This is a genomic window from Oceanisphaera sp. W20_SRM_FM3, assembly GCF_052119705.1.
Lineage (GTDB): Bacteria > Pseudomonadota > Gammaproteobacteria > Enterobacterales > Aeromonadaceae > Oceanimonas.
In genome coordinates, this window is sequence record NZ_JBGQOP010000028.1 from 1 (window position 1) to 43,024 (window position 43,024).

The window sequence follows — 43,024 nt, forward strand, 5'->3', positions numbered from 1 at the left end:
ACTAAATTTACGCTTGGTTCGGTATTGCATACACTTCCTCACTCTGAAGAAGTGTCTACTTATTCGGGGCCATTCCATATCCCCCTAACTATGTGCCTAACTTAAAAATGCGTAAAAATAGCGAAATAACAAAGATGAAAAAAGCTCAGGCAGAGTATTCATCATGCAATTGGCCTATTTAAACGTCTGTTACCACTGAGCATTAAAACTAAGGACAAACTATGATCATCTGCGGCCATCGCGGTTTAGCCAACCAAGCACCCGAAAATACCATAGCCGGCTTAATGGCGGCTCATGCCGCGGGTTTAAGCTGGGTTGAGATCGACGTACAGCTCAGCCAAGATAAACACCTGGTGTTATTTCACGACCAGCGCCTCGGCCGATGCACCAATGGCAGTGGCACCTTGCGCGAACACACATGGCAACAGCTTAAACAACTGGACGCCGGCCTCTGGTTTAGCCGTCAGTTTACCGATGAGCGTATTCCCTTATTAAGCGACTATTTAACTCAGGCTTTCGAGCTTAACATTCAGGTTAATATCGAGCTTAAGCTCTATCCCAAAGATGAGGTTCACGAATTATGTACACAAGTGAGCCAAGTGCTAGCGGCATTATTTAGCCAAGGTAAGAGCATGCCTAAGCAGTTATTGTTCTCCAGTTTTGAGCCCCAAACCTTGGTCTTGCTGCAACAGCTGGTGCCAACTGTGCCACGGGCTTTATTAGTAGAGCAGATACCGAAAGATTGGCAGGCGCAATTACAACAACTGGGCTGCGAGGCCTTGCACTGCGCGCATGCCGCATTAACGCCAGCACGGGCGGCGGCCATTATTGAGGCGGGCTTTAAAGTGAGCTGTTACACGGTTAATAAACAAAGCCGCGCCGACCAGTTAGCCAGTCTTGGCGTACATATGATTTTTAGTGATAAGCCTTTGAAAGCCCTACCTAGCGCCGAGCACCAAGCACCTAACATGGATGCGAGGTGAAACGGGGTAGTTCCGTGCATCAGAACCTGCTACGCAGGTTTTCGCGGTTAAAACACGCGACTACCGCAAAGCTACAGATTTGCTGCAATATGCAGATAGTGACGTTATTTGTCTTTTATTTAGCTCGGCGCTTGGCGCTGGGGGCTCGGCGCTTTAATTTATAGCCCTTTGCGCTTTTCTGGTATCATAACGACAGTTTGCCTATCGGCAATGCCTCTCAGCCGTCCGCCAGGACCTTATTTGTTCGGAGTCTCATGTCTTTTGCTTCCCTCGGCCTAAACGCCCAGCTTGTTCAAGCGATTAATGAATGTGGTTATACAGAACCAACCCCTATCCAAACCCAAGCGATTCCCTTAGTGCTTGCGGGCGGCGACTTACTTGCCGGCGCTCAAACTGGTACCGGTAAAACCGCAGGTTTTGGTCTGCCCATGCTGCAGCGTTTAAGCGAAATCCAAGCCAAGCCATTAGCCAATGGCCGAGCACCGGTGCGCGCCTTAATATTGACGCCCACTCGTGAGTTGGCAGCCCAAGTAGAAGAAAACATCCGTGCCTATGCCAAGTATTCAGGTTTAAGAACCTTGGCCATGTTTGGTGGCGTGAGCATCAATCCCCAAATGAAAGCGCTGGGCGGCAAGATTGACATCGTCGTCGCCACCCCAGGCCGTTTGCTGGATCACGTATCCCAGCGTTCCATCGACTTATCCCGCGTCGAAATGCTGGTATTAGACGAAGCGGATCGCATGTTAGACATGGGCTTTATTCGCGATATTCAGCGCATTATTGCCAAGATGCCGCCTAAGCGTCAGAACTTGCTGTTTTCTGCTACTTTTTCTAACGAAATCAAAAAGCTGGCCGAGACCTTGCTCACCAACCCTGAGCACATCGAAGTGGCGACCCGCAATGCCACCGCCGACACTATCGCCCAGCGTTTTTATGGTGTAGATAAAAATCAAAAGCGTGCCCTGCTTAGCTATTTAATTGGCCACAATAACTGGCGCCAAGTACTGGTCTTTACCCGCACCAAGCACGGTGCTAACCGCTTAGCCATGCAATTGGATAAAGACGGTTTGCCGGCCATGGCAATTCATGGCGACAAGAGCCAAGGTGCTCGTACTCGCGCGCTGAGCCAGTTTAAAGAAGGCAAACTGCGGGTATTGGTGGCCACAGATATCGCCGCTCGCGGTATCGACATCAGCGAATTGCCCCATGTGGTTAACTACGAGCTGCCCCACGTGGCAGAAGACTATGTACACCGCATCGGTCGTACTGGGCGTGCCGGTATTAAAGGCGAAGCCATCTCTTTGATTTGTTTCGAAGAAAAGCCATTGCTAAAAGCCATTGAAAAGTTGATCAAGCAAACCGCCGAACTGGAAATTCTGCCCGGTTACGAGCCTCTGCCTGATAGCGAGCAGCCACCGATTGAAAAGCCGGCCCCTAATCGCGGTCGTGGTGGCGCCAGTACTGGTCGCGGCGGCCAAAGCGCGGGGCGTGGTAATGCCGGCGCAGGTCGTGGCCAAGGCGCAGGTCGTGGTAACGCAGGTAGCACCAGCAAGGCGCCACGCAGTGCCAAGCCACCCCGCCGTCACGATAACGGCTAATCAGACTAGCTGTTCGTTATCCTCAATCATCAACCCCAGCATAAGCTGGGGTTTTTTTTGGATTTTTATTGGGAGGCAAGGAAAGATATTCATGACTTAGCGGGTTTATTAAGCAGTCGTGAGCAGGTTAGTTATACTCGAAGCTCACGATAGTGCTTAGCACCTCAGCACTTGAATGAATGTACTTGAATGAATGCACTGGGATAAATGCATTAGCATAAATCGTTTGTTAAGCCTCACTCTGAATCAATGACCATTGTCTGGAGGAAGTATGAATATGCTAGCAATACGCACAAGTAAAACCCTGACCACCCTAGCTCTGGTATTAAGCGCAGGCGTTGCCTTCGCAGCCCACCATGAAGAACAGAAAGATATCGTCGATACCGCCATGGATGCGGGTAATTTTACGACCCTAGTGACTGCGGTGAAAGCTGCCGACCTAGTCGACACCCTAAAAGGAACAGGCCCATTTACAGTGTTTGCTCCCACCGATGAAGCTTTTGCTAAATTGCCTGCGGGTACGGTAGAAGATCTGCTTAAGCCTGAGAATAAAGACCAGCTGAAAAAAATCCTGACCTATCATGTGGTGTCGGGCGATGTGATGGCGGCAGATGCCATGAAGATGGACAAGGCCACTACGGTTGAAGGGAGTGATTTCACCATCAAAACCATGGGTGACAAAGTCATGATCAATGACGCCACCGTAGTACAAGCCGATATCAAGACCAGTAATGGGGTGATTCACGCCATCGACACGGTACTGATGCCTAAGTAAGGTAACTCTTATCGGCCAATATTATTCATTGGCTTTGCTCTAGCCGCCTCATTCGAGGCGGCTTTTTAGTTACTGTCTCGGCTTAAAGGTGCCGGCTATTTAACCAATGCACTATACCGCCCACCACCAAGCCCCAAAAAGCACTGCCGATACCAAATAACGCCACACCGGAAGCGGTGATCATAAAAGTGAGTAAGGCCGCATCCCGCTCGCGCTCATGACTCAAGGCCACGCTTAAACTGCTGCCAATGGTGCCGAGCAAGGCCAAACCCGCGATGGCCATCACTAATTCCGCAGGTAAAGCGGCAAACAGGCCCACCACTGTGGCGCCAAATAAGCCCATCAACAAATAAAACACCCCCGCCCACACCGCCGCCTTATAGCGCTGTTTAGGATCAGCATCCACTTCTTTGCCCATGCATACCGCAGCACTGATGGCCGCCAGATTAAAGGCAAAGCCGCCAAAGGGCGCCAGTAAGATACCCGTCACCCCGGTCCAGCTGATCAAGGGTGATGCCTTCACCTGATAATCATGGGCGCGTAACACGGCAATGCCCGGTACGTTTTGCGAGGCCATGGTCACCACAAATAACGGAATGCCGATGCCAATTAGGCTGGCGAGCGAGAAACTCGGTGTCATTAATACAGGCCATGCGAGCTGCCAAGCAAACTGCTCAAAATGCAGCAAGCCTAAGCTGGCCGCCACGCCCAAGCCGGCCAACAAACTTAAAGGAATGACATAGCGCGGCAGACGTCGGCGTAACGCCAGATAAGTGATGAGCATCACCCCCACCAGCCAAGGCTGAGTTTGAGCCGAGGTAAATAAATCCAAGCCAAAGGTCAGCAGCACGCCGCCCAACATGGCCGCCGCTAGGCTTGCCGGCACTAATTGCATGATGCGGTCAAACCAGCCGGTCACGCCACACAACAAAATGAGACTTGAGCTAAATAAAAATACCCCTATGGCCTCGCTCATGGATACGCCGGCCAAAGCGGTCACTAATAAGGCGGCACCGGGCGTGGACCAAGCGGTTAAAATGGGTTGACGATAGTACCGCGAAAAACCAATACAGGTGGCACCCATGCCGATACCTAAGGCCCACATCCAAGAATTCATCTCGTCAGCACTGGCCCCCACTGCAGCGGCGGCTTGAAAGATAATGGCCGCAGAGCTGGTATAGCCCACCAGCACCGCAATAAAACCGGCGGACACATGAGCAAAATGAAAAGGCAGTCGCATGGGGGATCCTTGAAACCAAAACGAGAGGTGTGAGGTGTGAGGTGTGATGAGTAAGGCGAAAAACATCGAGTTTGTAATTAGATTTAACGCCTTACGTCTTACGCTGTACGCCTTACGTTTTGCCCCTCACGCCTCACGCGTATTCAGTAACTCGGCGCATAAGCGCACGAAATCTGAAGAGGTCACTATGCCGGTAAGCCTATGCTCGGCATCCACTATGGTCAGGCAACCGTGTTTATTTTTTAGAAAAAACGATACCACCTCGAGCAAGGGCGCATGCTCATCCACCGACTCAAAATCAGGGTCGATAATTTCCACGACTCGACACTTACGCTCACGGCGCTCCAGCGCACTCACGCCGTAGTCAGATAACAAGCTCATAATGGTGGCTATCATGCGCTTTTGGGTAAGCACCCCCATCAGCTTGCCGGTAAGCGGATCGACCACAGGGATATGACGAATGCTTTTTTCACGCATCATATCGTGAGCCTCTTTTAAGGTGGCCGTTTGGTCGAGCGTCAGCAAATCGCGGGTCATAATATCGCCAACAGAAATTGCAGCCATATGTATTCATCCTTGTGTTAACGTTGCTCCAGCCATTAACGCTGGCCTAGTGCTTGAGTGTATAAATGTATAAGTATATGCCGCGAATAAAAGGCTCAGCCTTATTTAGCGCAGTGTCACCGAATACTTATGTTGTGTCACAGAGTGCATGAGCTTGCAAATACAAACGAAAAAAGCCCGTTGTGGCGCACAATAACGGGCTTTTTTTGCAGGTTTATCACCGACGCTTGATATTCGACTTAAGTGTTTAACGACCACCGCAAGCACTTAGCTAAGCAAAACAACAGCAAATACGATTTGTTATCATTAACAATACGGTGGACTTAAGGCTTAAAATCAGTATTCTATGGCGCAGTTCTGGATCAGTCTGCTTGCTATTTGAGGTAATTTTGAGCTTAAAACGCTACTCCATCTTTGTGTTAGCTTCATTGCTAGTGCATGCCTTGCTGGCAATGGCCATAGAGCCAGAGGAGATGACGATCGCCGTGGCACCAGCCGAATCAGGCCCCATTAGTGTGCAGATGTTACCTATGGTCACCAAAACGGTAACCAAGACGCCGCCAGTGGTAGAGCCTACACCGGAACCGCCGCCTGAGCCTAAGCCCGTCCCTAAACCTGAGCCAAAACCCACACCTAAACCCGTGCCTAAGCCCACGCCGAAACCCGTGCCTAAGCCTGTCGCGCCTGCACCTCAGGCCGTCGCACCTGCGCCACAACCTAAGCCACAGCCCATACCGGAGCCTAAGCCGGAGCCTGTCACCAAGGTGGAGTCTAAGCCGGCTCCAGCAAAAGACGCCACGCCTAAGCGCATCGACACGCCCAGCTTTACCCATAAGCCAGCAGCCATTGCCTATCCGGTGCAGGCAAAACGTCGCGGCCAAGAAGGCACTGTGCTGATAGAGGTGTGGTTAGATGAACAAGGCCGGCAAATTAAGCGTGTGTTAGCAAAATCTTCTGGGGTCAGCACGCTCGATAATGCTGCCCTTAAAGCCATAGTGAAATGGCGTTTCTCAGCCTACCTAGAAAACGGCCGCGCCATCGCACATCGTGTTCACATCCCTGTTCGTTTTAAATTGGATTAAATTATGTCTTTGCTAAATCAAGTACATCAACAATTGGGCTTAATGAGCTGGCCGCTGATCCTGTGCTCAGTGATCACCTTGGCACTCTGGCTAGAAAGAAGTGTGGCCTTACTTTGGGTAAGCCTTAGCGGCGAACAAGCAAAGAAAAAATTACGCCAATCAGGCGGCAGTTACGCTACCGTACAAGATGCTCAGTCAAAATCATTGATCTTACGCGGTTGCAGCCTATTAGTTGGGCATAAAGATAGCGACAAGGCAATTCGTGAAGACTTAGCAGGTCTATGGCTGCAACAACAAAGCCGCAAGCTGCACTCGGGCTTGCGCATTTTAACCTTAGTGGGCGTGATCAGCCCCCTATTAGGTTTACTCGGTACCGTATTGGGCTTGATTGAGATGTTTAAAAGCATAGGCCTGAGCTCGGACCCTGTAACCCCTGCGCTATTAGCCGATGGCCTTGGCTTGGCCATGAGCACGACGGCGGCGGGCCTGTTGATCGCCCTGCCCGCCATTGCCGGTGCCCAGTTATTTGGCCTGTGGGCGGATCGCCTGCTTGGTAAACTGACCGACGAATTAAACCAGTGCAACCTGCAACTGGAAGGGGTGCAGATAGGAGTCCGCTCATGATAGGCAGCCCTAAGAGTCAAGACAGCTGGCGTACGCTAACGCCAGACATTACACCGCTGCTGGATATTATTTTTATCGTGCTGGTGTTCTTGTTGCTCACCGCCAATATTCCCCTGCAGACACTGGAAGTAGACTTACCTAAGACTGACAGCGCGGCACTGAGCTCGCTGTCCGATAAAAAGTCCATGACCATCAATCTGCTGGCAGGTACACCGGCTTGGGCCCTAGAAGGCGAGCAGTATCAAGACTGGGAACAGTTTAAGCCGGCCTTAAGCGCGCAAGTCGCCGCGTTAAAGGAGACAGATTTAATCTTGGCCTCCGACAAAGACGTGACCGTAGACAACATGCTTAAATTACTGGCGTTCTTACAAGAGCACGACATCACCGCCACCCAAATACTGATGGAAGATGAGTAAGAGCCAGCACCGAGCGCCCTGCGCCAAGTAAAGCTAAGACTTACCTGATTACGTATGAACTTAAACCATGATGCGCGTTGTTTTGGTTTGTTCTTTGTAGCAGCCCCGTCTCTTTAATAAAGAGGACTTCGGCTGGCCAGCTTTGCTGGCTGTTACTGAGGTTTAGATTTTGACCAAAACACTAAACCGGGCCGAAGTCCTCTTCGCCGAAGAGACGGGCCCCTACCAGGTCAAAACACCAAACTGAGCCCCATATTCTTACCGAAAATATGAGCAACCCCATGTAAAATTTGAATTTATTGGTAATTAGCTCTCTGGAACATGGCTGAGCTTGCTTGGTAATCAGGAAGACTTAAACCTTCCTGATTACGTATGAACCTCAGCCATAATGCACCCTGTTGCGGTTTGTTCTTTGTAGCAGCCAATTTATTCGGCTGGCCAGCTTTGCTGGCTGTTACTGAGGTTTAGATTTAGACCAAAACACCAAACCGGGCCGAATAAATTGGCCCCTACAAGGTCAAAACACCAAACTGAGCCTCATATTCTTTACCGAAGAGGCGGCACCTCCCTGTAACCTATTGAATTAATTGGTGCTGAACTCACTGAAACATGGCTGATCTTTGTGGGTAATCAGGTAAACCTTCCTCGTATCCACGCTCTGCGTGGCTGCGCCTAGTTGCCGTTTAGCTGTGGGGTTGGGAGTGGGGTTGAGTGTAAGTTTGGCTGTAAATTTGGGTGTAAATCTTGCAATACCAGCGCTGCCTGTAGGCTTCGGCCGCCGAGCGACCAATTAATTTGGATATGGCTGACTAGCACTTAATCTGGCATGCCAAATGTGAATACGGGTAACAAGCCTACCCATTCCATGACAGTCGAACCATTATGCAGCAATATATTTCGCATGGGCTTGCGGCTAATCCGCAAGTCTATTTCGTGCAACATAATAAATAGTTTCTCCCCTCTTCTCGGCATCAGAATCCAGTGCTATAACATTGTTCTAACATAGCTTGCTAGCATCCTACTATTTGGACCTGCCCTCATGAAACTAAAAAAAACCACCATAAAAATTAGAAAAGGCGTGATTACCGGCTCACTGCTCGCGGCGCTATGGGTACCCTTGTTGGCCAGTGCTGCCAGCATAGATAAGCATGCGGATAAGCCGAGCTGGATGGATTGGAGCTTTTTTGGCAATACGGTGATTTCTGCCGGTCTAACGCGCTGGCACAGCAAACGCGAAGATTAATAAACTAGCCGCAGCAATGCGGCTTTTTATGCTGTTATCTCCCCTGCTTTACGCTTTGATCCAGTCGATTCTCTGCACGCCATTCCCACTTCCCACCTTTAATTATGAACTTGCTCGCAGTTAGCTTTGCTGGCTCTTCAAGTGCGGTATTTTTCCGCTAAAACAGGTCGACACTAAAGCTGAAGATCTTAGGCTAGTTTATAAGCAGGCTGGCGCGACAAGCACAGAGAACGGTGGCGCTGTACGCCGCTAAAAATAGCAAACGCCGATGCAAAGCATCGGCGTTTTGGGCTAAAAACTGTCAGCCAGACTTAATTAAAACGGCTTATAAGGTAGGTACTTGCCATCTAGGGTAATAATGGCGCGGGAGCCGCCCTCTGGATCTTCCACTTTCTTGATGTCCACCTTGAAGTTAATCGCACTGATGATGCCATCACCAAATTCTTCATGTACCAGCGCCTTAAAGGTGGTGCCGTACATCTGCAGCATTTCGTAAAAACGATAAACTGTGGGATCAGTCGGTACGCCCGGCTCTAGGCTGCCGCGCATCGGAATGGTCTGCAGCAAGGCGGTCGCTTCGGCATTCAGCCCCAGCTTATCGGCGACGACTCCAGCAGCGTCAGCAGGCAGCGGATGTTGGCCCAGCAAGGCGGCGGTCACGTAAGTGGTGCTCAGGCCTGTGCCTTCGGTAATCTGGGCAAACGACAGGTCTTTGGCACCTTTGATGGCCAGAATCTGGTCGGTCAGGGCCTGGCGTGCATCTTTACTGTTTTGAGAGTGGATCATGGTTATACCTCTATACGTTGATGGATAGAACTTGGGTTAATGGTAAAAAAACTTAGTAATAAAAACTTGCTCATAAAAATCTGGCCGAGCGTTACACGGCAGTGGCAAACTGCACGGGCGTTGCGCAAACCTCGGTGTGCTCGTCCAGAGACACAAAGGCGCGGCTCGCGCCGTCAAACGCCTCGATGCGGCCCGATTCTATGTCGTACACCCAACCGTGCAGGGATAGTCGGCCTTCCTCCAACGCCAAGCGTACCGAGGGATGAGTCTGAATATTAGCCAGTTGAGCAATCACATTCTCGCGCACCATGGCCGAAATGCGTTCACGCTCGTTGTTATGGTGGCGAGCCTGATTGACCACTCGCGCCGAGTCCGCATAACGCAACCAACTACCCACGGCCGGCATAGTGTCCATGCAGGCGCAGGTGGCAATCGCTTTCATGGCACCGCAATCAGAATGGCCGCAAATCACCACATCCGTTACCCGCAGCGCCGTTACCGCATATTCCACCGAGGCCGTGACACCGCCAGGCTCAGGCCCATAAGAAGGCACTATGTTGCCGGCATTGCGGATCACAAACAGGCCACCGGGTTGATGCTGAGTGACTAGCTCTGGCACCAAACGGCTGTCGGAGCAGGAGATAAACAGCGTGCTTGGACTCTGTTGATGCGCCAACCCCTTGAACAAATCTTCATGCACTGGGAACACGTCTTTACGGAACTTTAAAAAGCCTTCGATGATCTCTTTCATGGCTGGTTTCTCCGGGCCACTCGCTAATCGATGAGGCGATATTACGCCGCCCCTTCCATAAGGTGAAAGACCCATTTACAATAAAGTCGATAAGCCATACTTATAGGTAAACCATGTTACTGCGTCATATCCACTACTTTCTGGCCGTCGCCAAACACCGCAACTTCACCCGCGCCGCATCGGCGCTGTATGTGTCACAGCCGGCGCTCTCTCAGCAGATAAAACAGCTGGAAGAAAACCTCGGCGCTCAGTTGTTCGATCGCTCTGGGCGCAGCGTGGTGTTGACCGATGCCGGTGACCTTTATGCCAGCTACGCACGCCGGGCCCTGCTGGATTTGGAGGAAGGTAAGCGCGCTATCCATGATGTGAGTGACCTCAGTCGCGGTACTTTGCGTATCGCGCTTACTCCTACTTTTACGCCCTACCTGATAGGCCCGTTGGTGCAGCGCTTTCATCAGCGTTATGCCAATATCAAGCTGCAGGTTGAAGAGATGTCGCAGGAGCGAATGGAGGAACGACTGCTTGATAACGACTTCGATCTGGGCATCGCCTTTGCAGACGTACACAGCCCAGATATTGAGTCTCGATTTTTACTGGAAGAACGGCTAGCGCTGGTGATCAATCGTTGTCATCCGTTGGCTAAGCATCAGAGTCTGGATGCAAAGACGCTTGACACTCTCTCGCTGGTGCTGCTCAACGCCGAGTTTGCCACCCGCGAACAAATTGATCGTTATTGTCGCCAGCACCAGGTACAGCCGAAGGTGATGATGGAAGCCAACTCGGTGAGTGCGGTGATCGAAATGGTCAGAAATACCCCACTGGCCTCCTTGTTGCCTGCACAGGTCACCCAAGAGCGTGAAGATCTGGTCGCCTTGGCGCTAACACCCGCGGAGCTGAAACGCACCGCCGTGCTGCTATTAAGAAAAGGCGCCTATCAGAGTGGCGCCGCACGCGCTTTTATCACGCTGGCCGAGGAGTTTTCGGCGGCACAAACGTCTCCTCTCAAGCGTCGCTGACCCTGCGCAACACGCGACGGCTCATCAACACTCATCGCCAGAGCACACCGCTTATGCCGTATCAGGCAATAAAAAGCCGGTGATATCGCACTGAATATCACCGGCCAAATTACAGACAAGCGTTCAAAAACGCTCAGTCAGTCGCGTTACAGACGAAAGCGTCCAACCAACTGATTCATTTGTCCCGCCAGTTGTGCCAATTCATCGCTAGCAGCGGAAGTCTGATTGACACCGGTGGCACTTTGTTCAGAAATGCCGCTGATGGTGACCAGACTACGATCGATTTCTCTGGCTACCTGCGCCTGCTCTTCGGCGGCACTGGCAATAACCAGATTCATGTCGTTGATCTCGCTCACGCGATCGGCAATCAGATCCAGAGCCTGTTCGGCCTCGCCGGCCATGGTTTGACTGCGGCTGGCATAGTCCCCACTTTGCTGCATCTCCTTCACCGACGCTTGCGTCGCCAGTTGAATAGTCGAAATAATTTTTTCTATCTCGGCGGTTGAACTTTGGGTTCGCTGAGCCAGATGACGAACTTCATCGGCAACCACGGCAAAACCCCGTCCCGCATCGCCGGCTCGAGCCGCTTCAATGGCGGCGTTCAATGCCAGCAAATTTGTCTGATCTGCAATGCCATGGATAACGTCCAGCACCTTAGCGATATTGGCCGCCTCGGCAGCCAGCTTGCCCACCGTGGTTGAGGTGCCCTGCAGCTGCTCCGCCAACTGATCGATGGTATTTCGAGTGGCTGATACCCGTTGGCGCCCTTCTTCGGCCACTTGGGCGGTCTCGCCAGACGCCGTTGACGTGCGGTTGGCGTTACCTGCCACTTCCTCGACTGCGGCCGTCATTTCGGTGACGGCAGTCGCCGCCATCTGCATTTCTTCATTTTGCTGGTGGATACCCTGCGACGTATGACCCGTTACCACATGCAATTCTTCTGCCGCAGCGGCCAGCTGGGTTGAAGAACTTTGTATCTCTTTCAAGGTTTCGTTTAACGCCAATTGCATCTGGCGAACCGACTGCTGAACCTGAGCCACTTCATCATTGCCTTCACATTCTACGGGCTGGCGCAAATCGCCAGACGCCACCCGAGCGGCCGCCGTTTTCAGTGTTTCTAATGGCTGAGTAATGCTGCGTATCAGCCAAAGAGCCATACCAGCACCCGCCACCAACATGATCAGCAACCTGCCAATGACCCATAAACGAGTCTGCTCATACAGCGATATGGCACTGTCATATTCTTGTTTGGACTGATCCAACTGCACCTCGATCAACTGGCTGAAGCGTGCAGTCAGGGGATCGATCAGCGGGTACAATTCCTGATCGATAAAGCTGTCTATTCCCACCTTGTTTTGCTGGCGAAGCAAGTCAGCTAGACGAGACAAGGGAGCCTCGGTCGCCTTCATCAAGGGCATCAGTTCCGAAACCAGTCGTTGCTCCTCTGGCACCTGGCTGGTAGCAGTATAAATGCTCCAGCGTTCTGCTATCTGGCGACGAGCCTGCTCCAGCATGTTCAAGGCTTCGGAGTAAGACATATCGTTACTCTGCACCTTCTGGGTGGCATCCACGATACTCACCGCGTACATGTCGGAAATCATTTTAAGATCGCTTAAGGGCACAACCCGATCCAGATACACGGTATTGAGGCCGGCAACACTACGCTGCAACGCCTGTATGCCACTGACTCCCAGAAACAAACAGCCCAACAACAACAGCCCTGTCAGGGCAAGCAAGCGATTTTTTATCGTCCATTTACGTAACATATTGATATTTTTTTCCATGAGTGCATTGCTTAAATACGGATACACGACGGATTACAACCGTGATAGAAGCTATTCACGACCCTGCCCCCTCTTCACCGCCCAAACCAGGTTCCACGCGAACCCAAAAATGTTTTTACAATCAGTATTTTACAGCAAGGCAATAGTAGCGTCGCTTGCTTAGTACAAAAAACAGCATCTTTATACACCCCAGATTAAGTCATTAAGCTCAACGAACTTGGCGGCACGACGCCCATAACCTCATCCTGAACACTGGCTTTCCTCGCTCAGGCAAGTACCATATACGCCTACACATTTTTACTGATTGGCGCTTAACGTCTTACTCAACTTTGAGTAACCCACAGCCACACAGTCAGCTTGTTAACCTTCTGAATTATCAGGACAATATAGATATGGCTCAATTTGTTTATAGTATGAACCGCGTGGGCAAAGTGGTTCCGCCCAAGCGTCATATTCTAAAGAATATCTCCTTGTCGTTTTTCCCCGGCGCCAAAATTGGCGTATTGGGCTTAAACGGCTCCGGTAAGTCGACCTTGCTGCGCATTATGGCCGGCATAGACAAAGAAATTGAAGGCGAAGCGCGCCCGCAACCTGGTATTAGAATTGGCTATTTGCCGCAAGAGCCTAAGTTAAAGCCCGAGCAAACGGTGCGCGAGGCGATTGAAGAAGCGGTATCGGAAGTGGCCGGTGCGCTCAAAGAGCTGGATGAGGTGTATACAGCTTATGCCGATCCCGATGCAGATTTTGATAAGTTAGCCAAGCGCCAAGGCGAGCTGGAAGCCATTATTCAAGCCGGCGATGGCCACAATTTAGACAACCAGTTAGAGCGTGCCGCCGATGCGCTGCGTTTGCCGCCCTGGGACGCCACCATAGATAAATTGTCTGGTGGTGAGCGCCGCCGCGTCGCCATGTGTCAGCTGTTGCTCGAAAAACCGGACATGCTGCTGCTCGACGAACCCACTAACCACTTGGACGCAGAGTCTGTAGCTTGGTTAGAGCGCTTCTTGCACGACTACGAAGGCACAGTGGTGGCCATTACCCACGACCGTTACTTCCTCGATAACGTAGCCGGTTGGATCTTGGAGCTGGACCGCGGCGAAGGTATTCCGTGGGAAGGGAACTACTCTTCTTGGCTGGAGCAAAAAGACGCGCGTCTGTCACAAGAGCAATCTTCTGAAGCGGCCCGTCAAAAGTCCATTCAAAAAGAATTGGAGTGGGTTCGTCAAGGTGCTAAGGGTCGTCAGGCTAAGTCTAAGGCTCGTATGGCGCGCTTTGAAGAATTGCAAAACCAAGACTTCCAAAAGCGTAACGAAACCAACGAGCTGTTTATTCCACCAGGGCCGCGCTTAGGCGATCAAGTGATCGACGTAACCAACCTGACCAAGTCTTATGGTGACCGCGTATTAATCGACGACTTGTCATTTAGCATTCCTAAAGGCGCCATCGTCGGCATTATTGGCCCGAACGGTGCCGGTAAATCGACGCTGTTCCGCATGTTGACCGGCGCCGAACAGCCAGACTCGGGCAGCATCACCTTGGGTGAAACTGTGCAGTTAGCCTCGGTTGATCAGTTCCGCGATCATATGGACGATAAGAAAACCGTGTGGGAAGAAGTGGCCGACGGCCAAGATATCTTACGTATCGGCACCCTTGAAGTTAACAGCCGCGCCTACCTTGGCCGCTTTAACTTTAAGGGCATAGATCAGCAAAAGCGCGTTGGTGAATTATCCGGCGGTGAGCGCGGTCGTTTACATATGGCCAAGCTGCTGCAATCTGGCGGCAACGTGCTGTTACTGGATGAGCCGACCAACGACTTGGACATTGAAACCTTGCGCGCGCTGGAAAACGCCATTCTGGAATTTCCAGGTTGCGCCATGGTTATCTCCCACGACCGTTGGTTCTTAGACCGTATTGCCACCCACATCTTGGATTATAAAGATGAAGGCAAGGTAGAATTCTTCGAAGGTAACTTCACTGAATACGAAGACTGGAAGAAGAAAACCTACGGCGCCGAGTCAGTGCAGCCTAAGCGTATTAAATACAAGAAAGTGGCTAAATAACTTTTAGCTCGCTTATTTAACAAAACACCGCCTTTATCTAGCGTATAAAGGCGGTGTTTTTTTATGCGCTAAATTAAGGCAAGCCGCGAGTCTTAACTGGCTTTCGCCGATATCAAGACGACACCTCAAGTAAGGATCACCTACCGCACCCCTCGGTCAGCAAAAAGCCGAGTTTAGATCCGCCATCTTTACCTGCGGCTCAATACCAGCAGTGGTTTACAGCTAAGCCTTAACCTAACTCACCAAACAAAGAACCTAACCGAGCAGATCAGCGCGCTGTTTAAGAGCAAGTGGGTTACTAACGTAATGCATGAGTCGAGCAAAGAGTAGATTGGTACTGCCTTAGACTCGCCCCTTGTTAGCCATAATGCTATTCTTAGCGGCCCTTAAATGGATGAGCCCACTCGCACCATGGACACTTACGCAGCACAGGCCAAATTCGAGGCCGCCGATACTTGGCATGGCTTTAAACAGTTGTTACCACTGTCTTTTTTTGTGGGTGCTTTTGGCCTCGCCTTTGGCTTAGCGGCGGCTCAAGCGGGCTTAAGTAACGGCGCCATCGCCTTGATGAGCGCCTTGGTGTTTGCCGGCACCTCACAGTTTGCCGCGCTCGATATGTGGAGCATACAAGTGCCACTGCTGCCGCTGATGATCACCACCTTCGCCATTAATGCCCGCCACCTGTTGATGGGCGCGACTCTATACCCTTGGTTACGTTATTTACCGCCCACCCAGCGCTACGGCCTGATGCTGTTTGCCTCAGACGCCAATTGGGCACTGGCCATGCAGAGTTTTTATAAAGGCGAGCGCGCACTGGGCATCTTATTTGGCGGCGGCTTAGCCATTTGGTCGTGCTGGATGCTGGGCACTGGGATTGGTTTATATTTTGGCAGCGCCATTGAAGACCCCTTTAGCATAGGGCTAGACATGGTGCTGGGCTGCTTCTTGCTGGCCATGGCATTAGGTGGGCGCAAAGACGGCCGCACGCTCGTCATTTGGTTGGTCGCCGGCAGTTCTGCCATGCTGGCCTATTGGTGGTTACCGGCTAATAGCCACGTGGTAGTGGGGGCGCTATCCGGCGGTCTGTTAGGCGCTTTTTGGATGGAAAAGAGCGAACCTAAACACGAAACCGCGCAGGAGCAAGATAAGCCATGAACTTAGCCACCGCCGGCAATGGCACCTTACTCATTATTATAGTGATGGCATTAGTCACCTTGGCCACCCGCCTTGGTGGCGTGTTTGTGATGTCTTTTATCCCCTTTAATCAACGGGTACATCAGTTTATTACCGCTATGTCGGGCTCAGTACTGGTCGCCATTTTAACGCCCATGGCCATCAACGGCGACATAGGTGCGCGCGCCGCCCTGCTCACCACGGCATTAACTATGCTGATATTGAAGAAGCAGTTACCCGCCATTGCCGCCGGCATTATCGCCGCCGCGTTAAGCCGATATTTCTTTGTGGTGTGAAAGGTGAAGTACAGCGCTGAGCGCTGGGCTCAACAAAAAACATCTGACTTTGTAGCCGGCAACTTGTTCGCCGGTCCTGCGAAGCGGGAAGTTTTAGATTAAAAACCAAAACCGTGCCGAACAAGTTGGCACCCTACAAAAACAGCGCCTGCCTTTTGATTTGTGCTTTGGAGCTAAGCGCTTGGTGCTATTACGCCAGCGCTTTGCCTACCAACTCACTCACTTCCTCGCTCAACTTCAATTGCAAGGCGGCCGCTTGGCCCTCAAGTGACATCTTGCCCCAGGTTTTTTGAATGATGCCAATCAGCTTTTCTTGCGTGTGGCGCGTGGCAAAATCCGCCAAGTAATAGCGCATAAACACCAAACAAATGACGTCTTCTAAGGCTTGTACTTCGGGGTTGCGCTTTAGCTGTTTCTTTAGCAATAAGTCTTTAATGTCTGCTTGCTCGGCCTCGTTGTAGCCCACCTTTGCCATTAGCTCGGCGGTGAGATCGCCATGAAAGGCGCCCAAATCCTTGCGCCAGCGCTGGTAACCGGCGCGGTCCATCGGATAACTGGCCCGCGCTATGCTCCAGCGCTTAATGTGCTGAGCGCGACAGGCGATTTGCAGCAACTCGCTGGCATCAGGCACAAATTCGGCCTGCTGCTCAGTCATGCGCAGCCCGTATAAATACTCTTTCGGCCACGTTTGGCCATCGGCTTGCTCTTGATTAGGATCTTGCTGATTTTGCGCATCAATCAGCGCTAATACTTCTTTTAAACGAACAGTATTTAAACGGGAAACGGGTGTCATGGATAAATCCTTACTTTAAATGAGGGTGACACAGGCAAACGCCGAGAGTTCAAGGGCTACATTGTTACGCCTAACGCTGTAAATGCAAGCGCCACTCTCGGTCTAGCCCTCTGCTCAACTGGAGCCGCAGCATAAAAAATTCAAGTTCTTATTGATGCATATCAAATGGCACTATAAAATAGCCATTAAGTTGCATTCTAAATACACATTAAAAGGCGTTAATCATGCTCGATAGTCGCACCAGAGAAATCGTTAAAAGTACCGTTCCCTTGCTTGAAGCTGCTAATACTGCGCTCACCGAACACTTTTATAAGCGCATGTTTCGTGACAATCCCGAGCTGAAAGACGTGTTCAACCTCAGTAATCAAGCATCAGGCCGCCAGCCTGCCGCCTTGTTTAATGCGGTTTTAGCCTACGCTAAAAATATCGACAACCCAGCCGTGCTGGCCAGTGCCGTAGAGCGCATCGCGCAAAAGCACACCGGCTTTGCCATTACGCCGTCTCAGTACGATATCGTCGGCCATCACCTGTTAGAAACCATCAAAGAGTTAGCACCCGATGCGGCCACCCCCGAAGTGATTGACGCTTGGGCTCAAGCCTACGGCGCCTTAGCCGGCTTATTTATTGGTCGTGAAGAGCAGCTGTATCAGCAAAGCGAGCAAAAAGTCGGAGGCTGGCGCGGTTACCGCGACTTCGTGGTCGCAGAAAAAAAACAAGAGAGCACGCTTATCACTAGCTTCTTGTTAGTGCCTGCCGATGGCGGCGCTGTGCTCGACTTCTTGCCCGGTCAATATCTGAACCTGCACTTAGTTAGCCCTAAATTAACCAATAACGAATACCGCCAATATTCGCTGTGCCAAGCGCCAAATGGCCAGAACTATCGCATCGCGGTAAAACGCGAGCCAAACGGCGTGGCGTCTAACTTTATGCACGATGCAGTGCAGGTAGGCGACAAGTTGCAAGTATTGCCACCATCTGGTGATTTCTTTATGGAAGTCAGCGCAGATACACCTGTGGTATTAATCTCGGGTGGTGTAGGCCAAACGCCGATGCGCGCCATGTTGGATCAATTGATCAAGCATAAGCACACCGCCGATATTCATTGGCTGCACGCTTGTGAAGACGGCGCTCAGCACGCGTTTCAAGCAGACATTCAAGCCCTGCGCCAAGCGAACAGCAATCTAACAACCCATGTGTGGTATCGCACCCCCGGTGCTCAAGACCAGCCCAGCGAGCATTACAACACCGAAGGTTTCATGGACTTGAGCCAGCTAAAAGACAGTATCACCACCAGTAATACGCATTATTACTTCTGTGGTCCGCTGCCGTTTATGGCCATGATTAAAGAAACATTGGCTGCTTGGGGTGTGAGTGATGATCGCCTGCACTACGAGGTTTTTGGCCCGCACGAGAGCCTGTAATCCCACCTAGATCTCAGTCTCTGGCAATCTGCATTTACAGGTGTGGCGCACTGGTCTAAATAGAAGACTCCATTACAAGGTTGAGCCACTCTCTTAAATAGACGGTCTCGAGGACACAGGGGTTTTTATGGATATCAATGCGCTACAAACACTGCTCTTCGTTCCGGCTAATCGGCCGGAGCGGTTTGATAAGGCACTAGCCAGTGGGGCCGATGCCATCATCATCGACTTAGAAGATGCGGTACCGGCCAGCGAAAAAGACGCCGCCAGTACCTATTTAAGTCATTGGCTAGAACGCCAGCCCGCTCACTCAGTATTAATCCGCATTAATGGCACCGGCAGCCCTTGGTTTAACCAAGATACCAAGCTGTGTCGCTCCTCCGCCGTGGCCGCCATAGTGGTGCCTAAAGCCGACGATCCGCTCGCCTTAACCGACTTGGCGCATCGCTGCGAAAAGCCCCTGTTACCCTTTATTGAATCCGCCCTCGCCTTTACTCGCCTAAACGAACTGGCCCGTGTGCCTAATGTGGCGAGGTTCTTGTTTGGCAAATTAGACTTGGCCCTAGACTTGGGCATGGATTATCCGCCGCCCGCCGGTGAACCCTTAGACGAAAATGCATTTTTGTATGCTCGCAGTCAGCTAGTCATGTGCTCACGGGTGCACGGCTTAGGTGCGCCCATAGATGCGATTTACACCGCCATTCACGATGAAAAAGGCCTCACCGATTATGCTCGCCAAGGCATGCGGCTGGGTTTTAGTGGTTTCTTGCTGATCCATCCAGCACAGGTAATACCGGCACAAAAGGCACTCAAACCCACCAGTGCACAAATTGCTTGGGCCAAACACGTGTTAGCAGCAGAGGAGCGAGAGAAAGGTGCGGTAGTGGCGGTGAGTGGCAACATGGTCGACTTGCCGGTAATGGCCAGAGCCAAGAGAATTATGGAATTGATTGAAAGATGAAGTACAGCGCCGGGCGCCCAGCACCAAGCGGCGCACACCGAGCTAGAAACTAAAAAGCATGAAACAAACGTATAGCGCCGAGCCTTAAACTCGGTGTTTTCTTTGGCTTATCGCTGACGGCTTAAAGCTGACCGCTGCCGTTTCGCATTTCCTCATCAAAGCATTTGCAGATACAATCCCTGTTTGATTTTCAGATAAGCGGCCTTAGGCGCTTATCATAAGGGAGCCGTTATGCTGGTTAAACTGTTACGCAATGGAATTGGGGGCCTGTGGCAACTGGGCGATTTAATTACCCGGCCCACTAAAATGCGCCGTTCAATTGAGGCACAAGCCCAAGTGGATGCAGCCTGTAGCGAATTGGCGCTGTATCAGCTGCCCCGCTGCCCATTTTGCATTAAAGTGCGCCGAAACATGCACAAGCTTAATTTGCCCATAGCGTTGCGCAACGTTACGCCTGGCTCGCCTTATCGCGATGAGTTACAAGCAGAGGGAGGACGAGTCAAGTCGCCTTGTTTGCGCATAGAAGAAAACGGTGCAAGCCGTTGGATGTATGAGTCGAACGATATTATTGCGTATTTAGAACAGCGGTTTGCCAATATAAAATAGCAAGCAATAAGCATTTAACAGAAATATGCCAGCAGCGCACTGCTGGCATAAAAAATTAGTAACCTTGCTGCACGTCACGAGCGGCATCTGTTACTGCCTCACCACCACGTTGCACATCTTTACCGGCACCTGCCACAGTATTACAGCCCGCCAAACCACCCACCAAGCCCACTACCATCAAGATCGCCATTAATTTTTTCAAAGATAGCTGTTTCATGATTTGTCCTTCTTTGTGTGAGTAAACAAATTTAGTGTAGACCCAACTGCAGAGCATAACGACCTTCAGCGGCCTCGAACGGACTCAAGTTGTCGCATTTATCTATGAAAAAACGCGTGCTCATTTTTAATGCTTGTGGTTCATAGCCGTGCTTAATAATAGTCCTGCTTTATTAGGGAGCAATTAAGGTGGCACGCATCAAGAGCAGCGCCAACAACAAACCTGCCCCCACCACCGGATACACCAAGTAACCGTCACCGCTGCGCCTAGCCTGCAAATGTAATAAACGCACCAGCAACCACTGATAAGTCAGTAACAATAGGCTCACCATGCCAAACTTTGCTAAAGGCCACTCATGGCTGCTAAAGCCATAGCCGAACAGCAAGCCGCCATTGAGCAAAATTAAATACAGCGTGACCTTATGTAAAAATAGCCCTAGCACAGAGCATTCCTGAGTCGATTTTCGCACTGAGCCTCCTGTTCGCTCCGCCGTTAATCATCCATAACGACCTGTCATCCAAAAAAATTGAGCGTCGAGAGGAGTGCTGCGCACAATATTCGACCTTGAGCTTGCCATTTAGGTACGGAACTTGCTAATGCATGAGCATGAAACGACTTACTCTGCTTATCTTTCCCTTGCTGCTTAACCTGTTACTTAATTTGGCGGTTAATGCCTCGGCGCAAGCCGCGCCATTCTCGGCGGCGGTTTATAACAGGCCAGAAGTGCAACAAGAGCTAGCCTACCTACAAAAGCACCCTGGCCATTTAACGCGCAGCCGCGCGCGCGCGGAAACTTGGCTTCCTCACTTGCTTCCCATGTTGCGCCAACGCCAGCTGCCTCTGGAGCTGGCTTGGCTGCCGGTGGTAGAGAGCGCCTATCAAACGGGTGCCGAATCGCCGGTCGGTGCCGCCGGTTTATGGCAGTTTATGCCCGCCACTGCCCAACATTTTGGTTTAATCATAGATAGTGAATTTGATGGCCGTTATGCCACGCTCAGTGCCAGCCGCGCCGCCATGCAGTATTTATCTAAGTTACATCAGTATTTTGACGGCGACTGGCTATTGGCACTAGCCGCCTATAATGCGGGCGAAGGTCGAGTGGCGCGCGCCATCAAGAAAAGCGGCACCCGTGATTTTTGGCAACTGCCGTTACCCGAAGAAACGCGCCGCTATGTGCCGCGCTTTATTGCCGTACAAAAGCTTTTGGCTACGCCGTTCACTCGCAACCTTTCGCCATTAACCGAGCACAAAATTCAGGGGCCCATAGCGTTAACGCAATTAGCACGGCAATTAGGCGTGCCCATCGCCGAATTAAAACATTGGAATGGCGCCATTAAAGGCCAGATGCTGTCGCAAGCGCGGGAGTATTCAATTTTGGTGGCAGACAAAGGCTACTATCAGGCGGATCCACATGTGGTGATTGCGCCACAACCGTTATTTATGGCGCCCGCAGCAGGCTTAGATATTTCTACCACAGGCGCACTATTTAGTGCCGGCACCGCCATCTTCGACCCTGCGCCACCGGCGGGCTGGTGATTTAGCGCTGCGCGCAATGGTGAATGGTGAATTAAACATTAACCATTCAACATTACTTTTAACGTTTGGCGTTCAAATCTGCTTTATTAGCCTCATTGTTGGGCAAACCCGCCTCAAACAGGTGCAGTAATAGTTGCTCGGCATCGCTACTTAATAGCATTAATTCCACGCGTCTGTTGTCGCCGGAGGTAGGATTTTCTAGATCAAAGGGCGCTTGGTCAGCCATGGCCGCAACTTGCAGCACGCGCCCAGCAGGCACGCCAGACAGCTCTAATAACTGGCGCACATTTTGTGCTCTGGCACCTGACAAATCCCAGTTAGAATAATTTTGGCTCACGTAGCGCACCGAGTCGGTATGGCCAGAGATCACCAGTCGGTTTTCTACCTTAGTAAAAATAGGCGCCATGGTTTTCAGTAACTGCGCAAATTCATCTGCCAAGCGCGCACTGCCGCGATTAAACATCGGCTTGTCACTGTGGTCGTGAATTTGAATGCGCAGCCCCTCAGGCACCACATTGAGCTGTAGGTTATCGGTCATGCCTTGTTGCTCGGCCAACTGGCTAATCATCATGGCGAGGCGCTGCTTATCTTCTGTGCTTTCTACTCGTCCTGGGCGTAAGTCCTCAGGGCTGAGCAGGGGCTGAGTGGCCAACGACACATCTTGCAACATGGAAGACTGGCCCGGAATTTGTGCCACCGGTTGGCCTTTCATATCGGCTGGAAACGGCGTGCCCCCTAATAAATACGGGCTGCCGTTGCCATCAAACACCGAATAATCACGCATCTGACTCGTCACTTCTTCGCGCTCTTGTTCGCTAGACACCGCCAAAATCCACAGCACCATAAACAACGCCATCATGGCCAAAGCAAAGTCGGCAAAGGCCACCTTCCAAGCGCCGCCATGGCTGCCTTCTGCCTTAGCGCGAGACTTGCGCTTCACGATTACCGTTCCTTGATTGCGCATTAGCTCGCTTCCGTTTCCGTCAACCAAGATTCCATGGCAATAAAGCTCGGCTTAATGTCTTGCTCTATGATCTTGCGCCCCGCATCCACAGACAACAGCGGCGACTTGCCACTGATATGAGAGACTAAAATAGCGGCCACGCACTCCAACGCCGTAATGCGTCGCCCTACCCATTGCTCCATGGCATTGCTGGCGGGGCTAAATAAGCAATAACAAACGAAGATGCCCAAGAAGGTGCCCACCAAGGCGGCAGCCACGTGCACGCCTATGTAGGTCAACGGGCCATCTAGGTGCTGCATGGTAATAATAATACCCATCACAGCAGCTAAAATACCGAAACCTGGCATGGCGTCAGCGGTTTTGGCCAGCGCGTGTGAAGGCTTGATCATGCTCTCTTCCAGCGCCTCAACTTCCAGATCCAGTAAGGCTTCCAGCTCGTGGGCGCTGAGTTTACCCATGCCTAACATGCGTAAGTTATCGATAATAAAACCCAGCAATTCTGGATGCGCTAATACCAAGGGGGCTTGGCTAAATAAGGGGCTGCTTTGCGGCGCCTCCACATGCCCGTCCAGCGCTTTTAAGCCTTTCAGACGCGTTTCTTGTAACAGCTGATGCATCAGCGGCAGCAGTTGTTGATACAAAACCGCATCGTCTTTTTGGCCGCGAGCAATCGCCTTAAGCTGCTGCCAAATGCCTTTCAGCACGGCGGTGGAATTGCCCAAAATCAAGGCGCCTAAACCGGCACCCAAAATGATGATCATTTCCGCCGGTTGCCACAGCGCGGCCAGCTGGCCGTTAGCCATAACAAAACCACCGAATACGCAAATCAAAATGACCGCAAGCCCTAACAGCTTCTGCATTATATTTCTCCGTTTGCTGCCAGTGTGCGGTTTAATAACGCCAAACACTGTTTATGTAATTGACACACTCTGGATTCAGTTAAATCCAAAACTAAGGCGATTTCTTTCATGTTCAGCTCATGCTGATAATACAAAGACATTAAACGCTGCTCCCGCTCGGGCAGTCGTACCAGTAGGCTTTGTATTAGCTGGGCTTGTTCTTGTAGCGCATGACTATCGTCTTGCGTGGGCTCAACGCCTTGCTCCAACAACACTTGCAAGCTGTCCATCTCGGCCATCTCACCGGCACACAAAATTTCGTGTAACTCGCTTTGGTTGATATCCAAGGCCTGCGCCAGCTCGGCTTCGGTGGGCCGCCGGCCCAGCGTACGCATCAAATCGCGTTCGACTTGGGCACATTGATGACTCTTTTGCCGCAACTGGCGCGGCCGCCAATCGTGGCGGCGCAACTCATCTAAAATGGCACCGCGCACCCGCTTATAGGCGAAGCTACCAAAACTGGCATCGGGCTCACCACCATAACGGCGCAGCGCTTCTAACAAACCCATGATGCCAATTTGCGCCAAGTCATCGGCATCGATCAGGGTGTTGGTTTGATGGCGCAACTGACCCAGCACCCGCTTCACCAACGGCAGATATTGATTCAGCCAGAATTGTTCATTTTTGGCCGGCACAGCCGCGAGCGGCGGCTCTTCTAGCGGCCAGTCTTGCAATGGCAGCATGACTACTGAATAACCAGCTTAGTGATCAGCACGGCTTCTACCGAAGGATCATACTGGTAGCTAACCAAGCGCTCGTTAAGTGCGGTTTTCAGCTCTTGCTCAAAGTGACTCAAGTCTTGCAGCTGCTCTTGCACCTGCTGGTGATCAAAGCTGCTGAAATAGCTGAGCGTAGTGTTGCGCAGCGCTGGCAGTACCGTATCCCACAACACTAGCTGTTCAGGGTGGCGGCTCATTAGCGCCAGCTCCAGCACCATATAACGGTTGCGTTCTAAGCTTGGTAGGCCGATCACAAACTGCTCTAACGGTTTAAATTGCGGCTCGACTGCGACGACGGGCTCTGGCTCAAACCAAGCGGCCATGCCTCCGTCTATAAAGCGAGTTTTATAATCCGCCAACACAAAAGTGCCCACGCCCATGCCGCTCAGTAACACCACTACCAGCAAGACTAAGCTCAGTTTACCGCGCGATTTTTTAGCTGTTTTTTCTTCTGCCACTTGTTGTTCCTTTAAATAAAATGACGCCCTTCGGGCAGCGATAAGCTTGAAGCCCTAAGCGGTCAGCTCAGACTTAGTTCAATGCCTTAATAACTAAAGATATATCTGCCACGGAATCCACAAAATCCACGGAAAAATAGAGATCAAATCTGAAAAACCCTCTTATGGTAAAAGCCAGCCCCAAAATGCTATAAATGAGACTCAAAAATCTTAGGGGTTAGCTCTTACCAACCAAAGGCTCTTGTCGCTCGTGAACTGCTTTCGTGCGTTCCGTGTTTCTCGCAATAAAGAGTCGTGGCAAAAATAGCCCTAGTCTTTGCTCGTGCTCTTTAACTGACAGCTTACGGCTCACCGCAGGTGCTGGGTTCTTAGACCAAGGCATTAACCCAACCACGTACAGACGCGCCTTGCCGCTCTAACGCAGCAGCTTCACGCTCGGCAATGGAGATGGTGCCCTCCCCTTGGTGGGTTTCATCTTGGCTGTTATCTTCCTGAGGTGAAGCGTCGTCCTGGCCCACGCTCACTTCAACGCCGCCACTGTGGTGCGGCAATAAGTCATTGCGCAGCCTGTCCGCATGGGCGTTCAGCGCATCACGCACTGCACCTTGGCTGGCCGCAATATGAATATGTAACTTGTCGCCTTCGAGGCGAATACTCAGCTCTAAGCGGCCCATTTCTGGTGGATCTAACTTGATCCGCGCCTGTTGCACCTCTTGATTGAGCTGCAACTCGACTTTTTCTTTTAGGGTGTGTAATAACTGCGCCCCTAATTGCGCCTTGTTAGTCGAATCCACTGCCACCGGCGCCCACTCGTGTATTGGCACACTGGCTCGGCCCAGATGCGATGTCACATGCGCCCCACTCGACGTTAGGCTATGGCTGGCTTCTTCAACCTTAACTGTGGCTATAGATGTAGAACCGCTGGCTAATTGTTGCTGTAACACTTTATTAGCCGCCAACTGAGTTATCGGCGCCTGACTGGACTCGATAACAGTGGCTGAGAAACCCAAACGCCGCTCAGCCGTCGCACTGGCTGCCTGCAACAGAGCGCCCTCGGCGTGGACTGTCGCATCGGCCTTTGATGCTGCTTGCCCTGAAACTACTTGTCCTGGAACTACTGGCTCTGAAACCACTTGCCCCAATGCGGTTTGCGCAATTGCAGCTTGGCTCGCTGCGGCTTGCGCATTCGCCGTTGGCATCTCGCCTGCTTCGCCGCTGGTTTTACCGGCCATGGCATCAACCATAGCCGCCATTTTCCCGAACGCCGTCGATCCAATTTGCTCACTGCCCACACCGCGACTGTAATGCCAATGCCATAGCTGAGTTGCCGGCTCCGCCAGTGCATCGGCGTTGGCTAATACGTCAAGCTCGCTAGCCGTGACGAATAACGGCAGCTCAGTACTTACGCCTGCAACCAAGTCAACATTAAGCTCAGCATTCGAGTCCACATTGGGATCGGCACCGAGTTCGGCATTGAGCGTCTCTTCGCCAAGCAAACCTGAGGCTGCGCTCTCGTTCATGTCATTAACCACAGTCGTTTTGGGCGCTGATGCTTCAAGCGGCGCCTTAGATTGATTGCTGCTGGCTTGTTGCACCGACTCGGCGAGCGATTCGGCAAAGTCGGATTCATTGCTAACGTCGGCTTGGTCCGCAAAACCATTGGCAGCGGGAGTTTGCGCGGCTACCTGAGAATTGCGACCACTTGCTTGAGAGGCCGTTTGCGGGCCGGCGCTGGCTGGCAAGCCCATCATGAGGTTTCACCTAATTGCTCAACCCAGTCGTAGGCCAGCTCGCCTTCGCGTTGTTGGCGCAAGCTAAGCAACTGCTGCTCCAACTCACCGACTTGCTCGCACACTTGCTGCCACAGCTGGCGATACTGCGCGGCAAATTGTGCCAACACTTGTTGCTGCTGCGCGGTCAATTTCGGCTTATAAGGTGCCAACTCTTGTAAACACTGCTGCAGTTGAGCGTCGAGCTGGGTGAGCGAGTCCCAATTTTTGGCTTGCACCGCTTGGCTAATCTGCTGTTGCAACGTCAGCACGCGGCCAAATAGAGGCGCTAACACGGAGCGACTCATGACCGCCTCTCGGCGCCCATGGCGGAATCAAGTGTTCCGCAGCGGCCACTTAAGTTCCGAACCAAAAGGTTCCGCTTGAGAAGATTTTGTTCCCGCATTAGGCATCAACCTCTGTGCCCAAGCCCTGCCAGCCGGCACGCAAGTCTGCCAGCACCTTGAGTACCGGTAATAACTGGCTGGCATCGTTATTGACGCTGGCACTAAACAGTTGGCGGCCACAATAGTCGTACAGCTGGTGTAAGTTTTCAGCCAAGGCACCGCCTTGCTGTAAGTCGAGCGCACTGTCTAAACCACCAATAATATCAATGGCTTTGGCAACACTCTGGCCTTTTTCGGCTAAGCGACCAGCCAACATATGCCCCTCGGCACGGGCAATTTCATCTAATAGTCCGTCCATCAACATCAACACCAACTCGCGCGGCGAAGCTTGCGCCGCCCGCGCGTCGGTTTGGGTGTGTTGATAAACATCAAAGCCAGAATCGGCATCAAACATGGGGCGCTCCTCCCTTGGTTAACCTTGTGAGTTAAAACATGCCCATGGTCTGTTGCATTTGTTGTGCCAAAGTATTCATGCGCGTGAATTGACTTAAATAACGCTGATAGGTTTTGTCCATGCGCAGATCCAGCGCCTCTTGACGATCGGTAATGCGATCCAACCCAGTTTTCAGGCTTTGCTCACGCTGTACAAACACACCGTTGCGATCTAAATAGGGCTTGGTATCGGCTTCTAGGCGGGTAAACAAGCCATCAGCACCGGTTAGCGCCGTTTCTAATGCGCCGGGTTTATCTTGCTGTAACTTGGCCATGGCGGCGGTGTCGAGTGACAACTTGCCGTTTTTATCGGTTTTAATGCCCAATTCAGCCAAGCTGGTGCCTGTGCCCGGGCTGGATAAGGTAGAACGCAAGCGATCCAACAAACCCCGGCTCATGCTATCGCCACTCAAGGCGGCGGTTTTGCCCTCTTTACTGCGGGTTTGCTGCTCCACTTCAGTGACCAAGGCGTTATAAGCCGAGACTATGCCCTCAAGCGAGCTTTCAATGGCCGACTGATCCGTGGCCACCGTCAGGCTTAAAGGCGCATCGGTATCGCCATGGGCTTTAGTGACAGTGAGGTTTAAGCCGTCAATTTGGCCATCGAAGGTATTGGTGCTGCTTTTAAGTTCCAAACCGCCGACGCCGCCTGCAGCACTGCCCAGTTTAACCACCGCATCCTGCGCTTGGCTGAGCTGGGTTCTAGTGCTCATAGCTGTTTCAAGCGCGGTAAAGCTGGCTTCGCCGTTACCGCCCGTCACACTCACATTCATGCTTTGGCTTTCACCGGTTTTGGCGCTGGTTAACAGCAACTGAGTTTCGCCACCGCTGCGAATTAACGAGGCAGTCACACCTTTGTTATCCGGTGACTTGTTAATGGCATCGCGCAACTCGGTTAAGCCACCGCCGTTTAGCGTCGCCAAGTCCACACTCAGATTAGTGCCATCCAGTCCGATCTCCAGCTTGCCTTGAGTCGGTGCCTTCCAGTCTTCCGCCAGTGTCAGCGCCTGTTGATCCGCCTGCGCCAGCTGCTTTACAAACAGCTGATAGTTGGCGTTGGCGGCACCGGTTTTTACGGTGGCACTCATAAAACCATCAGCAGAAAAAGTAGCCGATTGGCTTTGTAAGCCCTTGCCCGTGGTCAGCGCCTTTAGGCTGTCTTGCAGGCCCTGCAGCTTGTCTTTAATTTTGCCATACGCGGCTTTTTGACCACTCAACTGGCTTTGCTGATTTTTCAACAAACGGTCTAATGGAGCCCGATCCGCTGAGGTCAGCATCTGTGCCATAGACGAGGGATCCATACTGCCCATTCCAAACATGACTATGCCCTTTAGTGATTCTTATAATTGAGAGTAAAAACTGTTAGCTAGGGAGAACGACCTTAAAAGCGAAGAACTTAAGGGCTTAGAGATTTTTTGCCACGGAACGCACGGAAAAATAGAGATAAGTACGAAAAGTAATCTTAAGGGGTAAGAACAATACCTACACATTCAATTGCTTAGCTTTTGTCGCTATTGAATTGGTACTTGTCCGTGCGTTCCGCGACTCTCACCGCAAAGAAGCGTGGCAAAGAAGTCTGTAGGCTCGATCTTTAATGGCTATTGATAGAAAACAGGCAAAAAAAAGCGGCTCATGATGAGCCGCAAAAATCTACCTTACATACCTTCATACGCGTAACGCACAACCGTTAAATAAGACAGACAACATAAAACAAAGCAGTTAGGGCCTGACCATAGGCCCTAGCTGATATAGAGAAGGAAACTTTACTACTAAAGCTGCACTATTAACGCAGCTTTCTATTAACGAAACTTATCTTAACGTAACAAGGACATCACCAAACCGCTCATCTGGTTGGCGTTGCTCAGCACAGACATGCCTGATTGCATCAGCATCTGGTTTTTAGACATGTTAGAGGCTTCTTGAGCGAAGTCGGCATCCATGATACGGCCTTTTCCTGCTTCGGTATTTTCACGCATGTTGCCCAAGTTAGTAATGGTGTGTTCCAGACGGTTGATATTGGCACCAAACTGAGAACGCACAGTACCAATCGCTTTCAATGCTTCATCAGCTAGAGCAATAGCGCCACTAGCACCAGCTTGAGTGTCTAATTTGGCATCCGCTGCTGGAGCTGCAGCAAATTGCGTATTAAGAGCAGCAAGAGCTGTAGATACGGCTTTAACGTTAGTACCGACTTGTAAGTCCAGAGTTTCGGTATTACTAGCACCAATTTGGAATTTTACGCTATTGGCTGTCATACCAAACTTACCAGCGTCACCATCTATAGCAAACAAGGCTTCGCCTGCGTATTTAGTGTTAGCCGTGATATTGGCGAGCTCTTTACCCAACTCGTTGAATTCTGCTGAAAGTGCTTTACGGTCATCGGCACCATTTGTGTCGTTAGCTGCTTGAGTCGTCAAGTCCTTCATACGCTGAACAATATTTGTCATTTCATCAAAAGCACCTTCACCAGTTTGCAGCATGGAGATGGCATCTTGCGAGTTACGCATAGCAACCGCCATACCGTTGCTTTGTGCTTGCATACGAGTCGCTATCTGCAGACCGGCGGCATCGTCGGCGGCGGAGTTGATACGAAAACCGGTACCCAAACGCTCCATGGCGGTGCCCAGCATTTTGTTGGTGCTGTTCAAGGTGTTCTGGGTTACCAGAGAGGTGTAGTTGGTATGAATAGACATGCCCATAATGATGTTCCTTTTTGACTTTTGGATAGGTGTTTTGCTTCAAAAAGATAAAACGGCACGGGTTTAGGGGAACTTGAATTTTATTTTAAAAATTTGAAAGGCCGCTGTAAGTTTTACGCCGTAAGCTGTCAGTTAAAACCTACCCATCGTTTACTCTGAGATCTTAAGTAGTTATCAACTTGGCTGCGAAACGATCCATTAAGCATTTCACATTGAGCGTGGGCACAAGAAATAAACAGATGATTCAATATCCCGACAGAGGAAGAAGGAAGTGCCGAAGCCGACCATCAAATACCATGGACGGTATTTGCTGAGCGTCACAAGGAGGTGGGTTAGCGCGTCGGCAGAGGCAGTCCTGCTGCCTCTGCACTCGCGTTCTGTTTAGACGCTTTTCTTTTTAGCTCGGAGCTAGAATTATTCCTTCCTAAGCAAGGCCACTGCGCTGTTGCGCGATACATGCGCTTGGGCGAGCAGTGCCGATACCAGCTTTTCGAACTTGCTGGCGCTGGCGGGCAAAGGCGCGGCGGGCTCTTTCGCTCCTGTTTCCTTAGTTACGACCGGCCACGCCTTGGCGGTTTGCTGCAAGATGATTTGGCGCTGTTCTTGCAACCGCTGCGAGTAATCCTGAATACGATTCATCACCCGATTAAGGTGCTCTCGCTCGCTCATTAACTCGCCTTTTTGCGCGGCGGCTTGCAAGGGTGCCAGTGCATCGGGCTCGGGCTTGGCTTTTATGAGTACCGGTTCGCCGGCGGGCACCCGCACACCCTCGCCTTGCATTAATATCGGTTGGCGCAAAATGGCATCGGCGCGCTCTTTGGCCACTAATTGCAACTTGCCCTGCTCCGACTCGGCGGTAATGCCCAGCGGCGCTAAATGACGATTGAGCTGCGAAAGCGTCACGGCGGGCCGCTGGCCCGGCGCTATGGTAATGCCCATGGCTTGTTGTTGGCCAGCCAGCAATAAGGTGACGCGCTCGCGCACCGAACGCGGGCTTAATAGGTCGACTTTATCGAGCTGATAACGGTGGCGCGCCGCATCACCCTCCAGTGCCACTGGCTGCAAGCGGGCATCGAGTCGGCCTTGTTGCTGCACATGTTGTGATAACAATGACAGTTGCTCGCCCCAGCGCTGTTGCTGCTCTGTGCTCATGGCAGAGGCTTGCAAGCGCTGGGCTAAGGGCCGCAATTGCTGTTGCGCCTGAGCCAGCGCCTGCTCGGCTGCTTGCAGCTGGGCAATTTGGTTTTGCGCCTCACTCAAGCGGCCCCACTGTTGATAGCGGGCCGGCGTGCTGTTGCCCGCGATCGCTTTAATGGGTGCAGTTGGAGAGCTTAAATTAAGACTTAAATCGGCGGCACTGGTGCCAATAATACCGGGCGCCGCGTCCAGTTGCGTGGATAACGACCCAACCCGTGGGCTAATCACCTGCATGGGTGAATTCCTTACGTTCTGTTACAAATAGCGTTGAGCTAAACAAAGGACTAATGATTTTTGCCACGGAAGAACACGGAACGCACGGAAAAATAAAGATAAGAGCGACAACAGAAAAAGCTATGGGGGTTAAGACCTTACACATTCATCATTCAATAGCTTCGCTCTTTTCGCTCTTGAACTTGTCCGTGCGTTCCGTGGATTCCGTGGCAAGAAAATCTCTAGTCTTAGTCTTTAAGCTCGGCGCTGCTCTTATATTTGGGTACTTATATCTGAGTAAACAAAGACAACTTATTCACGTTTACATAGGCCTGTTGGGTGCTTTGTAACGCCAGCAGCATTTGCTGCATGTTCATGGCGGCTTCGCCGTAGTCCAGCGCCGACAAGTCATTGTGTAAGCCTTGGCCAAACACCTGCATTTCGCCGTGGGCGGCCACCACTTGTTCTAGGCCGTTAATGCGCCCACCCAAGTCGGTCAGGGTTCGGGTGACGTTGCCGATGCCTGTGTCCATAGCAGTTAGCATCTTGCCCACTTGGGTGCTGATATCGCCCGCTTCGGTTTCTAGCACATTAATAAAGTCGTGCACTTCTTGCAGTGCTGTTCCGAGTAATTTTTCGGCGCTGTCGTTGGCCGCTATGGTCACGCCATTGGCGATGGCCACTTGGCGCTGATAGTCATCGCCCTGATAGGTAAAGGTACCGGGTGGATCTTCGACTATGGCGGGGGTGTCGGTTTTGGAGCCAGAAAACAGATAATGCCCTTCTTCGTTACGGCCATTGGCCAAACTGAGTAAGGTATCTTTTAACGACTCCATCTCTTGGATTAGCGCTTGGCGATCGGCTTGGCTGTAAGCGCCATTACCTGCTTGCACCGTCATGTCGCGCAGGCGCAGCAGCGTATCTTTCATGGCGTCAATTTGCGTTTCTTCCTGACCGAGGCGGCTTTTTACCTGCTCGGCATTTTTTTCATATTGGCTGAGCGCACTCAGCTCTTTGTCTATGCCTTGCAAGCGCACAGTGGCAAGCGGATCGTCCGACGGTTTAAGTAACCGATTGCCCGTGGCCATCTGTTGCAGCAGCTTGCCGTAGTCGCCACCGCTTTGCTCCATGCTTTGGATCATGACGCGTTGAATTTGTCCGGTACTTACCCGCATGCGAATTCCTTAATATGACGTGCTTCGTCAACTACAAAATATTTAAAAATTAGGTCTTGCGTCAGCTATCAGCCGTCAGCGTTAAGCTGTCAGGTAAGTTCAACTACCAAATCCTCCTGCTACGCAGAATTTCGCAGCTAAAACAGCGGCTACAGAGGTCGGCGTTTTTTGTTGAGCTGACCGCTTACGGCTTCAAGCTTACCGCTGCCCGCAGGGCTTAGATCATATTCAGCAAGGTGCTGAACAGCTGATCGGCGGTGCCGATGACCTTGGCGTTGGCTTGATAATTTTGCACATAGTTCATCATGTTCATCGCTTCTTCATCCAGATTCACGCCGCTCACGCCATCGCGCCTTGCTTGGGCTTGAATACGAATATTGCTCGAGGCGCCCGCATCCGCCTGCCACTGGGCGCTGCTGATGGCAAGCTTGCCTACCAAACCACGAAAGGCTTCATAGCTGTCGTCTTCTAAGCCCAATAAGGCCTGTAAGTTATCGTTGTTGCCCGGGGCATCGATTTGGCCAGATAAGGCTAAGTCTTCGGCGGTAAAATCGGCGCTCACGCGCAAGCTGCCGGCGGCGTCGCCTGGAGTAAAGCTAAACAACGGCTTACCGGCTGCATTATTTAAATCAAAGCCGGCGCCAAGCTGGGTATTCACTTTTTCTGCCAGTTGTTCGGCGATGGCGTTTAATTCGGCGCGGGCCGGTAATAATTGCTGCTCGCGGTGCAACAGTAAGCCACCTAAGCTGCCGCCAATCTCGCCGTCTAAAGAAAAGCTCTGCGTGCCAAACTGCACCGACAATTCGGTATCGTCGCGATTTATCGTTGCCGCCTGATTACCCAGCACCAAAGGCTGACCTTGGGGCAAGGTTACGTTTAATGTGCCATCTTGTTGGCGAGTGCTGCGCACTTCGACCAGTTGCGATAACTGGCGCACGGTTTCATCGCGTTTGTCTTCCAAGATGCCCACGCTGCCACCTTGGGCACCTATGGCTTTGATTTTGTCGTTTAACGTAGCGACTTGGCTTAGCAGGCTATTGGCTTGGCTGTTGCTGGCATCTAACTGATCCAACACGCGGCGCTCTTGGGCATCTATCTGATTACCCAAATGATTAAAGCGTTGGGCCAAGGCCTCACTGGCGGCAATGATCTGTTGGCGTGGCGCTATGCTTTGTGGCGTTTCGGCGGCGCTATGCAGGGCGGCAAAAAACTGATTTAGGCCGGGCAACAGGCTGCTGTCTTTGCTACCGAGCAAGGTTTCGAGTTGGCCTAAATAGTCGCTTACTTGCCCATGGCGGCCGGCATCAGACTCGGCGCGCCATAGCTGCCCCGTTAAAAAGTCGTCGGCCACGCGGCGCAAGCCCGTCACCTGCACGCCACTGCCTCCCATCACGCCAAAACCGGTTTGGCGGGCTGAGAGCTGTACTTCTTGGCGGCTGTAACCGGGCACATTCACGTTGGCCACGTTTTGACTCATGGTGTTGAGCGCCGTTTGTGCGGCCAGTAAACCCGATAAACCGTTGTTGATCATTGCCATCTTTATTATCCGTTCTTTTTATTGTCCGTTCTTGACAGCCCGCAGCGGTTGGCTAAAGGCAGCAATGGGTGCTTCTTTAGGTACAACGACACCGGTTTGAGAATTCTTTAATACGCCGCTTAATTGGCCCACCATCAGCTCACTTAATCCGGTTTGGCGCTGCGATGCCATGTTCATGGCCATCTGTCCGTCGTACCAATCACGCATCATGTCTTGCTGGGGGCCGCCGGCAAAAGGGCCGTCTTCATCACGCAATACATCGCTTGCCGAGCGCATGTTTTTTAATACCATCTGCAAAAACAGGCCTTCAAATTGCTCGGCCGCCTGATCTAAGCCTTGCTCGGGTGCTTGGCGCTTCACTTGCTCTAACCCTTGCCAGTTTAAATACTGGCTAGTCTCGGTTTTCATGATTAACTCCTCGCCAGTTGGCGGTTGGCCCGCAGGGCCGCGTACACAATGTTGAATGATTAATTTTTAATGTTTAATTCAACATTTAACACTTAAAATTTAACATTGCCCGAAGGGCCTAAAGCACCACCAAATCTGCATCTAGCGCGCCAGCTTCATCCAGCGCCTGCAATATCGACATTAAATCTGCCGGCTTGGCCCCTAGGCTGTTCACCGCCTGCACGATTTCATCCAATGACGTCCCCTCTGGCCAGACAAACATCTGGCCGGGCTCTTGATCCACTTTTAAGTCCGACTCGGGCGTGACTGTGGTTTGCCCCTGAGACAACGCATTGGGTTGGCTGACGTTGAAGCGCTCACTAATGGTCACGGTTAGGCTGCCATGACTCACGGCGGCGGCCTGCACTTTTACGTCTTTGCCTACAACCACAGTGCCGGTGCGACTGTTAAACACCACTTTCGGTCGTTCGGCACCCATCTCGACGCGTACATCTTGCAGCATCGACATAAAGGTCACGCGCTGGCGGCTGTTAGCCGGCGCGGTCAGCTCGATGGCGCGTGGGCCTAAGGCTTGCGCTACATCTGGGCCAAACACTTGATTGATGGCCAGCTCCACGTTGCGTGCGGTGCGAAAGTTGGCGTCTTTTAATTGCAGCGTGACCTTGGGCTCGCTGGCAAAATTAGATTCAATTTCTTGCTCTATCAGTGCACCGTTAGGAATGGTGCCCACGGTAGGTACGTTCACCGTCACCGAGGAGCCACTGTTGCCTTCTGCCTGCAAGCCACCCACCACTAAGTTGCCTTGGGCTACCGCATACACTTGGCCGTCTACACCGCGCAGCGGCGTCAGTAGCAAGGTACCGCCGCGCAGGCTACGCGCATCACCAATGGATGACACAGTCACATCCAAACTTTGGCCGCGCCCCGCCTGCGCTGGCAGCGCGGCATGCACCGCCACCGCCGCCACGTTTTTGAGGCGGGGGTCGGTATCGTCAGATAACTGCACGCCAAATTGGCGCAGCATATTGGTCATAGACTGGCCGGTAAATTTCACCTGCGCCTTATCACCCGTGCCCGACAAGCCCACCACTAGGCCGTAGCCCACCAGTTGGTTGTCTCGTATGCCTTGAATATCCACCACATCGAGCAAGGGCCGCTCGCGGCTTGCGGCCGTCGGCATCACGCCCAGCCAAAGGCTTAAGCACAGAGTGAGTAATGGCCAAGTCAAAAATTTCATCATTACTCCTAGAGCGGAAACAAGCTGCCGTTTAACAGGCGGCTCAGCCAACCGGCTTGATTGGTGTCGGCCAGCGCACCGCGACCGGCATAGGTAATACGCGCATCGGCGAGGCGTTGCGAGGGCACGCGGTTTTGTTGGTCGATATCGTCAATGCGCACTAAGCCTTGCAGGCGCACATACTCATCGCCTTGGTTGAGCTTGATCCACTTTTCACCGCGCACCAGTAACACGCCATTAGGCAAGACTTCCGCCACCGTCACCGTAATGTAGCCGGACAAGGTATTTTGCTGGCTGGTTTTAGCCGAGCCTTTAAAATCGCGGTCCACGGTGCCGGAGGCCGTCAAGTTGGTTCTGGCCTTGCGGCCAACAATGGGCACTGGCATATCGAAGCCGCTGCTTTTATCTAGACTGGTATCGGCTTTCTTGCTCGACTGAGTTCGCTCTTCCAGCATCACGGTCAGAATATCGCCCACCCGATAGGCGCGTCTGTCTTGAAACAGGCTGATCATGGAATGCTGAGTAAAGGCACTGCCATCTGTGGTTTGATTGCTGGGCAACTGCAGCGCCGGCGTCGGCGCCCAGTCATCTTCACCCGGCTTAGGTGGCACTAGCTCGTAAGTAGAACAGCCCGCCAGCAATACGGTGCCAGCGCCCAACAAGGCAATGATTAAAACAGTTTTGATCACAGCGCTTGACTCACAAACTTCAGCATTTGATCTGCCGCCGATACCACCTTGGCGTTCATTTCATAAGCGCGCTGGGTGGTGATCATGTCGACCATTTCTTCTACTACGTTCACGTTTGAGCCCTCAAGCGTACCTTGCTTGAGCATGCCCAGTGACTCATCACCGGCTTGGCCTTCTATCGGTTCACCGGAAGCACCGGTTTGGCGATATAAGTTGCCACCCATGGCTTCTAATCCGGCGGGATTAGTAAAGTTGGCCAAGGTGATCATCCCCAGTTCTTGCACATCCGCTTGGCCGGCCAAGGTGGCGCTCACTGTGCCATTACTGGCGATAGTAACGCCGATGGCACTTTCAGGAATTTCGATTTGTGGCACTAACGGCAAGCCTTCGGCGTTGACCATGGTGCCTTCGCTGTTGCGATGAAACTGACCGTTACGGGTATAGGCCATCTCGCCGTTGGGGCGCTCAATTTGAAAGAAGCCTTGGCCGACGATGGCAAGATCCATCTCTTGACCGGTGTTTTGAAAGCTACCTGTGGTAAACACTTTTTGGGTGCCTACTACTTTAACGCCGTTACCCATTTGAATGCCGGATGGGATCTGGTTCTGTTGATCCGCCGCCGCACCGGGTTGGCGCTGTACTTGATAGAACAAATCTTCAAAGGCCACGCGGTCGCGTTTAAAGCCCACAGTATTTACGTTGGCCAAGTTATTAGAAATGGCGGTCATGCGTGCATCTTGTGCACTTAGTCCAGTTTTACTTACCCATAATGCTGCGTGCATGTCTGTTCACCTAAAGGTCATTTAAATAGTATTCAGCGTTAACTTCCCGCTTACGGCTTCAAGCTTATCGCTGCCCTAAGGGCCTAGCTGCCGCGTATTAAGCGAGCGCCGGCGCGAGCTTGGTCGTCGGCGGTTTTCATGGCGCGCACTTGCAGTTCAAACTGGCGACTCAGCGCCATGTTTTGCACCATTTCTTCCACCACATTGACGTTGGCGCCCTCTAGGTGCCCTTGCTTAAGTTGCACGTCTTCCGCTTGTGCCAGCTCCCCCGGCTCTATGGCATAAAACAAACCATCTAGGCCTTTTTGCAGCTCGCCTTGGCCCGGCTGCACCAACTTAATGCGCCCACCTTCCACCTGAGCACCACCGCCCGGCGGCGTTAGGCTGATGGTGCCGTCGGCACCAATTTCAAGCGAGCTAAATTCCGGCAACTGCAAGGGGCCGCCCTCGCCCATCACCACATGGCCATTAATGGTCAGCTCGCCGTCTGGGCTAATTAACATGTTACCGGCGCGGGTGTAGCCTTCTTGGCCGCCACTTTGCAGCGCGATAAAGCCGTCGCCTTGTATCGCTACGTCTAGCTCGCGACCGGTTTCTTGCAAAGGTGCGGCGGCCAAATTACTGCCCGCCTGCTGGCTTTGCGCCAAGACGCGAGTGTGAAAGCCGTCACCATTTAAGGCGTGTGCCGACGCCTGCTCATAGTCAGCCCTAAAACCTTGGGTGTTGGCGTTGGCCAAGTTATTGGCCCGTATGCCTTGCGCCATTAAGGCGTGCTGGGCGCCAGACATGGCGGTATAAAGCAGCTTGTCCATTTAACGGCCCTTAAAAGGAGCTAAACAAGATTTGGGTCATCTTGTCGGCGGTGCTAATGGTTTTGGAGTTCGCCTGATAGTTGCGCTGGGCGGTCATGAGATTCACCAGCTCGCCGGTTAACTCGACGTTTGAGCCTTCATAGGCGCCCGCCGTTAAGCTACCTAAGGTGCCGGTACCCGGCTCGCCCAGCGTAGGCGCGCCCGAGGCAAAGCTTTGCTGCCAGGTAGTGTCGTTGCCTTGGCGTAGGCCATTAGGATTGGCGAAATTGGCCATTACCACCTTGCCTTTCAGCTGGTCTTGGCCGTTGGTGAATACCGCATACATGTCACCGTTTGACTCAAAACGCACGCCCGCTAATTCACCTGCGGTATAGCCGTCTGCTTGATTACGCGACACGCTAAAGTCGGCGGCGTATTGCGTCATCTTGGCGGGATCTATGCTGATGGTCATGGCATTAGCGCCGGCCGGAGCAAAGTTCAGCGTCATGCTGCCCGCAGGCGTTAGCAGGGTGCCGTCGGTATTAAATTCCATGGCTTGTGGTGCACCCACGGCGGCGCCATCCACCTGAGAATGCACATTCCACTTATTATCACCGGTTTTCACAAAGTACTGGGTCACCACGTGGCGACTGCCGAGTGAGTCATACACTTCGCTCGACTGCGAAAAGTTATAGCTAGTGGCATCAGCTACATCGAACACACTAGTGGGTGCGACGGCGTCCGCTTTTAAATTGGCGGTAAAGTCCAGCTTGGTGCTGGCTTTGGCGGGCAGGCTGCCGCCGTCAATGCGCAAGTCACCGAGTACGCCCTGTTGCAACTGGCCAGCCTCGTTGGCCATATAGCCTTGCAGCCGTGAGCCGTTGCCAGACACGATAAAGTTGTCTGCATCGCGATTAAAGGTGCCGGCGCGGGTATAACTCATTTGCCCGTTATGCTGAGTCATGAAGAAGCCGTTACCGGAAATGGCCAAGTCCAGCGCACGGCCGGTGTTAACCACATCGCCGTCGCGACCAAAGTCTTGGGACACATTACTGACGCCCACACCACCCGCTTGGCCGCCACCGTAAACGGCGGCAAACTCGGCGCGCGCACTCTTAAAGCCGGCGGTGGAGACGTTGGCAATGTTGTGGCTGATCACACCTAACGATTCGTTGGTGGCACGCAGGCCGCTTAATCCAATACTTAACGACATAAAAAATTCCTTAGTGCTTATTCTGAAAATCGAAGGCTTAAGGCTGACTGAACTCAGTCACCTGAAATAATGACACTTGGCCAATACCCGCAATGCTGAGCATGATGTCGCCACCGCCACCGGGCAGGCTGACTTTTTCTACGGTGCGCGTCAGTGTGGGCGCCAACGGCGAAACATTGCCTTCGCGCTCCGCCAACACCTTAAAGTCGTACTCACCACTGGCTAATTCAGGCAAATCAAAAGCTTGCTCGCCTTTAGGGTTAGACCACTCTTGCTCGTGCACTAAGCTGCCATTTTGGTCATACACCTGCATGGTCAGCTTTTCGGTACCGGCCGGCACCATGATTTTGCCGTGCAACGCTTCCGGTTTATCGAGCGTGATTGACTGGGTGGGCACAGACACTTGCTTGCCCATTAAAGAGGTGCTGCTCAACACCTGCAGGGTGTCGAGCAAGGTCGCTTGCTGCTGCCCCTGCATCTTCATCTGCTCTATGCCTTCCACCATGCTGAACTGCGCCAACTGAGAGACATATTCGGTGCCATCGAGCGGATTAAGCGGGTCTTGGTTATTAATTTGCGCCACCATCATCTGCAAAAATTCGCTGCGCAAGTTGGTAACATCGTTACCGGGCGCTATGCCCTTTTGCTGAACGCCCGAGGCGCGATCCAAACCATTCACGGTTGCGATAGTCATCTTAACGCTGCCCTAAATTCAGCAGCCCTTGCTGCATGCTGTTCACGCGACCGACCACTTCGATGGCAGACTCAAAACTGCGAGACGCCGACATCATGTCGGCCATTTCTTCCATCACGTTTACGCCGGCGTAATACACATAGCCTTCATCGTTGGCCAGCGGGTGATCCGGCTGATAGCGTTGATCGGGCTGGCGATCTGAGGGCACCACACCGGCAATATTCACCTGAGCACCGCTCAGCTCACCGGCTTGGGTATGTTGATAGACGGTGGCAAACACCGGCTTAATGGCGCGATAAGCCTCTTCTTCGCTGGCCGCCACCGAACCGGCGTTAGCTAGGTTAGAAGCCACGGTATTCATGCGGCTGGTTTGCGCCTGTAACGCACTACCGGCAATGTCATAAATTGCGCTAAACGACATATCAACGTCCTTCTATGGCTTGATTTAGGCCACGTAATTTAATGTTCAAAAAAGTCAGGCTGGTTTGAAAGTCCATGGCATTTTCGGCAAAGGCCGTTTGCTCCACCGACAGTTCCACCGTGTTACCATCTTGCGACGGCTGATAAGGCGTACGATATAAGGACTCGGCTTGGGGACCGCCATTACCGCCTTGCTCGAGTGAGCGCGCGGTTTGTTGCAACACAGTCGCATAATCGATGTCGCGCGCCTGATAACCTGGGGTATCGACGTTGGCCAAATTACTGGTCAGTAATTGTGTTCTGTCCATCCTGAGCGATAATGCGTGCGGATGTATGCCCAGTGCTTTTTCCAGCCCCAATGCCATGTAATTTCCTTAAGCGCCATGTGTGTCTTCACCTTCGATAGTCAAGATCCGTGCCACTAATTAAAGTTGTTATTTATCAATGAAATACAAATTAAGCCTGCCTACTTCCGCCCGAAAAAGGGAACAGCACTTTCCGCACGGAAGCGCTTATTTTACAGCCCGAAACGTCGCCCTCGCCCAGTGGGCACGGTACGCCCTAGTGGCCGTTATGCTGCTCAGCGCGCCGCCACTCTTAGCAAAAGAGTTGGCACAAGAGGTGGCAAAAGAGGTGGCAAAAGAGTTAGCACAAGAGCAGGCACAGGCTGTGGCACCAGCCGGTACAACAGCGGGCATAGACATCGCCGTTGAACCGCAACTTGCGGCCAAGCGCGAACCTGAGCCACTGGCGGAGATGCTGAGCCTCCAATTGATCTCCGTCGCAACTCAGCGACTAACCGAATATGCGGTTTTACAGCGCTGGCAGCCTTATCAGGCCGAGTTCAGCCCTTGGCTGCCTGCGAGTGTTGCGCATTTACCGAGCTGCCAAAAAGCCGTGCGCTATGAAGTCGCGCAAGCCGACGCCAAGCCTTGGGGGCGCATAGCCTATTTGTTAGCGTGTATTGATGAGCCAGGTTGGACGCTGCGCGGGCGCATCACGGTAGAGGTGAGTTTGCCGGTATGGGTGGCGGCTGAGTCGTTAAAGCGCGAGCAAGCACTGAATGCCGATCTGCTGCGGCTACAGAGCATGAACTTGAGCCAATTGCATCGCGGTTTTATTAGTAGCCTGCAGCCACCAAAACGGCGGTTACTGCGTAACTTGAGCAAGGATCAGCCCTTGTACCCGGCTATTTTGGCGCCGCTTTGGCTGGTACAAAAAAATGAACAAGTGGTCATAGAAGCACGAGGCGAAAACTTTGCCGTGAGTACCCAAGGTTTAGCTTTAGGTAACGCCAGTAAAGGCGAGCTGGTATTGGTGCAAAATATCGACTCCGGCAAACGCATGCAAGCCCGTGTGGTGGCCAGAAATAAGGTGCAGACGTTGCGATAAGCGCCGAGCATTTAAATCAACAACACATTAAAGTAAGGCACCCAAGGTGCCGTTATCTAGTAATAACTCACTGGCCACCTGCACTCATAGTACGCACTCATAGTACTTAATGTGCTGCAGGACATGTACCGCCAGTCACCAGACAAGATAAATGAAGGCGAAAAATTGATGAAAATTACCTCGCAGCCAACGGCCGCGCTCAGCGCGGTGAGCACTAAAACCAGCTCAGACACCTCAAGCTTGGCCAGCAAACCCCAAGCTAAAGCGGCGACCGCTCCGCAGACTCAGCTCAGCGCCGAGCTGGGTTTAGTACAAGCGGCGAGCCTGCAACTCAAAGCCCTGCCCGATGTGGATCTGGATAAAGTAGCGGCCCTGCGCCAAGCCATAGCGGCGGGCGAGCTGCCGCTCGATATGGCCGCGCTTTCTCAAGCCGTGCTTGAATTGCACCGCCCATGAGCAAAGTAGCGCCTGCGGCCGACCAAGCAGCCAGCCAGCAACCATTACGCCAACAACAGATCCGCCAACAGTTAATTGCCCTTAAGCAAGGGTTGGAGCAAGAAATCGCCGGTTATGATGATTTGCACCGTTTGTTGCAGGCACAGGCGCGCTTGCTAACCCATCAAGATCACCAAGGCTTATTGGCGCATAACCCGCGCCAATTACAAACAACAGCAGAGTTAGCCGATAAGGCCAGCTTGCGTGAAGGTTTACTACAAGAGTTGGGCATGACCAACCTAGAAGCCTTATGCCAACGCCTACCCGCCGCGTTAGCACAAACCTTATTGGCCAGCTGGCAACAAGTACAAACTCAGGCACGTCAGTGCCGAGCACTCAACGACAGCAATGGCCGCTTATTGGCTAGCCAAAAAGAATGGTTAGAGCAAAGATTAGGCGTCACGCCCAGTGAATATCATCCCGAAGCTCCTTAAGCTAGAAGCTAGAAGCTAGAAGCTAGAAGCTAGAAGCTAGAAGCTAGAAGCTAGAAGCTAGAAGCTAGAAGCTAG

Annotated in this window: 47 protein-coding genes; 18 read left to right on the forward strand and 29 right to left on the reverse strand. The window is 52.2% G+C overall.

Annotation, left to right across the window (positions count from 1 at the left end; all coding sequences use genetic code 11):
* The first annotated feature begins 221 nt into the window (after positions 1 to 221).
* The 3 genes from ACEN2G_RS12670 (at position 222) to ACEN2G_RS12680 (ending at position 3,356) form a co-directional block, all read left to right on the forward strand.
* The gene (locus tag ACEN2G_RS12670; protein WP_442022088.1) at positions 222 to 983 is read left to right on the forward strand and encodes a glycerophosphodiester phosphodiesterase family protein; all 762 of its coding nucleotides are present in this window, start codon (positions 222 to 224) and stop codon (positions 981 to 983) included.
* Between the two features lie 254 nt (positions 984 to 1,237).
* Positions 1,238 to 2,581, forward strand: coding sequence for a DEAD/DEAH box helicase (locus tag ACEN2G_RS12675; protein WP_442022090.1), 1,344 nt, complete (start codon positions 1,238 to 1,240; stop codon positions 2,579 to 2,581).
* A gap of 271 nt (positions 2,582 to 2,852) precedes the next feature.
* On the forward strand, positions 2,853 to 3,356 hold the full coding sequence (locus ACEN2G_RS12680; RefSeq protein WP_442022092.1) for a fasciclin domain-containing protein: 504 nt from the start codon (positions 2,853 to 2,855) through the stop codon (positions 3,354 to 3,356).
* An 82-nt stretch (positions 3,357 to 3,438) separates the two neighbouring features.
* On the opposite strand, the gene ACEN2G_RS12685 is transcribed toward ACEN2G_RS12680, so the two are convergent.
* Together ACEN2G_RS12685 and ACEN2G_RS12690 are read right to left on the reverse strand one after the other, a co-directional pair.
* Positions 3,439 to 4,590 carry a benzoate/H(+) symporter BenE family transporter gene (locus tag ACEN2G_RS12685; protein ID WP_442022178.1) on the reverse strand — a complete coding sequence of 384 codons (1,152 nt, stop codon included), beginning with the start codon at positions 4,588 to 4,590 and terminating at the stop codon, positions 3,439 to 3,441.
* A gap of 132 nt (positions 4,591 to 4,722) precedes the next feature.
* The gene (locus ACEN2G_RS12690; RefSeq protein WP_442022094.1) at positions 4,723 to 5,160 is read right to left on the reverse strand and encodes a CBS domain-containing protein; all 438 of its coding nucleotides are present in this window, start codon (positions 5,158 to 5,160) and stop codon (positions 4,723 to 4,725) included.
* 371 nt (positions 5,161 to 5,531) lie between these two features.
* Here ACEN2G_RS12690 and ACEN2G_RS12695 point away from each other — a divergent pair, with 371 nt between their 5' ends.
* The 4 genes from ACEN2G_RS12695 (at position 5,532) to ACEN2G_RS12710 (ending at position 8,525) form a co-directional block, all read left to right on the forward strand.
* The gene (locus tag ACEN2G_RS12695; protein WP_442022096.1) at positions 5,532 to 6,242 is read left to right on the forward strand and encodes an energy transducer TonB; all 711 of its coding nucleotides are present in this window, start codon (positions 5,532 to 5,534) and stop codon (positions 6,240 to 6,242) included.
* 3 nt (positions 6,243 to 6,245) lie between these two features.
* Positions 6,246 to 6,866: a MotA/TolQ/ExbB proton channel family protein gene (locus tag ACEN2G_RS12700; protein ID WP_442022098.1), complete on the forward strand. Its 621-nt coding sequence runs from the start codon at positions 6,246 to 6,248 to the stop codon at positions 6,864 to 6,866.
* The gene (locus ACEN2G_RS12705; RefSeq protein ID WP_442022100.1) at positions 6,863 to 7,282 is read left to right on the forward strand and encodes an ExbD/TolR family protein; all 420 of its coding nucleotides are present in this window, start codon (positions 6,863 to 6,865) and stop codon (positions 7,280 to 7,282) included. Before ACEN2G_RS12700 ends, ACEN2G_RS12705 begins: the two co-directional genes overlap by 4 nt.
* A 1,039-nt stretch (positions 7,283 to 8,321) precedes the next feature.
* Positions 8,322 to 8,525 carry a hypothetical protein gene (locus tag ACEN2G_RS12710; RefSeq protein ID WP_442022102.1) on the forward strand — a complete coding sequence of 68 codons (204 nt, stop codon included), beginning with the start codon at positions 8,322 to 8,324 and terminating at the stop codon, positions 8,523 to 8,525.
* Between the two features lie 315 nt (positions 8,526 to 8,840).
* Here the strand turns inward: ACEN2G_RS12710 and cynS are convergent, their stop codons facing one another.
* Complete coding sequence (gene cynS, locus ACEN2G_RS12715; protein WP_442022104.1) at positions 8,841 to 9,311, reverse strand: cyanase; 471 nt, start codon at positions 9,309 to 9,311, stop codon at positions 8,841 to 8,843.
* Positions 9,312 to 9,402: 91 nt separating this feature from the next.
* The gene (locus tag ACEN2G_RS12720) at positions 9,403 to 10,062 is read right to left on the reverse strand and encodes a carbonic anhydrase (RefSeq protein ID WP_442022106.1); all 660 of its coding nucleotides are present in this window, start codon (positions 10,060 to 10,062) and stop codon (positions 9,403 to 9,405) included.
* 113 nt (positions 10,063 to 10,175) lie between these two features.
* On the opposite strand from ACEN2G_RS12720, the gene cynR reads away from it, so the two are divergent.
* Positions 10,176 to 11,078: a transcriptional regulator CynR gene (cynR, locus tag ACEN2G_RS12725; RefSeq protein ID WP_442022108.1), complete on the forward strand. Its 903-nt coding sequence runs from the start codon at positions 10,176 to 10,178 to the stop codon at positions 11,076 to 11,078.
* A gap of 146 nt (positions 11,079 to 11,224) precedes the next feature.
* On the opposite strand, the gene ACEN2G_RS12730 is transcribed toward cynR, so the two are convergent.
* A complete protein-coding gene (locus ACEN2G_RS12730; RefSeq protein ID WP_442022110.1) occupies positions 11,225 to 12,862 on the reverse strand; it encodes a methyl-accepting chemotaxis protein in 1,638 nt (545 codons plus the stop codon).
* 392 nt (positions 12,863 to 13,254) lie between these two features.
* On the opposite strand from ACEN2G_RS12730, the gene ettA reads away from it, so the two are divergent.
* From ettA to ACEN2G_RS12745, 3 genes are all read left to right on the forward strand, one after another.
* On the forward strand, positions 13,255 to 14,922 hold the full coding sequence (gene ettA / locus ACEN2G_RS12735) for an energy-dependent translational throttle protein EttA (protein ID WP_442022112.1): 1,668 nt from the start codon (positions 13,255 to 13,257) through the stop codon (positions 14,920 to 14,922).
* Between the two features lie 390 nt (positions 14,923 to 15,312).
* Positions 15,313 to 16,077, forward strand: a complete 765-nt coding sequence (locus tag ACEN2G_RS12740) for an AzlC family ABC transporter permease (protein WP_442022114.1) — start codon at positions 15,313 to 15,315, stop codon at positions 16,075 to 16,077.
* The gene (locus ACEN2G_RS12745; RefSeq protein WP_442022116.1) at positions 16,074 to 16,391 is read left to right on the forward strand and encodes an AzlD family protein; all 318 of its coding nucleotides are present in this window, start codon (positions 16,074 to 16,076) and stop codon (positions 16,389 to 16,391) included. The genes ACEN2G_RS12740 and ACEN2G_RS12745 overlap by 4 nt, the downstream gene beginning before the upstream one ends.
* A 190-nt stretch (positions 16,392 to 16,581) precedes the next feature.
* Here the strand turns inward: ACEN2G_RS12745 and ACEN2G_RS12750 are convergent, their stop codons facing one another.
* Positions 16,582 to 17,184, reverse strand: coding sequence for a DUF4202 domain-containing protein (locus ACEN2G_RS12750; protein WP_442022118.1), 603 nt, complete (start codon positions 17,182 to 17,184; stop codon positions 16,582 to 16,584).
* A gap of 224 nt (positions 17,185 to 17,408) precedes the next feature.
* Between ACEN2G_RS12750 and hmpA the strand changes: the two genes are divergently transcribed.
* From hmpA to ACEN2G_RS12765, 3 genes are all read left to right on the forward strand, one after another.
* On the forward strand, positions 17,409 to 18,605 hold the full coding sequence (gene hmpA / locus ACEN2G_RS12755; RefSeq protein WP_442022120.1) for an NO-inducible flavohemoprotein: 1,197 nt from the start codon (positions 17,409 to 17,411) through the stop codon (positions 18,603 to 18,605).
* A 127-nt stretch (positions 18,606 to 18,732) separates the two neighbouring features.
* Positions 18,733 to 19,566 (forward strand): HpcH/HpaI aldolase/citrate lyase family protein, encoded by an 834-nt coding sequence (locus tag ACEN2G_RS12760; protein WP_442022122.1) that lies wholly within the window; start codon positions 18,733 to 18,735, stop codon positions 19,564 to 19,566.
* A gap of 231 nt (positions 19,567 to 19,797) precedes the next feature.
* The gene (locus tag ACEN2G_RS12765) at positions 19,798 to 20,172 is read left to right on the forward strand and encodes a glutathione S-transferase N-terminal domain-containing protein (protein WP_442022124.1); all 375 of its coding nucleotides are present in this window, start codon (positions 19,798 to 19,800) and stop codon (positions 20,170 to 20,172) included.
* A 55-nt stretch (positions 20,173 to 20,227) separates the two neighbouring features.
* Here the strand turns inward: ACEN2G_RS12765 and ACEN2G_RS12770 are convergent, their stop codons facing one another.
* A complete protein-coding gene (locus tag ACEN2G_RS12770) occupies positions 20,228 to 20,389 on the reverse strand; it encodes an entericidin A/B family lipoprotein (RefSeq protein ID WP_442022126.1) in 162 nt (53 codons plus the stop codon).
* Positions 20,390 to 20,561: 172 nt separating this feature from the next.
* Positions 20,562 to 20,858 carry a hypothetical protein gene (locus ACEN2G_RS12775; RefSeq protein ID WP_442022128.1) on the reverse strand — a complete coding sequence of 99 codons (297 nt, stop codon included), beginning with the start codon at positions 20,856 to 20,858 and terminating at the stop codon, positions 20,562 to 20,564.
* 131 nt (positions 20,859 to 20,989) lie between these two features.
* On the opposite strand from ACEN2G_RS12775, the gene ACEN2G_RS12780 reads away from it, so the two are divergent.
* Positions 20,990 to 21,925, forward strand: a complete 936-nt coding sequence (locus tag ACEN2G_RS12780) for a lytic transglycosylase domain-containing protein (RefSeq protein WP_442022130.1) — start codon at positions 20,990 to 20,992, stop codon at positions 21,923 to 21,925.
* 58 nt (positions 21,926 to 21,983) lie between these two features.
* On the opposite strand, the gene ACEN2G_RS12785 is transcribed toward ACEN2G_RS12780, so the two are convergent.
* The 21 genes from ACEN2G_RS12785 to flgB all read right to left on the reverse strand — a co-directional run bounded on the left by ACEN2G_RS12785 (position 21,984) and on the right by flgB (position 40,993).
* Entirely contained in the window at positions 21,984 to 22,889 is a 906-nt protein-coding gene (locus tag ACEN2G_RS12785; RefSeq protein WP_442022132.1) for an OmpA family protein, read from the reverse strand.
* Complete coding sequence (motA, locus tag ACEN2G_RS12790) at positions 22,889 to 23,749, reverse strand: flagellar motor stator protein MotA (protein ID WP_442022134.1); 861 nt, start codon at positions 23,747 to 23,749, stop codon at positions 22,889 to 22,891. The genes ACEN2G_RS12785 and motA overlap by 1 nt, the downstream gene beginning before the upstream one ends.
* Positions 23,749 to 24,471, reverse strand: coding sequence for a FliA/WhiG family RNA polymerase sigma factor (locus ACEN2G_RS12795; RefSeq protein WP_442022136.1), 723 nt, complete (start codon positions 24,469 to 24,471; stop codon positions 23,749 to 23,751). Before ACEN2G_RS12795 ends, motA begins: the two co-directional genes overlap by 1 nt.
* Before the next feature lie 2 nt (positions 24,472 to 24,473).
* Positions 24,474 to 24,965, reverse strand: a complete 492-nt coding sequence (locus ACEN2G_RS12800; protein ID WP_442022138.1) for a flagellar basal body-associated FliL family protein — start codon at positions 24,963 to 24,965, stop codon at positions 24,474 to 24,476.
* A gap of 368 nt (positions 24,966 to 25,333) precedes the next feature.
* Complete coding sequence (locus ACEN2G_RS12805; RefSeq protein WP_442022140.1) at positions 25,334 to 26,716, reverse strand: flagellar hook-length control protein FliK; 1,383 nt, start codon at positions 26,714 to 26,716, stop codon at positions 25,334 to 25,336.
* The gene (locus tag ACEN2G_RS12810) at positions 26,713 to 27,042 is read right to left on the reverse strand and encodes a hypothetical protein (RefSeq protein ID WP_442022142.1); all 330 of its coding nucleotides are present in this window, start codon (positions 27,040 to 27,042) and stop codon (positions 26,713 to 26,715) included. Before ACEN2G_RS12810 ends, ACEN2G_RS12805 begins: the two co-directional genes overlap by 4 nt.
* A gap of 97 nt (positions 27,043 to 27,139) precedes the next feature.
* Complete coding sequence (gene fliS, locus ACEN2G_RS12815; protein WP_442022144.1) at positions 27,140 to 27,535, reverse strand: flagellar export chaperone FliS; 396 nt, start codon at positions 27,533 to 27,535, stop codon at positions 27,140 to 27,142.
* A 31-nt stretch (positions 27,536 to 27,566) separates the two neighbouring features.
* On the reverse strand, positions 27,567 to 28,874 hold the full coding sequence (gene fliD / locus ACEN2G_RS12820; protein ID WP_442022146.1) for a flagellar filament capping protein FliD: 1,308 nt from the start codon (positions 28,872 to 28,874) through the stop codon (positions 27,567 to 27,569).
* A 513-nt stretch (positions 28,875 to 29,387) separates the two neighbouring features.
* Positions 29,388 to 30,272, reverse strand: coding sequence for a lateral flagellin LafA (gene lafA / locus ACEN2G_RS12825; protein ID WP_442022148.1), 885 nt, complete (start codon positions 30,270 to 30,272; stop codon positions 29,388 to 29,390).
* Positions 30,273 to 30,686: 414 nt separating this feature from the next.
* A complete protein-coding gene (locus ACEN2G_RS12830; protein WP_442022150.1) occupies positions 30,687 to 31,703 on the reverse strand; it encodes a hypothetical protein in 1,017 nt (338 codons plus the stop codon).
* A 266-nt stretch (positions 31,704 to 31,969) separates the two neighbouring features.
* On the reverse strand, positions 31,970 to 32,857 hold the full coding sequence (flgL, locus tag ACEN2G_RS12835; protein WP_442022152.1) for a flagellar hook-associated protein FlgL: 888 nt from the start codon (positions 32,855 to 32,857) through the stop codon (positions 31,970 to 31,972).
* 217 nt (positions 32,858 to 33,074) lie between these two features.
* Positions 33,075 to 34,394 (reverse strand): flagellar hook-associated protein FlgK, encoded by a 1,320-nt coding sequence (gene flgK / locus ACEN2G_RS12840; RefSeq protein ID WP_442022154.1) that lies wholly within the window; start codon positions 34,392 to 34,394, stop codon positions 33,075 to 33,077.
* 18 nt (positions 34,395 to 34,412) lie between these two features.
* Positions 34,413 to 34,802, reverse strand: a complete 390-nt coding sequence (locus tag ACEN2G_RS12845) for a rod-binding protein (protein WP_442022156.1) — start codon at positions 34,800 to 34,802, stop codon at positions 34,413 to 34,415.
* A gap of 118 nt (positions 34,803 to 34,920) precedes the next feature.
* Complete coding sequence (fgIL, locus tag ACEN2G_RS12850) at positions 34,921 to 36,039, reverse strand: lateral flagellar basal body P-ring FlgIL (protein ID WP_442022158.1); 1,119 nt, start codon at positions 36,037 to 36,039, stop codon at positions 34,921 to 34,923.
* An 8-nt stretch (positions 36,040 to 36,047) separates the two neighbouring features.
* Positions 36,048 to 36,728, reverse strand: coding sequence for a flagellar basal body L-ring protein FlgH (gene flgH / locus ACEN2G_RS12855; RefSeq protein ID WP_442022160.1), 681 nt, complete (start codon positions 36,726 to 36,728; stop codon positions 36,048 to 36,050).
* Positions 36,725 to 37,510: a flagellar basal-body rod protein FlgG gene (flgG, locus tag ACEN2G_RS12860; protein ID WP_442022162.1), complete on the reverse strand. Its 786-nt coding sequence runs from the start codon at positions 37,508 to 37,510 to the stop codon at positions 36,725 to 36,727. The genes flgH and flgG overlap by 4 nt, the downstream gene beginning before the upstream one ends.
* A gap of 83 nt (positions 37,511 to 37,593) precedes the next feature.
* Positions 37,594 to 38,322, reverse strand: a complete 729-nt coding sequence (locus tag ACEN2G_RS12865) for a flagellar basal body rod protein FlgF (RefSeq protein ID WP_442022164.1) — start codon at positions 38,320 to 38,322, stop codon at positions 37,594 to 37,596.
* Positions 38,323 to 38,332: 10 nt separating this feature from the next.
* A complete protein-coding gene (gene flgE, locus ACEN2G_RS12870) occupies positions 38,333 to 39,514 on the reverse strand; it encodes a flagellar hook protein FlgE (protein WP_442022166.1) in 1,182 nt (393 codons plus the stop codon).
* Between the two features lie 37 nt (positions 39,515 to 39,551).
* Complete coding sequence (locus tag ACEN2G_RS12875; protein WP_442022168.1) at positions 39,552 to 40,208, reverse strand: flagellar hook assembly protein FlgD; 657 nt, start codon at positions 40,206 to 40,208, stop codon at positions 39,552 to 39,554.
* 1 nt (position 40,209) lies between these two features.
* Entirely contained in the window at positions 40,210 to 40,629 is a 420-nt protein-coding gene (gene flgC / locus ACEN2G_RS12880; RefSeq protein ID WP_442022170.1) for a flagellar basal body rod protein FlgC, read from the reverse strand.
* 1 nt (position 40,630) lies between these two features.
* Positions 40,631 to 40,993, reverse strand: coding sequence for a flagellar basal body rod protein FlgB (flgB, locus tag ACEN2G_RS12885; RefSeq protein ID WP_442022172.1), 363 nt, complete (start codon positions 40,991 to 40,993; stop codon positions 40,631 to 40,633).
* A gap of 208 nt (positions 40,994 to 41,201) precedes the next feature.
* Between flgB and flgA the strand changes: the two genes are divergently transcribed.
* From flgA to flgN, 3 genes are all read left to right on the forward strand, one after another.
* A complete protein-coding gene (flgA, locus tag ACEN2G_RS12890) occupies positions 41,202 to 42,020 on the forward strand; it encodes a flagellar basal body P-ring formation chaperone FlgA (RefSeq protein WP_442022180.1) in 819 nt (272 codons plus the stop codon).
* 168 nt (positions 42,021 to 42,188) lie between these two features.
* On the forward strand, positions 42,189 to 42,476 hold the full coding sequence (gene flgM, locus ACEN2G_RS12895; protein WP_442022174.1) for a flagellar biosynthesis anti-sigma factor FlgM: 288 nt from the start codon (positions 42,189 to 42,191) through the stop codon (positions 42,474 to 42,476).
* On the forward strand, positions 42,473 to 42,949 hold the full coding sequence (flgN, locus tag ACEN2G_RS12900; protein ID WP_442022176.1) for a flagellar export chaperone FlgN: 477 nt from the start codon (positions 42,473 to 42,475) through the stop codon (positions 42,947 to 42,949). Before flgM ends, flgN begins: the two co-directional genes overlap by 4 nt.
* The last annotated feature ends 75 nt before the right edge of the window (positions 42,950 to 43,024 follow it).

What these genes read in the sequence shown, in the direction of transcription:
- ACEN2G_RS12670 (WP_442022088.1), top strand. Translation starts at nt 222, where the DNA reads ATGATCATCTGCGGCCATCGCGGTTTAGCCAACCAAGCACCCGAAAAT.
- ACEN2G_RS12700 (WP_442022098.1), top strand. Translation starts at nt 6,246, where the DNA reads ATGTCTTTGCTAAATCAAGTACATCAACAATTGGGCTTAATGAGCTGG.
- flgG (WP_442022162.1), bottom strand. Translation starts at nt 37,510, where the DNA reads ATGCACGCAGCATTATGGGTAAGTAAAACTGGACTAAGTGCACAAGAT.
- ACEN2G_RS12795 (WP_442022136.1), bottom strand. Translation starts at nt 24,471, where the DNA reads ATGCTGCCATTGCAAGACTGGCCGCTAGAAGAGCCGCCGCTCGCGGCT.
- fgIL (WP_442022158.1), bottom strand. Translation starts at nt 36,039, where the DNA reads ATGAAATTTTTGACTTGGCCATTACTCACTCTGTGCTTAAGCCTTTGG.
- ACEN2G_RS12675 (WP_442022090.1), top strand. Translation starts at nt 1,238, where the DNA reads ATGTCTTTTGCTTCCCTCGGCCTAAACGCCCAGCTTGTTCAAGCGATT.
- flgC (WP_442022170.1), bottom strand. Translation starts at nt 40,629, where the DNA reads ATGTCGTTTAGCGCAATTTATGACATTGCCGGTAGTGCGTTACAGGCG.
- flgL (WP_442022152.1), bottom strand. Translation starts at nt 32,857, where the DNA reads ATGCGGGTAAGTACCGGACAAATTCAACGCGTCATGATCCAAAGCATG.
- ACEN2G_RS12865 (WP_442022164.1), bottom strand. Translation starts at nt 38,322, where the DNA reads ATGGACAAGCTGCTTTATACCGCCATGTCTGGCGCCCAGCACGCCTTA.
- flgB (WP_442022172.1), bottom strand. Translation starts at nt 40,993, where the DNA reads ATGGCATTGGGGCTGGAAAAAGCACTGGGCATACATCCGCACGCATTA.
- ACEN2G_RS12830 (WP_442022150.1), bottom strand. Translation starts at nt 31,703, where the DNA reads ATGCAGGTGATTAGCCCACGGGTTGGGTCGTTATCCACGCAACTGGAC.
- motA (WP_442022134.1), bottom strand. Translation starts at nt 23,749, where the DNA reads ATGCAGAAGCTGTTAGGGCTTGCGGTCATTTTGATTTGCGTATTCGGT.
- ACEN2G_RS12810 (WP_442022142.1), bottom strand. Translation starts at nt 27,042, where the DNA reads ATGAGTCGCTCCGTGTTAGCGCCTCTATTTGGCCGCGTGCTGACGTTG.
- ACEN2G_RS12760 (WP_442022122.1), top strand. Translation starts at nt 18,733, where the DNA reads ATGGATATCAATGCGCTACAAACACTGCTCTTCGTTCCGGCTAATCGG.
- ACEN2G_RS12705 (WP_442022100.1), top strand. Translation starts at nt 6,863, where the DNA reads ATGATAGGCAGCCCTAAGAGTCAAGACAGCTGGCGTACGCTAACGCCA.
- ACEN2G_RS12730 (WP_442022110.1), bottom strand. Translation starts at nt 12,862, where the DNA reads ATGGAAAAAAATATCAATATGTTACGTAAATGGACGATAAAAAATCGC.
- ACEN2G_RS12740 (WP_442022114.1), top strand. Translation starts at nt 15,313, where the DNA reads ATGGATGAGCCCACTCGCACCATGGACACTTACGCAGCACAGGCCAAA.
- flgM (WP_442022174.1), top strand. Translation starts at nt 42,189, where the DNA reads ATGAAAATTACCTCGCAGCCAACGGCCGCGCTCAGCGCGGTGAGCACT.
- cynS (WP_442022104.1), bottom strand. Translation starts at nt 9,311, where the DNA reads ATGATCCACTCTCAAAACAGTAAAGATGCACGCCAGGCCCTGACCGAC.
- flgA (WP_442022180.1), top strand. Translation starts at nt 41,202, where the DNA reads ATGCTGCTCAGCGCGCCGCCACTCTTAGCAAAAGAGTTGGCACAAGAG.
- ACEN2G_RS12780 (WP_442022130.1), top strand. Translation starts at nt 20,990, where the DNA reads ATGAGCATGAAACGACTTACTCTGCTTATCTTTCCCTTGCTGCTTAAC.
- ACEN2G_RS12875 (WP_442022168.1), bottom strand. Translation starts at nt 40,208, where the DNA reads ATGACTATCGCAACCGTGAATGGTTTGGATCGCGCCTCGGGCGTTCAG.
- flgN (WP_442022176.1), top strand. Translation starts at nt 42,473, where the DNA reads ATGAGCAAAGTAGCGCCTGCGGCCGACCAAGCAGCCAGCCAGCAACCA.
- ACEN2G_RS12680 (WP_442022092.1), top strand. Translation starts at nt 2,853, where the DNA reads ATGAATATGCTAGCAATACGCACAAGTAAAACCCTGACCACCCTAGCT.
- ACEN2G_RS12710 (WP_442022102.1), top strand. Translation starts at nt 8,322, where the DNA reads ATGAAACTAAAAAAAACCACCATAAAAATTAGAAAAGGCGTGATTACC.
- ACEN2G_RS12805 (WP_442022140.1), bottom strand. Translation starts at nt 26,716, where the DNA reads ATGATGGGCTTGCCAGCCAGCGCCGGCCCGCAAACGGCCTCTCAAGCA.
- ACEN2G_RS12765 (WP_442022124.1), top strand. Translation starts at nt 19,798, where the DNA reads ATGCTGGTTAAACTGTTACGCAATGGAATTGGGGGCCTGTGGCAACTG.
- ACEN2G_RS12845 (WP_442022156.1), bottom strand. Translation starts at nt 34,802, where the DNA reads ATGAAAACCGAGACTAGCCAGTATTTAAACTGGCAAGGGTTAGAGCAA.
- hmpA (WP_442022120.1), top strand. Translation starts at nt 17,409, where the DNA reads ATGCTCGATAGTCGCACCAGAGAAATCGTTAAAAGTACCGTTCCCTTG.
- ACEN2G_RS12770 (WP_442022126.1), bottom strand. Translation starts at nt 20,389, where the DNA reads ATGAAACAGCTATCTTTGAAAAAATTAATGGCGATCTTGATGGTAGTG.
- fliS (WP_442022144.1), bottom strand. Translation starts at nt 27,535, where the DNA reads ATGTTTGATGCCGATTCTGGCTTTGATGTTTATCAACACACCCAAACC.
- ettA (WP_442022112.1), top strand. Translation starts at nt 13,255, where the DNA reads ATGGCTCAATTTGTTTATAGTATGAACCGCGTGGGCAAAGTGGTTCCG.
- ACEN2G_RS12690 (WP_442022094.1), bottom strand. Translation starts at nt 5,160, where the DNA reads ATGGCTGCAATTTCTGTTGGCGATATTATGACCCGCGATTTGCTGACG.
- ACEN2G_RS12720 (WP_442022106.1), bottom strand. Translation starts at nt 10,062, where the DNA reads ATGAAAGAGATCATCGAAGGCTTTTTAAAGTTCCGTAAAGACGTGTTC.
- ACEN2G_RS12745 (WP_442022116.1), top strand. Translation starts at nt 16,074, where the DNA reads ATGAACTTAGCCACCGCCGGCAATGGCACCTTACTCATTATTATAGTG.
- fliD (WP_442022146.1), bottom strand. Translation starts at nt 28,874, where the DNA reads ATGGATCCCTCGTCTATGGCACAGATGCTGACCTCAGCGGATCGGGCT.
- lafA (WP_442022148.1), bottom strand. Translation starts at nt 30,272, where the DNA reads ATGGGCATGTCTATTCATACCAACTACACCTCTCTGGTAACCCAGAAC.
- flgK (WP_442022154.1), bottom strand. Translation starts at nt 34,394, where the DNA reads ATGGCAATGATCAACAACGGTTTATCGGGTTTACTGGCCGCACAAACG.
- cynR (WP_442022108.1), top strand. Translation starts at nt 10,176, where the DNA reads ATGTTACTGCGTCATATCCACTACTTTCTGGCCGTCGCCAAACACCGC.
- ACEN2G_RS12785 (WP_442022132.1), bottom strand. Translation starts at nt 22,889, where the DNA reads ATGCGCAATCAAGGAACGGTAATCGTGAAGCGCAAGTCTCGCGCTAAG.
- ACEN2G_RS12750 (WP_442022118.1), bottom strand. Translation starts at nt 17,184, where the DNA reads ATGACACCCGTTTCCCGTTTAAATACTGTTCGTTTAAAAGAAGTATTA.
- flgE (WP_442022166.1), bottom strand. Translation starts at nt 39,514, where the DNA reads ATGTCGTTAAGTATTGGATTAAGCGGCCTGCGTGCCACCAACGAATCG.